General features: G+C 65.6%; 50 protein-coding genes, 2 tRNA genes and 1 CRISPR repeat array (2 of these 53 running past the window's edge). Of the genes, 27 read left to right on the top strand and 25 right to left on the bottom strand.

The window, feature by feature from the left end; genetic code table 11:
- Positions 1-42, bottom strand: a tRNA-Ile gene (locus ACFSCT_RS05280) (it extends 34 nt beyond the left edge of the window).
- A 123-nt stretch (positions 43-165) separates the two neighbouring features.
- Between ACFSCT_RS05280 and purM the strand changes: the two genes are divergently transcribed.
- Both purM and purN read left to right on the top strand, forming a co-directional pair.
- Entirely contained in the window at positions 166-1245 is a 1080-nt protein-coding gene (gene purM / locus ACFSCT_RS05275; RefSeq protein ID WP_379140708.1) for a phosphoribosylformylglycinamidine cyclo-ligase, read from the top strand.
- The gene (gene purN / locus ACFSCT_RS05270; protein ID WP_379140707.1) at positions 1242-1829 is read left to right on the top strand and encodes a phosphoribosylglycinamide formyltransferase; all 588 of its coding nucleotides are present in this window, start codon (positions 1242-1244) and stop codon (positions 1827-1829) included. Before purM ends, purN begins: the two co-directional genes overlap by 4 nt.
- A 24-nt stretch (positions 1830-1853) precedes the next feature.
- Here purN and ACFSCT_RS05265 read toward each other — a convergent pair whose 3' ends face one another.
- Both ACFSCT_RS05265 and ACFSCT_RS05260 read right to left on the bottom strand, forming a co-directional pair.
- The gene (locus ACFSCT_RS05265) at positions 1854-2648 is read right to left on the bottom strand and encodes a hydroxypyruvate isomerase family protein (RefSeq protein ID WP_379140706.1); all 795 of its coding nucleotides are present in this window, start codon (positions 2646-2648) and stop codon (positions 1854-1856) included.
- Entirely contained in the window at positions 2648-3217 is a 570-nt protein-coding gene (locus ACFSCT_RS05260) for a DUF1285 domain-containing protein (protein ID WP_379140705.1), read from the bottom strand. The genes ACFSCT_RS05265 and ACFSCT_RS05260 overlap by 1 nt, the downstream gene beginning before the upstream one ends.
- A 59-nt stretch (positions 3218-3276) precedes the next feature.
- Here ACFSCT_RS05260 and ACFSCT_RS05255 point away from each other — a divergent pair, with 59 nt between their 5' ends.
- The 9 genes from ACFSCT_RS05255 to lpxB all read left to right on the top strand — a co-directional run bounded on the left by ACFSCT_RS05255 (position 3277) and on the right by lpxB (position 15060).
- Entirely contained in the window at positions 3277-4284 is a 1008-nt protein-coding gene (locus ACFSCT_RS05255; RefSeq protein ID WP_379140704.1) for an AAA family ATPase, read from the top strand.
- Complete coding sequence (locus tag ACFSCT_RS05250; protein ID WP_379140703.1) at positions 4281-5153, top strand: DUF58 domain-containing protein; 873 nt, start codon at positions 4281-4283, stop codon at positions 5151-5153. Before ACFSCT_RS05255 ends, ACFSCT_RS05250 begins: the two co-directional genes overlap by 4 nt.
- A 1-nt stretch (position 5154) precedes the next feature.
- Complete coding sequence (locus ACFSCT_RS05245) at positions 5155-8079, top strand: DUF4159 domain-containing protein (RefSeq protein ID WP_379140702.1); 2925 nt, start codon at positions 5155-5157, stop codon at positions 8077-8079.
- A complete protein-coding gene (locus ACFSCT_RS05240; protein WP_379140700.1) occupies positions 8076-10211 on the top strand; it encodes a hypothetical protein in 2136 nt (711 codons plus the stop codon). The genes ACFSCT_RS05245 and ACFSCT_RS05240 overlap by 4 nt, the downstream gene beginning before the upstream one ends.
- A 100-nt stretch (positions 10212-10311) precedes the next feature.
- Positions 10312-11688 (top strand): signal recognition particle-docking protein FtsY, encoded by a 1377-nt coding sequence (ftsY, locus tag ACFSCT_RS05235; protein WP_379140699.1) that lies wholly within the window; start codon positions 10312-10314, stop codon positions 11686-11688.
- Positions 11689-11824: 136 nt separating this feature from the next.
- On the top strand, positions 11825-12304 hold the full coding sequence (gene fabZ, locus ACFSCT_RS05230) for a 3-hydroxyacyl-ACP dehydratase FabZ (protein WP_379140697.1): 480 nt from the start codon (positions 11825-11827) through the stop codon (positions 12302-12304).
- Positions 12297-13100: an acyl-ACP--UDP-N-acetylglucosamine O-acyltransferase gene (gene lpxA, locus ACFSCT_RS05225; RefSeq protein WP_379140695.1), complete on the top strand. Its 804-nt coding sequence runs from the start codon at positions 12297-12299 to the stop codon at positions 13098-13100. The genes fabZ and lpxA overlap by 8 nt, the downstream gene beginning before the upstream one ends.
- Positions 13097-13918, top strand: a complete 822-nt coding sequence (locus ACFSCT_RS05220; protein ID WP_379140693.1) for an LpxI family protein — start codon at positions 13097-13099, stop codon at positions 13916-13918. Before lpxA ends, ACFSCT_RS05220 begins: the two co-directional genes overlap by 4 nt.
- The gene (lpxB, locus tag ACFSCT_RS05215; RefSeq protein WP_379140691.1) at positions 13915-15060 is read left to right on the top strand and encodes a lipid-A-disaccharide synthase; all 1146 of its coding nucleotides are present in this window, start codon (positions 13915-13917) and stop codon (positions 15058-15060) included. Before ACFSCT_RS05220 ends, lpxB begins: the two co-directional genes overlap by 4 nt.
- A gap of 28 nt (positions 15061-15088) precedes the next feature.
- On the opposite strand, the gene mnmA is transcribed toward lpxB, so the two are convergent.
- Positions 15089-16264, bottom strand: coding sequence for a tRNA 2-thiouridine(34) synthase MnmA (mnmA, locus tag ACFSCT_RS05210; RefSeq protein ID WP_379140690.1), 1176 nt, complete (start codon positions 16262-16264; stop codon positions 15089-15091).
- 219 nt (positions 16265-16483) lie between these two features.
- Here mnmA and sciP point away from each other — a divergent pair, with 219 nt between their 5' ends.
- The 4 genes from sciP (at position 16484) to recG (ending at position 22142) form a co-directional block, all read left to right on the top strand.
- Positions 16484-16783, top strand: coding sequence for a CtrA inhibitor SciP (gene sciP / locus ACFSCT_RS05205; RefSeq protein WP_379140689.1), 300 nt, complete (start codon positions 16484-16486; stop codon positions 16781-16783).
- Positions 16784-16871: 88 nt separating this feature from the next.
- Positions 16872-17582 (top strand): response regulator transcription factor CtrA, encoded by a 711-nt coding sequence (gene ctrA / locus ACFSCT_RS05200; RefSeq protein ID WP_379140687.1) that lies wholly within the window; start codon positions 16872-16874, stop codon positions 17580-17582.
- 221 nt (positions 17583-17803) lie between these two features.
- Positions 17804-19969 (top strand): NAD-dependent DNA ligase LigA, encoded by a 2166-nt coding sequence (gene ligA / locus ACFSCT_RS05195; protein WP_379140685.1) that lies wholly within the window; start codon positions 17804-17806, stop codon positions 19967-19969.
- A gap of 49 nt (positions 19970-20018) precedes the next feature.
- Entirely contained in the window at positions 20019-22142 is a 2124-nt protein-coding gene (recG, locus tag ACFSCT_RS05190; RefSeq protein ID WP_379140683.1) for an ATP-dependent DNA helicase RecG, read from the top strand.
- Positions 22143-22484: 342 nt separating this feature from the next.
- Here recG and ACFSCT_RS05185 read toward each other — a convergent pair whose 3' ends face one another.
- Positions 22485-22940, bottom strand: coding sequence for an iron-sulfur cluster assembly scaffold protein (locus ACFSCT_RS05185; RefSeq protein ID WP_379140681.1), 456 nt, complete (start codon positions 22938-22940; stop codon positions 22485-22487).
- 54 nt (positions 22941-22994) lie between these two features.
- Between ACFSCT_RS05185 and hisI the strand changes: the two genes are divergently transcribed.
- The gene (hisI, locus tag ACFSCT_RS05180; protein ID WP_379140679.1) at positions 22995-23369 is read left to right on the top strand and encodes a phosphoribosyl-AMP cyclohydrolase; all 375 of its coding nucleotides are present in this window, start codon (positions 22995-22997) and stop codon (positions 23367-23369) included.
- Here the strand turns inward: hisI and gluQRS are convergent.
- The 7 genes from gluQRS to ACFSCT_RS05145 all read right to left on the bottom strand — a co-directional run bounded on the left by gluQRS (position 23348) and on the right by ACFSCT_RS05145 (position 30282).
- On the bottom strand, positions 23348-24214 hold the full coding sequence (gene gluQRS, locus ACFSCT_RS05175) for a tRNA glutamyl-Q(34) synthetase GluQRS (RefSeq protein WP_379140677.1): 867 nt from the start codon (positions 24212-24214) through the stop codon (positions 23348-23350). The genes hisI and gluQRS overlap by 22 nt on opposite strands.
- The gene (gene trmFO, locus ACFSCT_RS05170) at positions 24199-25551 is read right to left on the bottom strand and encodes a methylenetetrahydrofolate--tRNA-(uracil(54)-C(5))-methyltransferase (FADH(2)-oxidizing) TrmFO (RefSeq protein ID WP_379140675.1); all 1353 of its coding nucleotides are present in this window, start codon (positions 25549-25551) and stop codon (positions 24199-24201) included. Before trmFO ends, gluQRS begins: the two co-directional genes overlap by 16 nt.
- Positions 25552-25642: 91 nt before the next feature.
- Entirely contained in the window at positions 25643-26290 is a 648-nt protein-coding gene (locus ACFSCT_RS05165) for a 50S ribosomal protein L25/general stress protein Ctc (RefSeq protein WP_379140672.1), read from the bottom strand.
- Between the two features lie 165 nt (positions 26291-26455).
- A complete protein-coding gene (locus ACFSCT_RS05160) occupies positions 26456-27274 on the bottom strand; it encodes an SDR family oxidoreductase (protein ID WP_379140671.1) in 819 nt (272 codons plus the stop codon).
- Positions 27271-28821: a tripartite tricarboxylate transporter permease gene (locus ACFSCT_RS05155; RefSeq protein WP_379140669.1), complete on the bottom strand. Its 1551-nt coding sequence runs from the start codon at positions 28819-28821 to the stop codon at positions 27271-27273. Before ACFSCT_RS05155 ends, ACFSCT_RS05160 begins: the two co-directional genes overlap by 4 nt.
- Entirely contained in the window at positions 28821-29285 is a 465-nt protein-coding gene (locus tag ACFSCT_RS05150) for a tripartite tricarboxylate transporter TctB family protein (RefSeq protein ID WP_379140668.1), read from the bottom strand. Before ACFSCT_RS05150 ends, ACFSCT_RS05155 begins: the two co-directional genes overlap by 1 nt.
- 13 nt (positions 29286-29298) lie before the next feature.
- On the bottom strand, positions 29299-30282 hold the full coding sequence (locus tag ACFSCT_RS05145) for a tripartite tricarboxylate transporter substrate binding protein (protein ID WP_379140665.1): 984 nt from the start codon (positions 30280-30282) through the stop codon (positions 29299-29301).
- A 190-nt stretch (positions 30283-30472) separates the two neighbouring features.
- Between ACFSCT_RS05145 and ACFSCT_RS05140 the strand changes: the two genes are divergently transcribed.
- The gene (locus tag ACFSCT_RS05140) at positions 30473-31225 is read left to right on the top strand and encodes a FadR/GntR family transcriptional regulator (RefSeq protein ID WP_379140663.1); all 753 of its coding nucleotides are present in this window, start codon (positions 30473-30475) and stop codon (positions 31223-31225) included.
- Entirely contained in the window at positions 31218-31877 is a 660-nt protein-coding gene (locus ACFSCT_RS05135; RefSeq protein ID WP_379140662.1) for an RraA family protein, read from the top strand. Before ACFSCT_RS05140 ends, ACFSCT_RS05135 begins: the two co-directional genes overlap by 8 nt.
- Before the next feature lie 103 nt (positions 31878-31980).
- On the opposite strand, the gene ACFSCT_RS05130 is transcribed toward ACFSCT_RS05135, so the two are convergent.
- Positions 31981-32673, bottom strand: coding sequence for a GntR family transcriptional regulator (locus ACFSCT_RS05130; protein WP_379140661.1), 693 nt, complete (start codon positions 32671-32673; stop codon positions 31981-31983).
- Between the two features lie 309 nt (positions 32674-32982).
- Between ACFSCT_RS05130 and ACFSCT_RS05125 the strand changes: the two genes are divergently transcribed.
- The 5 genes from ACFSCT_RS05125 to ACFSCT_RS05105 all read left to right on the top strand — a co-directional run bounded on the left by ACFSCT_RS05125 (position 32983) and on the right by ACFSCT_RS05105 (position 38607).
- Complete coding sequence (locus tag ACFSCT_RS05125; protein WP_379140660.1) at positions 32983-34035, top strand: 4-hydroxythreonine-4-phosphate dehydrogenase PdxA; 1053 nt, start codon at positions 32983-32985, stop codon at positions 34033-34035.
- 56 nt (positions 34036-34091) lie between these two features.
- The gene (locus ACFSCT_RS05120) at positions 34092-35084 is read left to right on the top strand and encodes a Bug family tripartite tricarboxylate transporter substrate binding protein (protein WP_379140658.1); all 993 of its coding nucleotides are present in this window, start codon (positions 34092-34094) and stop codon (positions 35082-35084) included.
- Between the two features lie 75 nt (positions 35085-35159).
- Complete coding sequence (locus ACFSCT_RS05115; protein WP_379140656.1) at positions 35160-35672, top strand: tripartite tricarboxylate transporter TctB family protein; 513 nt, start codon at positions 35160-35162, stop codon at positions 35670-35672.
- Between the two features lie 18 nt (positions 35673-35690).
- Positions 35691-37196 carry a tripartite tricarboxylate transporter permease gene (locus ACFSCT_RS05110; RefSeq protein WP_379140655.1) on the top strand — a complete coding sequence of 502 codons (1506 nt, stop codon included), beginning with the start codon at positions 35691-35693 and terminating at the stop codon, positions 37194-37196.
- Positions 37197-37206: 10 nt separating this feature from the next.
- Complete coding sequence (locus tag ACFSCT_RS05105) at positions 37207-38607, top strand: SAF domain-containing protein (protein ID WP_379140654.1); 1401 nt, start codon at positions 37207-37209, stop codon at positions 38605-38607.
- Here the strand turns inward: ACFSCT_RS05105 and ACFSCT_RS05100 are convergent.
- The 10 genes from ACFSCT_RS05100 to ACFSCT_RS05055 form a co-directional block, all read right to left on the bottom strand.
- Positions 38604-39491 (bottom strand): DUF2189 domain-containing protein, encoded by an 888-nt coding sequence (locus ACFSCT_RS05100; protein ID WP_379140653.1) that lies wholly within the window; start codon positions 39489-39491, stop codon positions 38604-38606. The genes ACFSCT_RS05105 and ACFSCT_RS05100 overlap by 4 nt on opposite strands.
- 357 nt (positions 39492-39848) lie before the next feature.
- Positions 39849-40472: direct repeats of the CRISPR family, unit length 32 nt; unit sequence GTTTCGATCCACGCCCCCGTGGAGGGGGCGAC.
- 186 nt (positions 40473-40658) lie between these two features.
- Positions 40659-40949: a CRISPR-associated endonuclease Cas2 gene (gene cas2 / locus ACFSCT_RS05095; RefSeq protein WP_379140651.1), complete on the bottom strand. Its 291-nt coding sequence runs from the start codon at positions 40947-40949 to the stop codon at positions 40659-40661.
- Position 40950: 1 nt separating this feature from the next.
- On the bottom strand, positions 40951-41943 hold the full coding sequence (gene cas1c, locus ACFSCT_RS05090; RefSeq protein ID WP_379140649.1) for a type I-C CRISPR-associated endonuclease Cas1c: 993 nt from the start codon (positions 41941-41943) through the stop codon (positions 40951-40953).
- A gap of 100 nt (positions 41944-42043) precedes the next feature.
- Positions 42044-42211, bottom strand: a complete 168-nt coding sequence (locus ACFSCT_RS05085) for a YegP family protein (RefSeq protein WP_379140647.1) — start codon at positions 42209-42211, stop codon at positions 42044-42046.
- 232 nt (positions 42212-42443) lie between these two features.
- Positions 42444-42602 carry a hypothetical protein gene (locus ACFSCT_RS05080; protein WP_379140645.1) on the bottom strand — a complete coding sequence of 53 codons (159 nt, stop codon included), beginning with the start codon at positions 42600-42602 and terminating at the stop codon, positions 42444-42446.
- A gap of 2 nt (positions 42603-42604) precedes the next feature.
- Positions 42605-43555 (bottom strand): type I-C CRISPR-associated protein Cas7/Csd2, encoded by a 951-nt coding sequence (cas7c, locus tag ACFSCT_RS05075; protein ID WP_379140643.1) that lies wholly within the window; start codon positions 43553-43555, stop codon positions 42605-42607.
- Positions 43552-45306, bottom strand: coding sequence for a type I-C CRISPR-associated protein Cas8c/Csd1 (gene cas8c, locus ACFSCT_RS05070; RefSeq protein ID WP_379140640.1), 1755 nt, complete (start codon positions 45304-45306; stop codon positions 43552-43554). Before cas8c ends, cas7c begins: the two co-directional genes overlap by 4 nt.
- A complete protein-coding gene (gene cas5c, locus ACFSCT_RS05065) occupies positions 45303-46001 on the bottom strand; it encodes a type I-C CRISPR-associated protein Cas5c (RefSeq protein WP_379140638.1) in 699 nt (232 codons plus the stop codon). The genes cas8c and cas5c overlap by 4 nt, the downstream gene beginning before the upstream one ends.
- A gap of 114 nt (positions 46002-46115) precedes the next feature.
- Positions 46116-48344, bottom strand: coding sequence for a CRISPR-associated endonuclease Cas3'' (locus ACFSCT_RS05060; protein ID WP_379140636.1), 2229 nt, complete (start codon positions 48342-48344; stop codon positions 46116-46118).
- Between the two features lie 240 nt (positions 48345-48584).
- On the bottom strand, positions 48585-51218 hold the full coding sequence (locus tag ACFSCT_RS05055) for an excinuclease ABC subunit UvrA (RefSeq protein ID WP_379140634.1): 2634 nt from the start codon (positions 51216-51218) through the stop codon (positions 48585-48587).
- A gap of 590 nt (positions 51219-51808) precedes the next feature.
- Here ACFSCT_RS05055 and ACFSCT_RS05050 point away from each other — a divergent pair.
- From ACFSCT_RS05050 to ACFSCT_RS05035, 4 genes are all read left to right on the top strand, one after another.
- Positions 51809-52300, top strand: a complete 492-nt coding sequence (locus ACFSCT_RS05050; RefSeq protein ID WP_379140632.1) for a hypothetical protein — start codon at positions 51809-51811, stop codon at positions 52298-52300.
- Positions 52301-52677: 377 nt separating this feature from the next.
- Entirely contained in the window at positions 52678-53013 is a 336-nt protein-coding gene (locus ACFSCT_RS05045) for an aldolase/citrate lyase family protein (RefSeq protein ID WP_379140629.1), read from the top strand.
- 74 nt (positions 53014-53087) lie between these two features.
- A complete protein-coding gene (locus ACFSCT_RS05040; protein WP_379140628.1) occupies positions 53088-53792 on the top strand; it encodes a class II aldolase/adducin family protein in 705 nt (234 codons plus the stop codon).
- Positions 53793-54635: 843 nt separating this feature from the next.
- Positions 54636-55850, top strand: coding sequence for a Hint domain-containing protein (locus ACFSCT_RS05035; protein ID WP_379140626.1), 1215 nt, complete (start codon positions 54636-54638; stop codon positions 55848-55850).
- A gap of 269 nt (positions 55851-56119) precedes the next feature.
- Here the strand turns inward: ACFSCT_RS05035 and ACFSCT_RS05030 are convergent.
- A tRNA-Glu gene (locus ACFSCT_RS05030) sits at positions 56120-56194 on the bottom strand.
- A 97-nt stretch (positions 56195-56291) separates the two neighbouring features.
- A protein-coding gene (locus ACFSCT_RS05025) for a cytochrome P450 (RefSeq protein ID WP_379140624.1) crosses the window boundary here: on the bottom strand, positions 56292-57024 show its 3' portion. It continues 650 nt past the right edge of the window; only the last 733 of its 1383 coding nucleotides appear in the window; its start codon lies off the right edge, out of view; the stop codon is at positions 56292-56294.

Here is a 57024-nt window from a genome sequence, read left to right as displayed (position 1 = left end):
GGCGTTATGAGCGCCCTGCTCTGACCATTGAGCTACAGGCCCGCCGCGGTCCCGCCCTGCCTAAGGCAGATCGGGTTCGGCGGTCAACAGCTTTGCGGAACAAAGCCGGCGGGGTGTGGCCGGCGCATTGCCTGCGTCGGCGGCTTCTTGTATCGACGGGCGCGAATGGACACAGGCGCGGAAGGGCTGGGACGAATGGCCGAGGATCGGAAGAACGGGTTGACCTATGCCGGCGCCGGGGTCGACATTGATGCCGGCAATGCGCTGGTGGAACGCATCAAGCCGGCCGCCGCCGCGACCCGCCGCGCCGGCGTGATGGAGGGGCTTGGCGGCTTCGGCGCGCTGTTCGATCTGCGCGCGGCCGGTTACGACGATCCGATCCTTGTGGCCGCGACCGACGGGGTAGGAACCAAGCTGCGCATCGCCATCGACACCGGCCATCTGGAAAGCGTCGGCATCGATCTTGTCGCCATGTGTGTCAACGATCTGGTCTGTCAGGGTGCCGAGCCGCTGTTGTTTCTGGATTATTTCGCCTCCGGCAAGCTGAACGTGGACGAGGCCGCGCGGGTCATCAACGGCATCGCCGAGGGGTGCCGGCTGTCCGGTTGCGCCCTGATCGGGGGCGAAACCGCCGAGATGCCGGGCATGTATCATGGCGGCGATTTCGATCTGGCCGGCTTTGCCGTGGGCGCGATGGAGCGTGGGCGCCAGTTGCCGCAGGGGGTGTCCAGCGGCGATGTGCTGCTGGGTCTCGGCTCGGACGGGGTGCATTCCAACGGGTTTTCGCTGGTGCGCCGGGTGGCCGCGCATGCCGGCCTGACCTGGGATTCGCCCGCATCCTTCGCCGAAGGCACGCTGGGGCAGGCGCTGCTGGTGCCGACGCGGCTTTACGTGCGCCCGGTGCTGGACGCGATCCGGGCCGGCGGGGTGCATGCGGCGGCGCATATCACCGGCGGCGGCCTGACCGAGAATCTGCCGCGTGTGCTGCCCGAGGGTTTGGGCGCGCGGGTCGATCTGGGGGCGTGGTCGATGCCGCCGGTATTCCGCTGGCTGGCCACGGCGGGCGGCACCGAACAGGCCGAGATGCTGAAAACCTTCAACGCCGGTATCGGTATGGTCCTTGTCGTCGCCGCCGATCGGGCCGAGGCGCTGGACGCGCTGCTGACACAGGCGGGCGAGCGGGTGTTCCGGCTTGGAACGGTCCAGCCGGGGCAGGGGGTAAGCTATTCGGGCGCCCTGGTGTGATCCGGGTCGCCATCCTGATCTCGGGCGGTGGCTCGAACATGGTCAAGCTGGTCGAATCCATGGTCGGCGATCACCCGGCCCGCGCCGTCGTGGTGGGTTCGAACGATCCGGCGGCGGCGGGGTTGCGCCGGGCCGAGGCTTTGGGCGTGGCGAGCTTCGCCGTCGATCATCGCAGCTTCGGGCGTGATCGCGCCGCGTTCGACGCCGCGCTTCTGCAGCGGTTGCAGGCGGCGCGCCCCGATCTGGTCTGTCTGGCCGGTTTCATGCGTATTCTGACGCCGCAGTTCGTCAGCCATTTCGCCGGGCGGATGCTGAACATCCACCCCTCGCTTTTGCCGAAATATCCGGGGCTGCATACCCATGCCCGCGCCATCGCGGCCGGCGATACCGAGGCCGGGGCTACGGTTCATGAAGTCACCGGCGAACTCGACGCCGGCCCGGTGCTTGGTCAGGCGCGGGTTCCGGTGCTGCCGGGTGACGACGAACACAGCCTTGCCACCCGCGTGCTTGAGGTCGAGCATCGCCTGTACCCCGCCGTCCTGCGCCGCCGGGCCGAGGGGATTACCACGCCGCTTTATATCTAGCGCTGTTCCCTATCCGTAACGGCCTCAGACGGCTGATGCGCGCGCCCATTCATGCAGCCAGCCCAGGCCCGCCTCGGTCGTGGTGGCGGGCGTATATTGCGCGCTGACCCAGCCCGCATAGGCCGATTCGTCGATGGCGCGGAACAGCGCGTGATAATCAATCGCGCAATCGACCGGCTCGTTACGGACCGGGCAACCCGATATCTGCACATGGCGGATCTGGTCGCGGTGCCGATGCCATGCCCGCAGGACGTCCTCGGTCAGAACCTGTGCGTGATAGGCGTCGAACAACAGCCCGACGTTGGGCGAATTCAGCCGGCCCAGCAACTCGGTCGCGCGATCGAACGTGTCCAGATATTGCCGGGTCGGGCCGCAGGAGCTCATCCGCCGTTCGATCGGAGAGATCGGCTCGATCGTCAGGCTGGCATGCGGGGCACGTTTGACGGCCCAACGCAGGTTGGCGAGCATCGTGTCAAGCGCATCGGGGCCGTGGGCCTGACCGGACAGGACGTTGATATGCCGGGCGCCCAGCCGGCGGGTGATCTTCAGCGCCCGCTCAAAATCCTTGCGGAACAGTTCCTCGCCGCCGGGAACGGCGGCAAAACCCCGCGGACCGCCGGACCAGTTCGGGCCGGGCGTGATCATCATCGCGAATTCGACCTTGGCGGCGGCGCAGGCTTTCTGAAGCGCGATCGGTTCGATGTCATAGGGATATTCGAATTCGACCGCCTGAAACCCGGCACGGCGGGCGGCGGCGGGGCGGTCGAGAATCGGCAGTTCGGTGAAAAGCCAGGTGATATTCGCGGCGAATCTGGGCATCAGGCGGCCCCGTCAAGCGCGAAGAAGGCGCCTTTCGACATGACGCCAAGCGCGCCGCCCGGACCCGGGCGGGCGGCATCGGCCAGCCGATAGAACGTCTTGCGGTCGATCAGCGCCCAAAGATCGCGGCGGATGTGGACGTAAGGCCGCGGGGTGCCGTCCGCATCGACGCGCACCCGGATTGGGTCATCGGGGCCTGCGGTCACCGTATCGCCGACATTGGTCGTGAAGGTGATCCGGTCGGGGGCGATTTCGGCATCGACCGCGATGAACGGCGCGTCCTCGACCCGGATTCCGACCTTTTCGACCGGGGTGACCAGAAAATGCCGCCCGTCCTCGAATTTCAGGATCGAGGCGAACAGCTGCACCATCGCCGGGCGGCCGATCGGTGTGCCCTGATAGAACCACGTGCCGTCGCGCCGGATCTCCATGTCCAGATCGCCGCAGAAGGGCGGGTTCCACAGATGCACCGGCGGCGGTCCCTTCCGGCCCGCGCTGGCGGCGGCGCTGGCGATGTTTTCGGCGCTGGGTTTTTCAGACTTCACGTCTGTGTCAGTCGCATCAGGCATTGGTAGTCCGCCGCAAATGGTGTCTTTATGCTGATCTAAGGCAGTATAGGGCGAAAGTCATGACCACGGACAGTGAAATGCTGGAACAGATCGGCGCATTGGCGACCCGGCTCGGCGCGGCGCGCGAATCGGTGGATCGGCGATTTATCGGACAGGAAAGCGTGGTCGAGCAGGTTCTGGCCGCGATCCTTTCGGGCGGCCATGCCTTGCTGGTCGGGCAGCCGGGTCTGGGCAAGACGATGCTGGTCGATACGCTGGGCACGGTTCTGGGGCTTGATACCTCGCGCATTCAGTTCACCCCCGACCTGATGCCGGCCGATATCCTGGGGTCCGAGGTTCTGGACGCCAAGCCCGACGGCACCCGCGCCTTCCGGTTCATCGAGGGGCCGGTTTTCACCCAGCTTCTGATGGCCGATGAGATCAACCGCGCCAGCCCGCGCACCCAGTCGGCGCTGCTTCAGGCCATGCAGGAGGGTGAGGTGACCGTCAGCGGTCAGCATCGGCCGCTGGGGCGCCCGTTCCACGTGCTCGCCACCCAGAACCCGATCGAGCAAGAGGGCACCTATCCGCTGCCCGAGGCGCAGCTTGACCGTTTTCTGCTGCAGGTCGATGTCGATTATCCCGACCGCGATACCGAACGCGCGATCCTTCTGGCGACGACGGGCATCGAAAAGGGTGCCGCGCATCAGGTATTCGACGCCGAAACCCTGATGGCCGCGCAGGCGCTGGTCCGGCGCATGCCGGTCGGCGAATCGCTGGTCGCGGCGATCCTTGATCTGGTCCGCGGCTTCCGCCCCGGCGAGGCCGAGGCGCCGGCATGGCTTGGCGATACGCTGGTCTGGGGGCCGGGCCCCCGCGCCGCGCAGGCGCTTATGCTGACGATCCGGGCCCGCGCGCTTCTGCATGGCCGCTATGCCCCGGTGGTCGAGGATGTGGCCGCAATGGCCGCGCCGGTCCTGCGCCACCGCATGGCGCTTGGCTTTGCGGCGCGGGCGCGGGGCGACAGCGTCGATGCGCTGATCGACCGAATGGTGAACGAACGGCTGATGCAGGGGGCGGCTGCTTGATTTCCGCGCCCGAGGCCCTGCGCCGCGATGCGCAATCGGCCCTTGACGGGTTGCCGGCGCTGGTCCTTGCGGCCGAGCGGCTGGCGGCGACGGTTCTGCCGGGCGCCCATGGCCTGCGCCGCGCCGGCGCGGGCGAGGATTTCTGGCAATACCGCGCCGCCTCGGCCGGGGACAGCCTGCGGATGATCGACTGGCGGCGCTCGGCCCGGTCGGATGCCGAATTCGTCCGCGACCGCGAACGACAGACCGCGCAGGCGGCGATGCTGTGGGTCTCGGACGGGTTGTCGATGGATTACGCGGGCGCCCCGGACCGCCCGAGCAAGGGCTCGCGGGCGCGCACCATCGCGCTGGCGCTGGGGATCGCGCTGATCCGGGGGCATGAGCGGGTCGCCGTGCTGGGGCAGGGCGCCGCGCGCCCGGGACGCAGCCAGATCACCCGGCTGGCCCACGGGCTCAGCCTGCCCGGCCCGGGAACCGAGGATGCCGCGCCACCCGTCACCGCGCTGCGCCCGCATCAGCGCGTGGTGCTGATCAGCGATTTTCTGGGCGATCCGGCGCCGGTTCAGGCGTTTCTGGCGCAGGCCGCCGGCATGGGCGTGGGCGGCGCCATTGTGCAGGTGCTGGACCCGGATGAAGAGGTTTTTCCGTTTTCGGGCGCGATCCTGTTTCAGGACATCAGCGGCGCGCGCCGCCATGACACCCGCGACGCGGCGGGTTTGCGCCGGGAATATCTGGACCGCCTAGCCCAACGCCGCGCGCTTCTGGCCGAGACTGCGCGCAAGGCCGGTTGGCATTTCACCCATCACGACACCGCCGCCGCGCCGGCCACGGCGCTGATGTGGCTGTATTCGGTTCTGGGTCAGGTCTGATATGTTTACGCTGGGCGCATTGGGTTTTGCCTCACCCTGGATCCTGACCGCGCTGGTGGCTTTGCCGGCGTTGTGGGTGATCCTGCGCGCCATGCCGCCCGGGCCACGACTGGTCAGCTTTCCGGCGGTCGGTCTGCTGCTTGGCCTGCGCGACAAGCGCCCCGAGGCGCGGCGCACGCCGTGGTGGCTGTTGCTGCTGCGGATGCTGGCGGTCGCGGCGCTGATCCTTGCATTTGCCGGGCCGGTCTGGCGTCCTGCGGCGCAACCGGGCGGGACGGGCCCAATGCTGCTGGTGGTCGATGCGGGCTGGTCCGCCGCACCCAACTGGCAGCAGACCCAGCGCCGCATGGTGCAAGAGCTTGAGCAGGCGGCGGGACGGCCGGTCGCGGTCTTGCTGGCCGATGGCCGGGCGGATGACGCGGCACTCGCCTTCGCCGCCGGTCCCGATCTGGTGCGCATGGCCCGCGCCGCCCGCCCCGTCGCATGGCCCGGCGCCTTTCCCGAGGATCCGCAGAAAAGCCTGTCCGCCGCGCCCAAGGGTGAGTTGCAGACCCTTTGGCTTTCGGACGGTGCCGACCATCCGAACCGCGGGCGCTGGATGGATGCGCTGGTCGCGCGCGGGTCGGTCACGGTGGTGCCTCCGACCTTGCCGGTCCTGTCGTTGCAGCTTGCCGGCCCCGAGGGCAATGCGCTGACCCTGCATGGCGTCGACCCCAATGCCACGGCCGAGGCGGTGCCGAAAGTCGTGGCGCTTGGCCCCGATCCGCAGGGGATCGAGCGTGATCTGGCCGTGCTGACCCCGGGCGAGGCCGCGGCCGATGGCGACCGGCCGGTCGCGATCACGCTTCAGCCCGAATTGCGCAACCGCGTCACCCGGTTTCAGGTGCAGGCACAGGACAGCGCCGGTGCGGTGGTTCTGGCCGATGACCGCGTCCGCCGGCGCAAGGTCGCGCTGGTCGGCAGCACTGTCGCCAATACCGAGGGGCAGGCGCTGCTGTCGCCGCTGCATTATCTGCGCCGGGCGCTTGCCCCCACGACCGAACTGTCCGAGGGCGGGCTTTCGGAAATCCTGCCCGCCGCGCCGGATGTCATCATTCTGGCCGATGAGCCACCGGGCGGGGAAACCGCGCAGCTTGCCGAATGGGTTCAGGCCGGGGGCACGCTGATCCGCTTTGCCGGCCCGCGCATGGCCGCCGCCGAGCGGGTCGAGGACGATCCCCTGTTGCCCGTGCGCCTGCGCGCCGGCGGCCGCGACATCGGCGGGGCGCTAAGCTGGGGCGATCCCCGCGCGCTGGCGCCGTTTTCCCCGGATGGCCCCTTCGCCGGGCTGGTCCCGCCGGATGAGGTCACCGTGCGCGCCCAGATCATGGCCGAGCCGTCGCCCGAACTGGCGCAGGCCACGATTGCGGCCTTATCGGATAATACGCCTTTGGTCACGCGGGCGGCGCGGGGGGATGGGCAGGTCATCCTGTTCCATGTGACCGCGAATGCCGAATGGTCCTCGCTGCCCTTGTCGGGACTGTTCGTGCAGATGCTGAACCGGCTGGTGCAATCGGCGCGCGGCATGGGGGAGGTGACCGATCAGGCGGCGCCCGAGGCCCACCTTAACGCCACCGAGCCGCAAGCCGATTTCTGGACCGCCGAGAGCTTGCTTGACGGTTTCGGCCGCCCGGTCCCGCCCGAGGGTCTTGCCCCGGTCCCGAATGCGCAGTTCAGCAAGGGCCTGCCGGGTCCCGAGATGCCTGCGGGGCTCTACCGCGCGGGTGAGCGTGTGCATGCGTTGAACGCGGGTACGAAGCTGGCGCCGGCGGTCTGGCCTGCGACGGTTCGGATGGAACAGGCGGCGCGCGCGCCGGGGCTGGCGCTGCGGGGCTGGCTGCTGGCGCTGGCGGCGGCGCTGATGGCGCTGGATGCGCTGGCCTCGGTGCTGGTCAATCGCGCCCGCCGTGGGGGCGGTGGGGTCGGCGGCGGCGTAGGGGGCGGCACAGGCGGGAACATGGGCGGGAACATGGGCGGTGGCGCCCCGGCCGGCGCGGTCGCCGCGATCGTGCTGCTGGTGCTTGCGGGGGTATTCGCCCCCATGCCCGCCCATGCCCAAGAACCCCCGGCCGCCACGGCCGAAGAGGTGACGCCCGATCCCGATCCCCGGCTGCTCAAGGCGGCGGATGAGGTCGCGTTGGCCTATGTGGTGACCGGTGATCCGGCGGTGGACCGCGCCGCCGAGGCCGGTCTGAAGGGGCTGTCGCAGGGGCTTGCGGCCCGCACCACGGTCGAACCCGGTGCCCCGATCGGGGTGGATCTGGACGTGGACGACCTGTCGGTGCTGACCTTTCTTTACTGGCCGATCACCGACACCCAACCCGCGCCGTCGCCGGCCGCCTATGTCCGCCTGAACCGGTTCCTGCGCACCGGCGGTTTGATCCTGTTCGATACCCGCGACGCCGATATCGCCGGCACCGGCGCCCCCGATCAGTCGGCGGCGCTTCAGCGTCTGGCCGCGCCGCTGGAAATTCCGGCGCTGGCGCCCGTCCCGCAGGATCACGTCCTGACCCGGACCTTCTATCTGCTGGACTATTTCCCCGGCCGTTTCGACAATGGCGAGGTCTGGGCCGAAGCACCGCCCCCCGATGCGGTCCAGACCGAGGGCGTCCCCTTCCGGCATCTGAACGACGGCGTGTCGCCGGTGATCATCGGCGGCAATGATTGGGCCGGGGCATGGGCCATCGACGACCGCGGCCTACCGATGTTCACGGTCGGGCGCGGCTATGACGGCGAGCGTCAGCGCGAAATGGCGCTGCGGTTCGGCATCAACCTGATCATGTATGTGCTGACCGGCAATTATAAATCCGATCAGGTCCACGTGCCCGCACTTCTGGAACGTCTGCGTCAGGACGAGATCGCGCCGCAGCCGAGGGTGGGACAATGACAGTGAATCTCGGTCCTGACCTGCAACTGGTCTTTGACCCGGCCTTGCCCTGGCCGGTGGTGGCGGTGCTGGCCGGGCTGGCGCTCATCGCTTCGGTGTTCGCGCTGTGGCGCGGGCTTGGCGGCTGGGCGCTGCGCGGGCTCGCGGGGCTGGCGGCGGTGGCGGCGCTGGCCGGTCCGGGCCTGCAGCGTGGCGACCGCATCCCGTTGAACGACATCGTGATCCTTTTGGACGACCGCACCGCGAGCGCGCGTTTGCCGGGACGCGAGGCCCAGACCGACGCGGCGGTGGACAGCATGGCCGCCCAGATCGCCGCCATGCCGGGGACGGAACTGCGCCGCGTAACGGTCGAGGATGACGAGACCGACGGCAGCCTGATCGGTGCGGCGCTGACCAAGGCGCTGGCCGCCGAGCCCGCCGATCGCGTCGCCGGCGTCATCGCGGTCACCGACGGTCAGGCCCATGATCCGGCCGCCATTCCCGCCACCGCGCCCGCGCCCGTTCAGGTGCTTCTGACCGGCGCTAATGACGATTGGGACCGGCGTCTGGTGATCGAGGACGCGCCGGCCTTCGGGCTGATCGACAAACCCCTGACCATCCGCCTGCGGGTCGAGGATCAGGGCGCGGTGCCCGCCGGGCTTGGCGGTCAGCCGGTCATGTTGCGCTGGTCGCTGGATGGCGGGGCCGAGCAGGTCCTGCCGCTGACGCCCGGCACCCCGGCCGAGTTGCAGGTGACGCCGAAACACGCCGGGCAGAACGTGGTCGCGATGGCCATCGACCCGCCCACCGGCGTCACGCCGCCCGAACTGACCGACCGCAACAACGCCGCCGCCGTCCAGATCAACGGCGTGCGCGACCGGCTGCGGGTTCTGCTGGTCTCGGGCGAGCCGCATGCCGGCGAACGCACCTGGCGCAATCTGTTGAAATCCGACGCGAATGTCGACCTGATCCATTTCACCATCCTGCGTCCGCCGGACAAGATGGACGGGGTGCCGGTCGATGAACTCTCGCTGATCGCCTTTCCGACGGGCGAGCTGTTCATGAACCGGATCGACGATTTCGATCTGATCATCTTTGACCGCTACCGGGTGCGCGGCATCCTGCCGCCGGCCTATTTCGAGAATATCAACCGCTATGTCCGCGAGGGCGGCGCCATACTCGTGGCCGCCGGTCCCGAAATGGCGACGGTGGAAAGCCTGAACCTCTCGCCTCTGGGGGCGATCCTGCCGGCGATGCCGAACGGCCGGGTTCTGGAACAGCCGTTCCGTCCCGAACTGACCGAGCAGGGGAAGCGCCACCCGGTGACCGCCGGGTTGCCGGGCGCGCCGCCGCCGGGCGCCGAGGGGGATGCGGCGGAACCGGACTGGGGCCGCTGGCTGCGAATGGCGCAGGTCAACCCCGACCCGCAGGCCACCGTCGCAATGTCGGGGGCCGAGGGGCTGCCGCTTCTGATCCTGAACCGGGTCGGCGAGGGGCGGGTCGCGATGCTGACCTCGGATCAGGTCTGGCTGTGGGGGCGCGGGTTCGAGGGCGGCGGCCCGCAGCTCGAACTTCTGCGCCGCATCGCGCATTGGTCGATGAAGGAGCCGGACCTTGAGGAAGAGGCGCTGACCGCCACCGTGGCGGATGGCCAGACCCTGACGATCACCCGGCGCACGATGAAGGACACCGCCGGCCCGGTTCAGGTCACAGGCCCCGACGATTTCAGCACCGAGATCCCCCTGGAACGCACCGCGCCCGGCCGCTTTACCGCCCGCTGGACCGCACCGGCGCAGGGGCTTTACCGGCTGAAGGACGGCGATATCGAACGGGTCGTGGCGCTTGGCCCCGCCGCGCCCCGCGAATTCGAGGAGACCGTGGCCACCGAGGCGCGCCTTGGCCCCTTGGCCGAGGCCACGGGCGGCACGGTCCTGCGCATCGCCGACGGCCTGCCGGACCTGCGTCAGGTACGCGCCGATCGCAGCGCCTTCGGCCAAAGCGTCGGCGGGCCGTGGATCGGCATCACCCCGCGCGAAGCGGCAAGCGTCACCGGCCTGCGCCTGTCGCCGCTGTTGCCTGACTGGGCGTGGCTGGCGCTGATCGCCCTGTCGCTGATCGGCGGCTGGCTGGTCGAGGGCCGGCGGCGCGGGTGAACCGGCGCAGCAGAACCGACGTGGCAGAACCGTCATGGCGGTGGGGCTTTCCCTTTGGGTCCGCAACGCTTAGGTATCTAGGCGCATAACAGGGGGCGGCATGTCGTTTTTCTCGAAGCTCAAGGAACGGCTGACGAAATCGTCATCGAAGATTTCGTCGGGACTCGACCAGTTGGTCGCCGACGCTCCGCCCGATCAGGCCGTTCCGCCCGAACCGGCGCCGGTCGCACCGCAACCGGTGCCCGCCGAGCCACGCCCGCCCGTCCAGCCCGAGACCGCGCCCGCCGCGGGCTCCGCGCCGCCATCGCCCCAACCGACGTTAACGCCCCCGCCGGCGCCACCAACGCCGGTCGCTTCCCCAACCCCGTCGCCGCGATCCGAGGCGCGATCCGAACCGGAGCTGCGCGCGCAACCCGACCTGCAACCCGCACCCGAAACGCAGGCGCCAGCCGCGCAACCGCGCCAGCTGGTTACCCCTCCCGCCCAGCCCGCGCCCGCAGCGCCCGCAATTCCGGCCACACCCCCCGCCCAGCCCGCGCCCGCCCCGGCATCACAGCCGACCCCGCCTGCATCGCAACCGGGGCTTCTCGGGCGGCTGTTCGGTCGCGGCGATACCCCGGCGCGCCCCGCAACGACCCCGGCCGAGCCCCGGCGCGAGCTTGACGACGAGATGCTGGAGCAGCTTGAAGAGATGCTGATTCAGGCCGATATGGGGGTCGAAACCGCGCTGCGCGTGACCGCCAATATCGCCGAGGGGCGGCTTGGCCGCCGCATCTCGGCCAGCGAACTCAAACAGCTTCTCGCCGATGAGGTGACGCGGATCATGACCCCGGTCGCCCGGCCGCTGCCGCTTTATCCGAAAAAGCCGCAGGTGGTTCTGGTCGTGGGTGTCAACGGGTCCGGCAAGACCACCACCATCGGCAAGCTGGCCAGCCAGTTCCGGCAGGCCGGCAAGCATGTGGTGATCGCGGCCGGCGATACCTTCCGCGCCGCAGCGGTCGAGCAATTGCAGGTCTGGGGCCAGCGCGCCGGGGTGCCGGTGATGACCGCGCCCGAGGGTTCGGACCCCGCCAGCCTCGCCTTTGACGCGATGACCCGGGCCGAGGCCGAAGGCGCGGATCTTCTGATGATCGACACCGCCGGCCGGCTTCAGAACCGGCAGGACCTGATGGAGGAACTGGCCAAGATCGTCCGGGTGATCCGCAAAAAGGACCCCTCGGCGCCGCATAACACGCTTCTGGTGCTGGACGCGACCACCGGCCAGAACGCGCTGAGCCAGGTCGAAACCTTCCGCAAGCTCGCCGATGTCTCGGGGCTGGTGATGACCAAGCTGGACGGGACCGCGCGCGGTGGCGTGCTGGTGGCGCTGGCCGACCGCTTTGGCCTGCCGATCCATGCCATCGGCGTGGGCGAGCAGATCGACGATCTTGACGCCTTTGACCCGGGAGAGTTCGCCCGCGCCCTGGTCGGACTTTAGGGCCGCGCCATTGCGCCAAGCTGATCAGCGCCGACCCGCCGCTTGCCGGGCCGCTTGCGCCGCCCGGCTTGCCGGCACGCTTGCCAAGCCATCGCCCGGTTGTTAACCCAATCACACAACTTGCAAAGGACGCCCCATGGCCGACGCCCCCCGCAATCCTGCCCCCTATACCGAGGCCGATATTCATCTGATCCAGCGGATCATTCCGCATCGGTATCCGTTCCTGCTGATCGACAAGGTGCGCGACATCGTGCCGTTTGAATCGGCCGTGGGCATTAAGAACGTCACCTTCAACGAGCCGCATTTTCAGGGCCATTTCCCGGGTATGCCGATCATGCCGGGGGTGACCATCGTCGAGGCGATGGCCCAGACCTCGGCCATCGTCGTCGGAATCTCGCTGAATGTGATCGACAGGCCGCTGAACACGTTCTTCATGTCCATCGACAACTGCAAATTCCGCCGCAAGGTCGTGCCGGGCGACGTGCTCGAACTGCATTGCAAGGTCAAGCGCGGCGGCGGCAAGGTCTGGAAATTCGAGGGCAGGGGCGTCGTCGACGGGCAGGTCGCCGCCACCGCCGAGTTCACCGCCATGATGGACCTGCACAGCGATGCGTGAGACCGTGATCCACCCCTCGGCCGTCATCGAGCCGGGGGCGCAGATCGGTCAGGGGGTCGGCATCGGCCCGTTCTGCCATGTCGGCGCCGAGGTGCGCCTTGACGACGGCGTGGTGCTCAAGTCCCATGTCGTTGTCACTGGCGACACCGAACTGGGTGCGGAGACGGTCGTGTTTCCCTTCGCTTCGGTCGGCGAAGTGCCGCAGGACCTGAAGTTCAAGGGCGAGAAATCGCGTCTGGTGATCGGCGCGCGGAACCGCATCCGCGAATATGTGACGATGAACCCCGGCACCGAAGGCGGCGGCGGGCTGACGCAGGTCGGCGATGACGGGCTGTTCATGGCGGGCGCGCATGTCGCCCATGATTGCCGCATCGGCAACCGGGTGATCCTTGTGAACAACGCCAGCGTGGCCGGCCATTGCGTGCTTGAAGATGACGTGATCGTGGGCGGCCTGTCGGGCGTGCATCAATTCGTGCGCATCGGCCGCGGGGCAATGATCGGCGCGGTGACCATGGTGACGGCCGATGTCATCCCCTTCGGTCTGGTACAGGGGCCGCGTGGCCATCTGGACGGGCTGAATCTGGTCGGGCTGAAGCGGCGCGGCGCTTCGCGGGCCGATATCGCGGCGCTGCGGGATCTGGTGGCGGCGCTGGGGCAGGGCTCGTTCCGCGAATCCGCCCGCCAGCTTGCCGAGGGTGATCCCGGCGCGATGGAGCGTGAGGTGCTGGATTTCATCCTTGGCCCCAGCGACCGCTCATTCCTCGCCCCGCACGGTCCGGTGGGTAACCCGGGATGAGCGGCGGGAACCTGACAGCGGTCATCGCCGGGCAGGGCGCGCTGGCGCCGGCGGTACTGGCGGCGCTGGCCGATCAGGGGGAAAGCCCTGTGGTCGCCGCCCTGCAGGGGTTCGCGCCCGGCCCCGGAATAACCGAATTCCGGCTGGAACGGCTGGTGCCGTTCATGGACAGCCTGCTGGATCAGGGCGTCGACAAGGTCACCTTCGCGGGGGCCGTGCGGCGCCCGCATCTTGACCCGGAACTGTTCGATTCACGCACCGCATCGCTGGTGCCCCGCATCCTCTCGGCGATCCAGTCGGGTGATGACGCCGCATTGCGGGTGCTGATCGCGATTTTCGAGGAATGGGGGCTGAAGGTCATCGGCACCGCCGATGTCGCCCCCGATCTGGTTCCCGCCGAGGGGCATCTGGTCGGCGGCCCCAACGGTCATGACCGCGAGGATGCGCGCCGCGCGGTCGAGATCGTCAGAGGGCTGGGTGCGCTTGATCTGGGGCAGGGGGCGGTGGTTGCCCAAGGGCTTTGCCTTGCGGTCGAGACCTTGCCCGGCACCAACGCGATGCTGGATTTCGTCGCCGCGCACAAGGCGCTTCGCCCGAACCCGCGTGGCGCGCGCGGGGTTCTGTACAAGGCACCGAAGCCCGGCCAGGACCGGCGCATCGACCTGCCCGCGATCGGGGTGGAAACGGTGAATGCCGCCGTCCGCGCCGGGCTCGCCGGCATCGCGTGGGAGGCCGGCGGCTGCGTTCTTCTGGACCGCACCGAAACCGAGGCCGCGGCGCGCGAAGGCGGTCTGTTCCTGTGGTCGCGGGGCGCATGAGGTTCTTTGCGATAGCGGGTGAGCCCTCGGGCGACCTGCTCGGCGGGGCGCTTATGGCCGGACTGCGGCAGTTGGAACCGACCAGCGAATTTCTGGGCGTCGGCGGGCCTGCGATGGCGGAACAGGGGCTGGAAAGCCGCTTTCCGATGCAGGAACTGTCGCTGATGGGACTGATCGAGGTTCTGCCGAAATATCGCGCGCTGAAACGCCGCGTATCGGAAACCGCCCGCGCCGTGGCCGAGGCAGAACCCGACGCGCTGATCACCATCGACAGCCCCGATTTCTGCCTGCGCGTCGCGGCCGAGGCGCGGGCGCTGAACCCCAAGCTGCGCACCATCCATTATGTGGCGCCCTCGGTCTGGGCATGGCGCCCCGGGCGGGCCCGCAAGATGGCGCGGGTGATCGACCATGTTCTGGCGCTGTTGCCGTTCGAGCCGCCCTATATGCGCGCCGCCGGGATGAGCTGCGATTTCGTCGGCCATCCGGTCGTGGCCGAGCCTCTGGCCACCGCCGCCGATGCCGCCGCGTTCCGCGCCACTCATGACATCGCCCCCGAGACCGCGCTGATCCTGTGCCTGCCCGGATCGCGCAAATCCGAAGTCAGCCGCCTTGGTCCCCGGTTCGACGAGGCGTTGCTTCAGGTCCGCGACCGCATTCCCGATACCCGCGTGGTTCTGCCCACCGTGCCCGGCGTGGCGCCGCTGATCCACGAGATGACCCGTCGCTGGCCGACCGCGCCGGTGGTGGTCGAAACGCCCGAGGATAAACGCGCCGCCTTTGCCGCCGCCGATGTGGCGCTTGCGGCATCCGGTACGGTCTCGCTTGAACTGGCGGCGAACGGTGTGCCGATGGTGATCGGCTATGACATGGCGCCGCTGTCGCGTCTGGTGGTCGGGATGCTTTTGCGCACCGATACGGTCACGCTGGTCAATCTGGTCAGCGAAACCCGCGCGGTCCCAGAATTTCTGGGCGGCGCCTGCACGCCGGCGGCGCTGTCCGGGGCGATCGTGGATCTGCTCGATTCACCGGCCAGACAGGCCGAGCAGCGCAAGGCGATGGATCTGACGATGGACCGGCTTGGCAGGGGCGGCGAGCCGCCCGGACTGCGCGCGGCGCGATCGGTGCTCGGGGTCGTCGGATAGGCCCGTCGGTTAGGCCAGGGGGCCGCGATCAGGCCTTGATGCGGCGATGGCGGATCCAGCCGCCGCCCAGCACTCGGCTGCCTTCGGTCTCATAAAAGACGCAAGCCTGCCCGGCGCTGACGCCATCTTCGGGGTCCAGCAACTCGACCTCGGCCGAGCGTGGGCCGGTCGCGCGCAGAAGCGCGGGACGCGGCGGCCGGGTCGAACGGATCCGCACCGACACCTGCCGTTCCGCCGTGCCGTCGAAAGCGCCGTCGCCCAGCCAGTTCACCTCATCCACCAGCACCGTGCGGGTGGCGAGCGCGGTGCGCGGGCCGACGACGACGCGGCGGTCATCGGCGTCCAGCCGCACCACATAAACCGGATCGGCCATGCCGCCGATGCCAAGGCCGCGCCGCTGGCCGATCGTGTAATGGATCACGCCCGGATGGCTGCCCAGCACATTGCCGTCCAGATCCACGATCTCGCCCGGTTCCGCCGCCCCGGGACGCAGTTTTTCGATGACGCTGGCATAGTTGCCGTTCGGCACGAAACAGATGTCCTGGCTGTCGGGCTTGTCCGCCACCGACAGCCCGTATTGCGCGGCAAGCGCGCGGGTGTCGTTCTTGCTGGCCAGATGGCCCAGCGGAAAACGCAAAAAGGCGAGTTGCGCCGGCGTGGTCGGGAACAGGAAATAGCTTTGGTCGCGCGCCGGGTCGGCCGCCATATGCAGTTCGGGGCCGTTCGCGCCGTCCTTGCGCTGGATGTAATGCCCCGTGGCCATGCAATCGGCATCCAGATCGCGGGCCGTCGCCAGAAGATCCCGGAACTTCACCCGTTCATTGCATCGGATGCAGGGTACCGGCGTCGCGCCGGCCAGATAGGCATCGGCAAACTCCTCGATCACCGATTCGCGGAACATGTTCTCGTAATCCAGAACATAATGCGGAAAACCGATGCGCTCGGCCACGCGGCGGGCGTCATGAATATCCTGCCCGGCGCAACAGGCGCCCTTTTTCGCCAGCGCCGCGCCGTGATCGTAAAGTTGCAGGGTCACGCCGATCACGTCATAGCCCTGATCGGCCAGCAGGGCCGCCACGACCGAGCTGTCGACGCCGCCCGACATTGCCACGACCACGCGCGTATCCGCCGGCGCCTTGGCAAAACCCAGCGAGTTCAACGTTGGTTCGGTCGCCGTCACGGGTGCGGCAAGATCGGAAGACAACACAAAGAAATTCCTTCAGCGGGCGATTGACGGCGCGGACCGTGCCACGAAAACCATCCCCGTATGTCGGGGCGAATGGCCATGGCCGGGCCGGATCGCTAAAAATATAGGAAAATACCGGGCATCCTCAAGGCATGAAAACGGCTTTTCCTGTGCGATGCTTTACCCGAAATTAACCCCGGACTGCAATAAGATGCAGGACAAACAAGCGGGTGACAGATGTATATAAGAAAAACCGACCGGCCCCGGATCATCACCTTGCCCGACGGCACGATACTCTCGGTGGCGGATCTGCCGCCGGTGGGGCTGGGCCGCTGGGTGGCCAGCCGCAAGGCGGTGGTCGTCCGCGCGGTATTGCATGGCCTGCTGACGCGCTCGGAAGCGATCGAACGCTATGATCTGTCCGAGGAAGAATTCGGAAACTGGATGGAAAATATCTCGCGCCACGGCACCGCGGGGCTGAAGGTCGCGGCCATTCCGCAGCTTCGTCAATCGAAAGACCACAATCAAGGGTTGTAATGATAATAAAATCTGTGGTTGAGTAACCGGATGTTAACCTTTTGATGGCAGCTTGAATTCAAAGAACCGCTCAAGGACAGGTTACTCCATGCGCATACTTCTGGTTGAAGACGATCCCACCACGGCCCGCAGCATCGAACTCATGCTGGGTCATGCCAGCTATAACGTCTATTCGACGGATATGGGCGAAGAGGGCATCGACCTGGCCAAACTGTATGATTACGACCTGATCCTGCTGGATCTGGACCTGCCCGACATGTCGGGGATGGAGGTTCTGCGCCAGATCCGGATGTCGCGGATCAACACGCCGATCCTGATCCTGACCGGATCGGATGACACCGAAAGCAAGCTCAAGGGCTTTGGCTTCGGCGCCGATGATTACATGACCAAGCCTTTCCACCGCGAGGAACTGGTCGCCCGCATTCAGGCCATCATCCGCCGGTCCAAGGGGCATGCCCAGGCGGTGATCCGCACCGGCAAGCTGGTCGTCAATCTGGATGCCCGCTCGGTCGAGGCGGACGGGCGCACGGTGCATCTGACCGGCAAGGAATATCAGATTCTGGAACTGCTCAGCTTGCGCAAGGGCACGACCCTGACCAAAGAGATGTTCCTGAACCATCTTTACGGCGGCATGGATGAACCGGAACTGAAGATCATCGACGTTTTCGTCTGCAAGCTGCGCAAGAAGCTGTCCGAGATGCTGACCGGCGAAAACTATATCGAAACCGTCTGGGGGCGCGGCTATGTGCTACGCGACCCCGAACCGAATGCGAACCTGCGCAGCCTCGCGGCGGTCTGAACCGCCGAAACGCAGCGTTTTCGGCGCGGCGGGAACAGGTATTCGCGGCGCGGCATGGAACGATGGAAAGACCGGGGTCCGGCTTGTCCCCGGTCTTTTTTCGGTGTCACATCACTTGCCTGATGGCGCCCCGGACGGCGGCGCGGCCTCCTGCCCTTGACCGGCGGTCCGCGGCGGGTGCATGTCAGGGCGCGGGATGGGCAAGCGGGGATGGTGCTGCGATGGCGCGGACGGCGGGCAATGGCGATGATCGGGATCGGGATCGGGATCGGCAGGACGCGGATCATCCCGTCCCGGAACGTGAGGCGGCGGACCGGATCGCCATCCTGACCCGGCAGATCGAGGCCGCCAATACCGCGTATCACACCGAGGACGCCCCCGAAATCCCGGATGCCGAATATGATGCGCAAAAGCGCGAGCTCGCGGCGCTGGAAAAGGCGTTCCCGCACCTCGCCCAACCCGACAGCCCGACCGGCAAGGTCGGCGGCGCGGTGGCCGAGGGGTTCGGCAAGATCACCCACGCCCGTCGGATGATGAGCCTTGAAAACGCCTTCTCCGCCGCGGAGGTTGCCGATTTTGTCGACCGGATCCGGTCTTTCCTGAACCTGCCCGCCGACCGGCCGCTGGATTTCACGGCCGAGCCGAAGATCGATGGGCTGTCGCTGTCGCTGCGATACGAGGGTGGCCGGCTGGTGCAGGCCGCGACCCGGGGCGACGGCGCGGTGGGTGAAAACGTCACCGCCAACGCCCGCACCATCGGCGACATTCCCCAGACCCTGCCGGCAGGCGCGCCCGAGGTGCTGGAGGTGCGGGGGGAGGTCTATATGACCCATGCCGATTTCGCCCGCCTGAATCAGGGCGACACCGGCGCCGCGCCGGTCCGCACCTTCGCCAACCCCCGCAACGCGGCAGCGGGTTCGTTGCGCCAGCTTGATCCCGCGATCACCGCCGCCCGGCCGCTGCGGTTCTTCGCCTATGCCTGGGGTGAAATCTCGGCGCCGCTGGCGAAAACCCAGATGGGCGCGATCCGGCGCCTTGCGGAACTCGGGTTTCAGACCAACCCGCTGACCCGGCTGTGCAGCAGCATCGAACAGATGCTGGCCGCCTGGGCCGAGATCGAGCAGCGGCGCGCGACATTGGGCTATGACATCGACGGCGTGGTCTACAAGGTCGACGATCTGGCGTTGCAGGCGCGCCTGGGCTTTCGCTCGACCACGCCGCGATGGGCGCTTGCGCATAAATTCCCGGCGCAGACCGCCTGGACCCGGCTGGAAAAGATCGAGATTCAGGTCGGGCGCACCGGCGCGCTGTCGCCGGTCGCCCGGCTTCAGCCGGTGACGGTCGGCGGCGTCGTGGTCTCGAACGCCACCCTGCATAACGAGGATTATATCGCCGGTCTCGATTCGCGCGGCCAGCCCATTCGCGACGGCCGCGACATCCGCGAGGGCGACTGGGTCGAGGTCTATCGCGCCGGCGATGTGATTCCGAAGATCGCCGATGTCGATCTTGCCCGTCGTCCCGCCGATGCCCGCCCCTATCTGTTCCCGGATCGCTGCCCCGAATGCGGCTCGGCCGCGGTCCGCGAGCCGGGCGATTCCGTGCGGCGCTGCTCCGGCGGGCTGGCGTGCCCCGCGCAAGGCATTGAGAAACTGCGTCATTTCGTCTCTCGCCCGGCCTTTGACATTGCCGGCCTTGGCGCCAAGCAGATCGAATCCTTCTGGCGCGACGGCTGGATCGCAACCCCGGCCGAGATTTTCACCCTGTCCGAGCGCCATGGCGATGGCAGCGAAGAACCGCTTTCGGCGCGGGAAGGCTGGGGGCCGAAATCGGCCGCGAACCTGTTCCGGGCCATCGCGGAACGCCGCAACATTCCCCTTGACCGCCTGATCCTTGCGCTTGGCATCCGCCATGTCGGCGAACATGCGGCGCGGATCCTGGCCCAGCATTACCGCGACTGGCCCGCGTTCGAGACCGCGATGAGCGCCGCGACCCCCGGTGCCGGCCCCGAATGGCAGGAACTGACTTCGATCGACGGGGTTGGCGATGTCCTGGCGGAATCGGTGGTTCTGGCCTTTCATCAGCCGGCTGAACGGAAGGTCATCGACGATCTGGTCGGGCTTTTGAACGTGATTCCGGTCGCCGCGCTGCAGACGACCTCCAGCCCCATCGCCGGGCTGACCGTGGTCTTTACCGGCACGCTGGAGCGGATGACCCGGGCCGAGGCGAAGGCGCGGGCCGAGGCGATGGGCGCGCGGGTCGCGGGTTCGGTTTCGGCCAAGACCGATCTGGTCGTCGCGGGCCCCGGGGCGGGATCGAAGGCGAAGAAGGCGGCGGAACTGGGAATCCGCGTGGTGGATGAGGACGAATGGCTGACCATCGTGGGTTAGGGGGCGGCGGGGGATCAGGGAGCCTCGGGGGATCACGGGATGGTGGCGGATGAGCATCGCGCCGCCGCAACCCGCACCGCCAAAAGGCCGCCCGCCGGTCCTGTTCCCGCTGTTCGCCGATATCGAGACGCTGCCCGGCGTCGGCCCCCGCGCGGCCAAGGCCTTCGCGCAGCTTAACATCACCCGCCCACGCGATCTGGCCCTGACGCTGCCGGTCGGCGGCGTCTTACGCCGGCCGATCGCCCGGCTTGCCGATGCCCGCCCGCCCGAAATCGTGACGCTGCGGCTGACCATCGACCGGCATATGCCGCCCGCCCGCAAGGGCCGGCCATGGCGGGTCATCGCGTCGGATGGCGCGCAGGATGTGCAGCTTGTGTTCTTTCATGCCCGGCAGGACTGGCTGGCGAAGGAATTGCCGGTCGGGGCGGCGCGCATCATCTCGGGCAAGATCGAGCTGTTCGACGGCATGGCGCAGATCGTGCATCCCGATCTGATCCTTGACCCCGCCGATCCGCCGCCCGCGCCTTATGAGCCGGTCTATCCGCTTTCGGCCGGCCTTACGCAGCGCATCGTCGGCCGCGGCGTCGCCGCCACGCTGGAACGTGTGCCGCCGCTGCCCGAATGGATCGACCGCGGGCTCAAGGCGCAACGGGGTTGGCCGGATTGGGACGAGGCCTTGCGCGTCGCGCATCATCCGCACGGTCCGGGCGATCTGTCGCCCGACACGCCCGCGCGGCAAAGGCTGGCCTATGACGAACTCTTGGCCCACCAGTTGACGCTGGCGCTGGCGCGGCGCTCGGTCCGCAGGGGGATGGGGCACGCCACGGCGGGCGATGGTCGCCTGCGGCGGCGGGTGATCGCGGCCTTGCCATGGCCGCTGACCGGGGCGCAGACCCGCAGCATCGACGAAATCGCCGCCGACATGGCCGAGCCGCGCCGGATGAACCGGCTGCTTCAGGGCGATGTCGGGTCCGGCAAGACGGTGGTGGCGCTGATGGCGGCGCTGATCGCGGCCGAGGCCGGCGGGCAGGCGGTTCTGATGGCGCCGACCGAGATCCTCGCCCGCCAGCATCTCGCCGCACTTGCCGCGCTGGCCGAGGCGGCCGGCATCCGTGTCGCGGTTCTGACCGGCCGCGACAAGGGTGCCGCGCGGCAGCAGGTGCTGAACGACCTTGCCGCCGGGCTGATCGACCTGTTGATCGGGACCCACGCAGTCTTTCAGAAAGAGGTCCGTTTCGCCGATTTGCGGCTGGCGGTGATTGACGAACAGCATCGCTTCGGCGTGGCGCAGCGGCTGGAGCTTGCCGGGAAAGGCGGCGCGGCCCCCCCCGACATGCTGGTGATGACGGCAACGCCGATCCCGCGCTCGCTGGCGCTGGCGCAATATGGCGACATGGATCTGTCGGTTCTGGACGAAAAGCCGCCGGGACGAAAGCCGGTGGCGACGGTCGCGCTGCCGCTGGATGAGATTGACCGGATCGTCGACCGGCTGGATCGGGCGATGCGCGATGGCGCGCGCGCCTATTGGGTCTGTCCGCTGGTCGAGGAAAGCGAACTGGTCGACCTGACCGCGGCCGAGGAACGCTTTCGGATGTTGCGGGCCCGGTTCGGCGAGGATGCCGTCAGGCTGGTCCACGGCCAGATGCCGCCCGAGGACCGCGACCGCGCCATGGCGGATTTCGCCGAGGGGCCGGCGCAACTGCTGGTCGCGACGACGGTGATCGAGGTTGGCGTGAACGTGCCCGAGGCCACGATCATGGTCATCGAGCGGGCCGAATCCTTCGGTCTGGCGCAACTGCATCAGCTTCGCGGCCGGGTCGGGCGCGGACGCGAGGCATCATCCTGCGTGCTGCTGTATCAGGCGCCGCTGTCCGAAACCGCGACGCGGCGGCTGGCGATCCTGCGCGAGACCGAGGACGGTTTCCGGATCGCCGAGGAAGATCTGGCCATGCGCGGCGCGGGCGATGTGATCGGCACGGCCCAGTCCGGTCTGCCGCGGTTCCGCATCGCCGATCTGGAGCGGCAGGCCGGGTTGATGGAGGTCGCGCGGCAGGACGCCCGCAGCCTTCTGGAAACCGACCCCGATCTTGACGGCGAACGGGGCAGGGCGGCGCGGCATCTGCTGTGGCTCTTGGAACAGGACCGGGCGATCCGGCTGATCGCGGCCGGTTAGGACTGCCACGTTATTCATGCTTAGTTCTTAAAAAGTTCTTTACTTGTTCCAAGAATCATGAGAACAAAAGGATAACAACTCAGGAGGAACAGGCGATGAAGGATATGCTGAATGCGCTGCGGGATGCCGATCTGATCGGCGATGCTTGCGGATTTCTGGCGATTTGCATCATGACCGCCGTTCTGTTGTGGCTGCCGGGTCTGCTGGCTGTCTGAAGGTTTTTCGGTTCACTGCCCCGCATGTGTCCATGGGCGCCGTTCCCCACGAAGCCCGATGCTCTCCGCGAGTTCCTGTCCGGATCATGCGCAACTGGCCGGCCCGCTGCAAAGCGGCCGGCCTTTTTCATTGCGCGGCGGAAACGGGTGCGCCGGCCGCATCCTCGGCCGCGGCCACCACGGCCTCCCACGCCAGCATGATCGAGGCGTGGCGGTTCGGAAAATCGCGCGCCGCGGCAAGGAAACGTAGATCGTCGAAAGGTGCGCCGGGCTCGGGACCGCCGGCCAGCATGGCGCGCAACCGGTCGCGTGCGGCGGCGAGTTCCTGCGGGGTCTTGCCCAGCACCACGTGCCCCAGCGCCCCGGCCGAAGCCTGACCCAGCGCGCAGGCCCGCACCTCTTGGGCGAATTCCGCGATCCGGCCGTCTTTCAGCACCACATCGGCCGTCACCGACGATCCGCATTGCGGCGACCGGCGATAGGCCGAACCCTGCGGCGCGGGCAGGCGTCCCAGATGCTGAATATCGGCGGCCAGCGCAAGGATCTGCCGGGAATAAAGCTGAACCAGATCGGTGTCGGACATTTCAATCCTTTCGATATGCCCTTAGATAGGCACCGGATGCCCGGAAGGAAAGACATGCAATTCGATCCCGCCAATCTCCGCTATGACGACCGGGGGCTGATCCCGGCGATCGCCCAGGATCATGTGACGGGCGAAGTCCTGATGATGGCCTGGATGAACCGCGAATCCATTCAGAAAACGCTTGAGGATAATCTTGTAACCTATTGGTCTAGATCAAGACAATCGTTCTGGACCAAGGGCGGATCCTCGGGCCACCTTCAGCGGCTGGTCGAATTGCGGGTGGATTGTGACCGCGATACGCTGCTGCTGCTGGTCGAACAGACCGGCCCGGCCTGTCACACCAACCGGCGAAGCTGCTTCTTTACCGCCGTGCGGGATGATGCCGAGGTCGAAATCATGCGCCCGGTTCAGGAAATCCCCAGCGAATGACGGATCCCGTCAGCGCTCGCGCCCGCGTCGCGTAGCTGGCGCAAGGACCGCGCGTCGTCACGTTTGGCAAGGCGCTTACCGCTGTCGTCGCGGATCAGATCATGGTGGTGATAAAGCGGGGCAGGAAGTTTCAGTAGTTTCTGAAGAAGAACGTGTATCCATGTGGAATCAAATAAATCTTTTCCACGAACGACCTTGGTGATGTCTTGTGCGGCGTCGTCCACCGCGACGGCCAGATGATAGGATGTGCCCATGCCGCGACGCGCCAGCGCCACGTCGCCAACCGAATTCATAAACTGCTTCTGTGTCAATGTATTGGGAGTGTTACCTGAACCAGAAGTTTCGGTAAAGGAAACTTCATCAATGCCCAGATTGTCGAACGCGGCGGCGCTGTTCAGACGGATAACGTCGTCCGGTCCGGCCGCGGACATCGGGCGGTTGCGGCAGGTGCCGGGGTAAATCAGGCCGTCCGGCCCCTCGACGCCTTCCTGCGGGGCCGAAAGTGCCGCGCGGATGTCGCCGCGACGACAGCGGCAGGGATACAGCACCCCCAGCTTTTCAAGCTGTTCCAGCGCATCGCGATAGGCCCCCATCCGGTCGGATTGCCGCATGACCGGCACCGGCCAGTCCAGACCCAGCCAGTGCAGATCATCATAGATGGCGGTCTCATATTCGGGCCGGCAGCGCGTGCGGTCGATGTCCTCGATGCGCAGCAGGAACTGCCCGGGCGTGGCCAGATGCTGCGCGGTCAGCGCGGAAAACGCATGTCCCAGATGCAAAAGACCCGTGGGCGAGGGCGCGAAGCGCGTCCGGACCGGCGCCTGATCGGTTATGCCGCCAGCCACGCCTGAAAATCCGCCTTGGCGCGGTCGGTATAGGCCGGATAGCGGTCCTTGCGCCCGCGCCGGCCGCCCTTGGCCTCGACCGGCGGGAACAGCCCGAAATTCACGTTCATCGGCTGGAAGGTGCGGGCGTCGGCGCCGCCGGTGATGTGGTGGACCAGCGCGCCCATGGCGGTGGTGCCGGGCGGCGGGGGCAGGTCGCGGCCCAGAATCCCGGCCGCCGCCATCCGCCCCGCCAAAAGCCCCATCGCCGCGCTTTCGACATACCCCTCGACCCCGGTTACCTGTCCGGCAAAGCGCAGGTTCGGCCGCGCGCGCAGCCGCATACGGTCATCAAGCAGGCTGGGAGAGTTCAGGAACGTGTTCCGGTGAATGCCGCCCAACCGCGCGAAGCTGGCATTCTGCAAACCGGGAATCATTTTGAAAACATCGGTTTGCGCGCCATATTTCATCTTGGTCTGGAAGCCGACGATATTATACAGCGTGCCAAGCGCATTGTCGCGGCGCAGTTGCACCACGGCATAGGGCTTGTCGGCGGGGCGATGGATATTGGTCAGCCCGACCGGCTTCATCGGCCCGAAGCGCAGGGTATCGCGGCCCCGCTCGGCCATGACTTCGATCGGCAGACAGCCATCGAAATAGGGCGTGGGATCGGGGGCCGAAGATTCCTCGCCGGCGTGGAACTCGGTCTTTTCGGCGGCCAGAAGCGCGTCGATGAACGCCTCGTATTCGTCGCGGGTCATCGGGCAGTTGATATAAGCGGTGCGCTCGGCCTCGGTCTCGCCCTTGTCATAGCGGCTTTGGCGCCAGGCGATGTCCATGTCGATGGTGTCGGCATGGACGATGGGGGCGATGGCGTCGAAGAAGGCCAGCGCCTCGGCCCCGGTCAGGCCAAGGATCGACCGGCCAAGCGCGGCCGAGGTCAAGGGGCCGGTGGCGATGATCCAATGCCCGTCGGCGGGCAGATCGGTTATTTCGCCAGGCGCGATCGTGATCAGCGGGTGGTCCGACAGCACTTCGGTCACATCGGTGGCAAAGGCGTCGCGGTCCACCGCCAAGGCGCCGCCGGCCGGCAGCTTGTGGCGGTCGGCCATGCGCATCAGAAGCCCGTTGGCGGCGCGCATTTCCCAATGCAGTTGCCCGACGGCGTTATTGCGGTCATCGTCCGAACGGAACGAGTTCGAGCAGACCATTTCCGCACAAAGCCCGGTGCGATGGGCGAAGGTGCCGACCTGCGGGCGCATTTCGTGCAGAATTACCGGCACCCCGGCCTCGGCCGCCTGCCATGCGGCTTCGGACCCCGCCATGCCCGCACCAACGATATGAAGAACCTCGCCCATGCACCTGTCCTAGTCATCAGCGGTACAAATTAAAAGGGCGGGACCCGTAAGGTCCCGCCACAGTTGGGCACGCCGGATGGCGTTGGCCCGATCAGGCTTCTTCGGCCTCTGATTCCGCGGCGTCCGCATCGGCGCCTTCATCGCCCTCGGCATTGTCCGACGCGCGCAGGCCCGAAGGCGCGGCCACGTTGGCGATGACGAAGTTGCGGTCGATGACGGGTTTCGCGCCCGAGGGCAGTTGCACGTCGTTGATATGGATGCCGTCGCCGATCTCCAGACCGGTCAGGTCGACGGTGATGTGATCGGGAATGTCACCCGCGGTCACCATCAGCTCGACCTCGGGGCGGACCACGACCAGCGTGCCGCCGCGCTTCAGGCCCGGTGATGCCTCGTGGTTGATGAAATCGACGTGGATGAACAGGTTCACCCGGCTGGTGCGGCGCAGACGCATGAAGTCGATATGCGTCGGCAGGTCCTTCACCACATCGCGCTGAACGCCGCGGCAGATGACGCGCACGTCGTCCTGACCTTCGACTTTCAGGTTGAACAGCGTCGACATGAAGCGGCCGGCGCGCAGGCGGGTCAGCAGCTTGTTGAAGTCGAGCTGGATGGGAAGGGCGTCCTTGTGGTCACCATAAACGATGCCGGGCACCTTGCCCTCGCGCCGAGCCTGACGGGCGGCCCCCTTGCCTGTCCCCGTCCGAACCTCGGCCTCGAGATCTGGGATCTTCTTGGCCATGATATATTCCTTTGACTGTGTTACGGACCGCTTCCTCCAAGGGTGAATGGCGGGTCCAAGGCCGTGCCTATAGTGCCGGTTCGCGTAAATGAAAAGCGAAAATTGCCCGGATCAGCCTTTTTGCCGGGGGGCGCCAGCGGTCGCGGTCCCCACCGCCCGGCCGGATCACCACGCGGTAAATCCGCCGTCCAGCACAAGGTTGGCCCCGGTCATATAGCTTGAGGCATCCGAGCCGAGAAACTGCACGATGGGCCCGAATTCGTCAATCTCGGCCTGCCGGCCCATCGGCACCCGTTCTAAAAAGGCGTCGATGAATTCCTTGTCGAAGCTGCCGGTTTTCACCCCGCCGAAGGTGACAAGGTTCACCCGCACACCTTTTTGCGCCCAATAGGTTGCCAGATAACGGGTCATATTCAGCAGGCCCGATTTCGACGCCGCATAGGCGATGGCTTTGACGAAGGGCTTGCCGTCCCGCTTCTCGCGATAGGCGTAAAGCGCCTGATTGGGCGAGACCATGCCGTACATCGACCCCACCATGATGATCGAACCACGACCGGCCTCGGCCATCTTCGCGCCGATCACCTGCGAAGTCAGCATGACACCGGTCAGGTTGGTGTCGATCACCTCGTCCCAGTATTTCTGGGGATAGACCTCGAACGGGGCGTTCTGGTCGGCGTCCCCGTCGGGCTTGCTGTCGATACCGGCGTTGTTGATAAGAATGTGCGGCACGCCCCAATCCCTGACCAGCAGATCGGTCGCGGCTTCAAGCTGCGCCTTGTCGCGCACGCTGGCCACATAGACCCGGATACGGTCGGACAGGCCGGGAAATTTCTCAGCGATCCGGGCATCGTCGAACGGGCGGCGGCTGAAGATCGCGACCTTGGCGCCAGCCCCGGCCAAGGTCTTGGTGAACTGCGTGCCAAGCTGGCCCAGACCGCCGGTGACCACGGCCACGCGGTCTTTCACCGAAAATGCATCGGTCATTCGTTGGGTCCTTTCTGTGCTGAGGTGCGGTCGCCTTCGGCAAGGATGCCGGGCAGACTGTCGGGCTTGTGACGCAGCGCCCGGTAAAGGGTCAGGAGGATGATGCCGCAAACCACGATGCCAAGACCGGCCGCCACCGGACGCTGGAAGAAACCCAGCAGATTGCCATGGGTAATCTGCATGGACATGATGAAATTCCGTTCCAGCACCGGGCCAAGGACGAGGCCAAGGATGACCGGCGCGATGGGATAGTTGTTCCGCTCCATCACATAGCCGACCAGCCCGGCGACCAGCATCGTCCAGACCCCGAACAACGTGTTGTTGACCGCGTATGAACCGACGAAACAGCAGATCAGGATCATCGGCACGATGACCGAACGCGGCACCGACAGCACATGTCGCGAGGCCTTGATCGCCAGGTAGCCAAGCGGGAACAACAGCAGGTTCGCGACGAAAAAGCTCATGATGATCGAGGTCGGCATAACCGGATTTTCCACAAACAGGCGCGGTCCGGGCGAAACCCCCTTGATATAAAGCACCCCGACCGCGATGGCTGTGACGGCATCGCCGGGAATGCCGAAGACAAGCGCCGGGATCCACGCGCTGGACAGGCCGGCGTTGTTCGACGAGGTCGCCTCGATCAGGCCCTCGGGGTGGCCGGTGCCGAATTTCTCCGGGGTTTTCGAAAAGCGTCGGCTCATGCCATAGGCGATCCACGCCGCCAGATCGCCGCCGACGCCCGGAAGCGCCCCCACCGCCGAGCCGAGCGCTGTGCCGCGAAGGATGCTGAGAGGATAGCGCCGGACCAACGCCCACATGCCCCGGAACGGATGGTAGATCTCGCCCTCGGGCGGCTTGGGCATGATCACCGCGCTGGCCGAGAAACCGCGCAGGATCTCGGACATGGCGAACATGCCGATCATGACCGGGATAAAGCTGATCCCGCCGGTCAGTTCGGTGCTACCGAAGGTAAAGCGCGGCTGGCCAGTGGTGACGTCAAGGCCAACTGTCGCCGCCAGCAGCCCCAGCACCAGCGAGACCCCGCCCTTGGCCGGCTCGGTCGTGCTGACAAGTGCGCAGGTCAGCAGCCCCAGGCAGGCGAGCCAGAAGAATTCAAAGCTGGAGAAGTTCAGCGACACCCGCGCCAGAAGCGGCCCGGTCAGCAACAGGACCGCGGCGCCGATCAGCCCGCCGGTCGCGGAAAAGAAGAAGCCGAGCGAAAGCACCTCGCTTGCCCGGCCGCGCCGGGTCATTGCATAGGCCTCTTCGGTGTAGGCGGCCGAGGCCGGCGTGCCCGGAATACGCAAGAGCGCGCCCGGAATGTCGCCTGCGGTGATTGCCATCGCGGTAGAAGATACAATCAGCGCGACCGCCGGCAGCGGGTCCATGTAAAAGGTGATCGGCACCAAAAGCGCCGTTGCCATGGTTGCGGTCAAGCCGGGCAGGGCGCCGACGAACAGCCCATAGCCCGCGCCTAACACGATGGCGACCAGTACCTTGACCTGAAGCACCGCGAGGATGGCTTGTCCCAGAACCTCGAAGCTCATCACAGGATTCCCTGAAGCGGGCCGGCGGGAAGGTCGACATACATCAGCCGGGTGAAGGCGAGATGCAGGCCGATCACAAAGACCGGCGCGACCACAAGGATCGTCAGGGGCCGCGCATTCATCAGATACATCAGCCCGGCCATGAAGATCATTCCGAACAACGGGAATCCTAGCGGCTGAAACAGATAAATACCGGCCACCAGCCCCAGCACGGACCAAAGCGCGGCTACGCGCTGGCGCATCGGCACGTCCCACTCGTCGACCGAGATCAGAGGGCCGTGTTCACGCAGACCCGACTTGGTGATGGCGGCGCCGAACAGTATCAACGCGCCGCCGCAGATGATCGGCATCAGGTCCGCACCGAAGCGGACGCCGGGAACCGAGGGCAGGCGGGCGGCCGCGTAAATGACCACCACGCCGAAGATCACCAGCCCTGGCCCCAGCAAACGGTCGCTGAGTTGCATGACCCGGCCGCCCTTACTGCGCCAGCCCGGCGGCTTTCATCGATTCGGTAAGGCTGACCGCTGCGTCATGGACCGTCTTGTCGAAGGTCGGGCCGTCCTGGTACGCGACCGAGAACCCGCGCGAGGCCATGAAATCCTTGAACTCCGGGTCCTCGGTGATGTCCTTCAGGGTTGCGCTGACCTTTTCGACGACCTCGGGCGGCAGGCCCTTGGGACCGGTCAGGCCGCGATAGGGCAGGGGCGACCACTGGATGCCGAAAATCTCGTCGGTTGTCGGCAGGTCGGGATAAAGGCTGTTCCGCTCTCCCGAAATCAGGGCCAGTGTTTTCGCCTCGCCCGCGTCGACCAGCGGCCGCGCCTCGGCCGGGGAGGTCGTCACGACATTGATCGCATTCGCGGCGAGTTGCTGAAGCGCCGGCGCAGCGCCGTCCGAGGCCACCCAGTTGATCTGGTCGGCCGGAATGTCAAGCTTGGTCAGAAGTCCGACCCAGGCCAGATGCGACAGGCCGCCACGGTTCGCGCCCGAGGCCGAGATCGACCCCGGATCGGCCTTGACCGCCGCCACCAGTTCCTTGACGTCCTTGTAGGGTGCGTCGGCGCGCACGTTCACGGCTACCGCGTCGGCGTTGAAACGACCCAAATAGGTAAAATCGTCGGGTGTCACGCCGGGCAGGTTCTGGGCCTGATACATCGCCGATTCCACGGTGATCACGCCCAGCGTATAGCCGTCGGGCTGGGCCTGTACGATGGCGCTGTGGCCGACCAGCCCGCCGCCGCCGGTGCGGTTCACCACGTTGAATGGCTGGCCCAACCGCTTTTCCAGCCCCTGAGCCACGGCGCGCGCGGTGGCGTCGGTGCCCCCTCCCGCGGCCCATGGCACGATGATCGTCACCGCTTTTTCCGGCCATTCAGCCAGGGCCGTGCCGGCGCTGAGCATGACCGCGATTCCGGCCATGCTTACGACGCGACGTGCAAATTCAGATGCCTTGAAAGCCATGAATCCCCTCCCTTGGCGTTTCAACGCGCATCGGTTCCCATCCCGATGTGCACTTGACATATGACTTATGTCATAAGTAACCTAATCGAACCGACGTCTGGCCGTCAACAGGGTGTGTGGGGCTTGTCGGGACAGTTAAGGAAAAGCGTCCAAAAGAACGGCGCCGGATCAGACAGGGAACGTCGAAAAGATGAGGCCATCCGCCGCGCAAATCGGACAGCGTGACCGGCTGCACGAAACCGTCTCGGCTCGGCTCGAGGAACGGATTCTGGGTGGCGATCTGCAGGTCGGCGACAAGCTAGATTCCGAAAGCGCCATCGCCAGGGAATTCGGCGTCTCCACCCGTGCGGTACGCGAGGCGATCCAGACGCTGGTGACCAAGGGGCTGGTTGCGCGCCGGCATGGGGCGCCGACCACGGTCGTGCGGCAGGATGTCGGCGAATTTCTGGATACGCTGGCCGTCTCGGTGCGTCAGCGCCTGTCGTCCGATCAGTCTTATCTTGAAGAACTCATGGCGGCCCGGCGGATGATCGAGACCGAGGTCTTGGGCATGCTTTGCGGTCGCCCGGATCCGATCGCCGCACCGGTGACCGAGGCGCTGGTTGCCATGCGTAAGGCCCGGGACGCTGCCGATTTTCCGGGGTTCGTCAATGCCGACGCGGCATTCCATCTGGCGCTGGTCCATTCCGCCGGCAACCGCATTCTGTCGATCATGTACGACAATTTCGCCGCCCTGATCAACGAGGTCATCCAGCTTAGCAGCCGCGTGCTGAGCAAGTCGCTTGAGGATGCATATGACGAGCACGCCGAAATCTATGACCGCGTCCGCAATCGCGATGGCGCCGGCGCCGTGACACTGGTCCGCGCCCAGATCGACCACAGCGCGACGCGGCTGCGCATCGCCATCGAAAAAACCCGGACAGAGGAGAAACGGGATGGCTGACTTCGACTATTCGGACACCGACTGGGATGCCATCGGGCGCTTGTCGAAATGGTATTCCGGCGATATTCACGACAGCATGGAGGCGCTTGGTCTCTGGGGGTATCTGGACGGGATCCGTTTGTTCGGCGCGCTGGATGCGGGTCGTGTCGTCTGCGGACCGGCGGTCACGGTGCAATTCGGCCCCTCGGATCGCAAGGGCGAGCCGCAGGATATCTATCACAACGCCATCGACAACACGCCCAAGGGTGGCATTCTGGTATGCGAGGCGTCCTGCGCGGCGGGATCATGTTCGGGCGAGTTGATGAGCACCGGCGCAAAGACCCGCGGCGCTGCCGCCACTGTCGTCAACGGCACGGTGCGCGATCTGGCGCAGGTCCGCGCGCTTGGCTATCCGCTGTTCGGCACCGAACCAAGTCCGGTCGGCGTGACCGGGAAGAAGGAGCCGGTGGCGGCGCAGGTGCCGGTGACCATCGGCCGTGTCACGATTCATCCCGGCGACATCATCTTCGGCGATATCGACGGCGTGGTCTGTATTCCGAAACAGCATCTGCGCGCCGTCGCCGATCAGGCCGATGCCCTTGGCGCGAGTGAGGGCGTTGCCCGCGACCGCATCCTTGCCGGCGAGAAATTGCAGGCGGTTTGGCCGGTCTGAGCCGGCTTTCGCGGATCCTGCTGAAACCGCCGGCCGTTGATCGGGTCGGCGGTTTTTTCACCGCCAGGTGGATCGGAGGCCCGCGTGTGTCGCCCCGGGGACGTCAGTCGGGCAGCGAGTCCTTGACCCGCTCCCACGCCTGATCGAGATGCCGGCCGATTACTTCCGCAAGCTTTTCGGCGTCCCGCGCCTCGAACGCCGCCATCATCTGTTCGTGCTCGGCCACTGCATTGGCCCATTTCTCGGGTCCCTCATGGCCGACGAAGCGGATCCGTTTCAGCCGGGTCTGCAGCAGCGCATGGACATCGGACAGCGCCGCGTTGTCGGCAAGCGCGACCGTGGCCGTATGGATATCCTGATTGAGCTTGTAATAGGCCAGCCGGTCGCCGTGCCGATAGCGGTCGATCATCCGGTCATGAAGCGTGCGGATCCGGGCGATGCCTTCGTCGCTGGCGATGGCGCAGGCCTGCACCGCCGCCATCTGCTCCAACCGGCGCAGTACATACATGGTGTCGCGCACTTCCTTGGCGGTGAATTTCTTCACGATGGCGCCACGGCTTGGCACAAGCTCGATCAGGCCTTCACTGGCGACGAACTTGATCGCCTCGCGCAGCGGCGTGCGCGACACGCCGAGCTGGGCGCCGATCTGGCCTTCGTTGATTCGCGTGCCCGGGGGCAGGTCGCCCTTGATGATCATATCGCGCAATGCGATCACGATGGCGTCATGCAGCGAATGCCGCGCGATCCGGGGCTGGGGGTCCAGCGGGGCGGGTTCCCCGAGTGTGGCTGTGCTCACTTCGGCCTCCTTCGCGGTGACGGGCGACAGGTGGCTTCCCGTGCCTCGAATACCGCCTGTATTCTGAATACTGTATAATCAAACCAATAGCCAGCAAAGCGTACATGCCGGTCATGTGCAAGCGGCATTTCCCCTGTCCGTGCCGACCTCCAGCACGGGGCCGGGGCGCCCGACGTTCGTCCCGCCATTGTTACGAAAGCGGGCTACGATCGGCTGATTTCAAGATGCGATCAACAGAAACTTCTAGACGTAGAAAAAATACTGTGTACAGAATGCAGCCGAAGATTCAGGGTCTGGGGGGACAGGATCATGCGCATTGCACTGGCGATCGGGGATGCTGCCGGTATCGGGCCGGAACTGGCTGCCAAACTGCTTGCCGATGATCTGATGCGCGACCATCAACCGATCGTCGTCGGCGATGCGCGGGTGTTGCGTATGGGCATGGAGCACGCGGGGATCACGCTGGATATTCCGGTGATCGCGCCGGATGATCTGGCTGTTGGGCAACTACCGGACGGCCCGGTCATGCTGGATCTGCAGAACTGCGCGCCGGACGACTTGCGGCTTGGCGAATCCAGCGTGGTGGCCGGGGCGGCCTCGTTGCAGAACCTCGCGACCGTTCTGCGGCTGGCGCAGGCCGGACTGGCCGACGCCGCCATGTTCACCCCCTTCAACAAACACGCCATGCGTCTGGCCCGGCCGGATTACGTCGATGAGATCGGTTTCATCGACGCGACACTGGGTGCGGCGCGCAGCGGGCGGGAATTCAACGTTCTGGATGAGGTCTGGAACGCGCGCGTGACCTCGCATATTCCGCTGCGCGAGGTCTCCGACCGGCTGAGCGTGGAGCGTATTCTGGGCAGCATCCGGCTGACCGTCGAGGTGATGGAGGGCGCGGGCAAACCGGCCCCCCGGATCGGCGTCGCGGCGCTGAACCCGCATGCCGGAGACGGCCGGAATTTCGGCGATGAGGACGATGACATCATCGCCCCCGCTATCCAGAAGGCCCTGGCCGAGGGGTTCAACGTGACCGGCCCGGTGCCCTCGGACACGGTGTTCGTGCGCGCGACGCGGGGCGAATTCGACGCGGTTCTGACCATGTATCACGATCAGGGCCAGATCGCGATGAAGCTGATCGGCTTTGACCGGGGCGTGACGCTGATCGCCGGCTATGGATTTCCGATCGTCACCCCGGCCCATGGTTCGGCCTTTGACATCGCCGGGCAGGGAAAGGCCGATCTGGGCGCGACGCGGATGGCGGCGAAACTGGGTGCCGATCTGGCGAAACTCAATCCTCCGGGCGGCGGCGCGCGGGCGCTGAAGCCGGGATGGGCAACCGAACCCGTCGGCGGAAAGGCGTAAGCGCGGCGGAGGACGACAGCGGCCGCTTGCGGCCAAACATGTGGAGGAGGAAGACCATGAAATACCTGACGACCGGTGTGATCGCTGCGGCGGCACTGTTGACGGCGCTGCCGGCGGCGGCGCAATGGGTGCCCGACCGCCCGGTGGAATTCGTCGTGGCATCCGGTCCCGGCGGTGGCACCGACAATTTCACCCGCACGATTCAGGCCATCCTGACCAAGGACGGCGCCATGCCGGTGCCGATGGTTGTGCTGAACAAGGGTGCGGGTTCGGGCGCCGAGGCGTTTCTTTACGCCAAACAGAACAAGGGTGACCCGAACAAGGTAATTTTCGGCACCAACAACGTCTACCTGCTGCCGTATGTGGCCAAGCTCGCCTATAGCAAAGAGGATCTTCAGCCGGTCGCAGCACTTGCGATGGACGAATTCCTGATCTGGGTGAAAAGCGACTCGCCCTATCAGACCGCCGGCGATCTGATCGAGGCCGCCAAGGCCGCGCCGGGCACGATCGCCTTTGGCGGCAGCCAGTCCAAGGACACCGACGAGACGCTGGTCGCGCTGATCGAGCAGGTCTCGGGCGCCGATTTCAAATATGTGCCGTTCAACGGCGGCGGCGAGGTCGGCGTGCAGCTTGCCGGCGGGCACGTCGCCGCCAATGTCAACAACCCGAACGAAAACCTTGGCCAGTGGCAGGCCGGCGCGGTCCGTCCGCTGTGCGTTTTTTCGACCGAACGTATGGCGGCGAGCGACCCCGTCTATGACGGCAAGGGCTGGCAGGACATCCCGACCTGCAAGGAACAGGGTCTGGACATCGACAGCTACAAGATGCCGCGCACGGTCTGGGTTCCGGCCGATGTTCCGGCCGATGCCGTCACCTTCTATCAGGACATGCTGAAAAAGGTCAGCGACTCGGCCGAGTGGAAGGATTATCTGGCCAAGACCTCGCAAAGCGCCGCTTTCCTGACCGGCGATGAGCTGAAGAAGTTCATCGACGACGGCGAGACGAAAACCGTCGAAGTCTTCAAGGCGCAGGGCTGGAGCGCCGAGTAAGCAAGGATCCGGGCCCGCGGCGTCATGTTCCCCGGGCCCGATCTGCATCGACGAGACAAGGAGGAGAGGGGGGCAATGGCCGTCACACGATTTCACGCCGAGCTGGCGACTTCGGTCGGCACCGCGGCCTTGGGTCTTCTGGCCGTGTTCGGCGCGATGGAGCTTGGCTATGGCTGGACGCCAAGCGGCCCGCAATCGGGCTATTTCCCGTTCTATGTCGGCCTGATCCTGATCGCCGCCAGCCTGTGGAATATCGGCGCGGCCTTTCTGAAACATCGTGCATCCCGCGCGGCATCCGATACCGCCGATGACTTCGAGGAACCGTTTCTGGACCGCGAGCGTCTGGGGCGTCTCAGCCGCTTTCTGGTGACGATGCTGATCTTTGTCATCGCCACGCTTTTTCTGGGCATCTATGTCGGCTCGGCCGGCTATATCGCCTGGAGTGCGTGGCGGCAGGGCGGCTATCGCCCCTATCTCGCGCTGGCGCTGGGTGTCGGCTTTTCCGTGGCGCTTTACGTGATCTTCGAGGTCATCTTCCTGATGCCGCTGCTGAAAGGTCCGATCGAGCCGCTGCTGGGCATCTACTGATTAGGAAGGGGCCGCGTTTTGGGCAATTTCGATCTTTTGATGCAGGGTTTCGGCATCGCCATCACGCCGATGCATCTGATGCTGATGGTGGCGGGGGTGCTGCTTGGGCTGATCGTCGGCGTATTGCCGGGCCTTGGCGCGCCGAACGGCGTCTCGCTGCTGATCCCGCTGACCTTCACGCTTGACCCGACATCGGCCATCATCCTGCTGTCCTCGATGTATTGGGGCGCGCTGTTCGGCGGATCGACCACCTCGATCCTGTTCAATATCCCGGGCGAACCAAGCTCGGTCGCGACGACATTCGACGGCTATCCGATGGCGAAATCGGGGCAGTCGACGCGGGCGCTGACGCTTGCCTTCATGTCGGCGGGGACCGGGGCGCTTTTGGGCGTCATCGTGATTACGCTGCTGGCCGGCTGGGCCTCGAACTTTGCCCTGCGCTTCGGCGCGCCCGAATATTTCGCGGTCTATTTCCTCGCCTTCGCCGCCTTCATCGGCATGGGCAGCGCCGCGCCGGTCAAGACCATCGTCTCGCTGACCGTCGGGCTGCTGCTCGCCTCGGTCGGCATGGACAACGTCACCGGCGAGATCCGCCTGACCTATGGCTTTTCCGAGCTTCTGGGCGGGATCAGCTTTCTGGTCGTGGTGATCGGCCTTTTCGGCATCGGCGAATTGCTGGCCACGGTGCAGGAGGGCTTGCGTTTCCGTGGCGTATCCTCGCGCATCGACCTGCGCGACGTGCTGAAAACCATGGCCGAGCTGCCGCGCTATTGGGCGACGACGCTGCGCTCGGGGGCGATCGGGGTCTGGATGGGGATCACGCCCGGCGGCCCCACGGCGGCCTCGTTCATGAGCTATGGGATCGCGCGGCAGGCGTCGCGCAAGGGCGCCCCCTTCGGCACCGGGCGCCCCGAAGGAATCATCGCGCCCGAAACCGCCGACCACAGTGCGGGCACCTGCGCGATGCTGCCGATGCTGGCGCTTGGCGTGCCGTCGTCGGCCACCGCGACGGTGATGATGGGCGGGCTGATGATCTGGGGCCTGACCCCGGGGCCGATGCTGTTCGCGACAAAGCCCGATTTCGTCTGGGGTCTGATCGCCAGCATGTATATCTCGAACGTGGTCGGGGTCATCCTTGTGCTGATGACGGTGCCGATGTTCGCGGCGCTGTTGCGGATACCGTTTTCCATCATCGGCCCAATGATCGTCGCGATCTGCTTTGTCGGCGGCTATACCGTGTCGAACGCCAGCTTTGATCTTTGGCTGGTGCTGATCTTCGGACTTGTCGGTTACCTGTTCGCGCGGCTCGACTATCCGTTGGCGCCACTGGTTCTGTCGATGGTGCTTGGCCACAAGGCCGAGAACGCCTTTTTCCAGTCGATGATCCTGTCGGATGGCTCGCTGTCGGTGTTCTTCTCGAACGCGCTGGTCAGCACGATCATGGGGTTGGGTCTGGCGCTGCTGATCCTGCCGCGTTTGCTGCAATTCGGCAGCCGGTTGCGCCGCCGTCCGCCGGTGGAATAAGGGGGCAATCATGAACCATCTGCGCTATTTCGCGGGGCGCGAGACCCGCACCGTCGATTGCGCCGTCATCGGCTCGGGCGGGTTTGGCCGCAGCTTTCTATCGCAGGCGCGTCACATCCGCGGGCTGCGTTGCCGGGTGGCGTTTGACCGCGAACTGTCCGTGGCCGCCGACGCGTTGGCCGCGACCGGCCACGATCGCGCCGGTATCGCCGAATGCCGCGATGCGGCCTCGGTCCGCGCGGCATGGGCGGCCGGCCACGCCATCGCCGCCACGGAACCCGCGCTTCTGGCCGAAATGCCGGTCGAAGTGGTGCTTGAGGCCACCGGCAACCCCGAGGCCGGCGCCCGCCATGCCCGCATCGCGATCGAGGCCGGCATGCATGTGGTCATGGTCACCAAGGAAACCGACAGCGTGGTCGGCCCGATCCTGTCGCGGCTGGCGGCGGCAAAGGGCAGGGTGGTCACCCCCATCGACGGCGATCAGCCAAGCCTGCTGATCGGGCTTGCCACATGGGCCGATGTGGTCGGGCTTGAAATCATTGCCGCCGGAAAATCCAGCGAGTACGATTTCGTCTTTGATCCCGCCACCGACAGCATCACCAGCAACGGCCGCACGGTCGCCGTGCCGGGCTTTGCCGATTGGCTGGACGCGGGCGGCCGGCCGTGGCCGGTGGTCGCGGATGCCCGGGGGCGGCTGGCCGGCGTCCTGCCGCAACGCGCCGTCCCCGACCTGTGCGAGATGACCGTCGTCGCCAACGCCCTTGGCATGCGGCCCGACCGCGCCGATCTGCACGCCCCCATCGCCCGGATCCCCGAGGTCGCCGATTTCATGGCGCTCAAGACCGATGGCGGGCTTTTGTCGTCCAAGGGCTGTCTGGACGTGTTTCACTGTCTGCGCCTGCCGGGCGAGCCGAGTTTTGCCGGCGGGGTTTTCGTGACCGTCGCCTGCAAGGATGACGAAAGCTGGCAGATGCTGCGGGAAAAGGGCCATGTGGTGGCTGCGAACGGCCGCACCGCGATGATCGGTCTGCCGCGCCACCTGCTTGGGCTCGAGGCCGCGACGACGGTGTTCGAGGCAGCGCTTCTTGGCCTGTCATCGGGTGGCACCAACCCGCGCCCGGTCATCGACCTGACCGCCCATGCCGACGCCGATCTGGCCGCCGGGACGATCCTGACGGCGGCGGGGCATCACCACACCATCGCCGATGTTTCGGCCCGGATGACCCCGGCCGCGGCTTTGGCCGATGACGCACCGATCCCCTACTATCTCGCCGCGAACCGCCGGTTGATCCGCGACCTGCGCGCCGGGCAGCCGATCCGCTGCGCCGATGTCGAACTGGACGAAACCTCCGAGCTTTTGCGCCTGCGGCGGGCGCAGGATGCCGTCCCGCCGGGCGATTGGGGGCGCTAGGACGTTGGCCGCGCCGCGCGGTCGGGATAGCTGACGGCGCGGCGATACAGGTGCCATGTCGCATGGCCGAGTATCGGCAGGACCACGATCAACCCGACAAAGAACGGGATCGTGCCCAGCACCAGCGCGGCGGCAACGACCAGCCCCCAAAGCGCCGTCGTGCCCGGGTTGCGGCGCGCCACGGCGATCGAGGTCGCCAGCGCCACCGGCACGCCGACCGGCCGGTCGATCAGCATCGGAAACGACACGAGGCTGATGCACAGCACCACCGCCGCAAGGACAAAGCCCACGCCGGTCCCGATGATGATCATCGCCCAGCCCGGGCCGGTGGTGAAGGTCGCGCGCAGAAACGCGCCAAGGCCGGTATAGGGCTCGGGGCCAAGGGTTGCGGCCCAGATCGCATGCGCGGCGAAGATCCAGACGGCGAAAATCGCCATCAGCAGCAGGCCCAGCATGATCACCGGTCCCAGCACCCGGCCCCGCAGCGTGCCGAGCGCCGCGCGCCAGTCGGCCGGCTCGCCCAGCTCGCGCCGCCGGCTCATTTCGTAAAGGCCGATCGCCGCGACCGGACCGACCAGCGGAAAACCGGCCGCGAGGGGGAACAGCAGGTGGATCTGCCCGGCGTTGAACGCCCAGACCGCAAGAATGAACCCGATGATCGGGTAAAGCACCACCGCCGTGATCACGTCCGATCGCAGCGCGGCGAAATCCTCGGCGCCCGCACGCAGCGCTGCGCGGATGTCGGCGATGCCGATCCGGTTGATCTGGGGCCGGGCCATCTCATGACTGCCGATCCCGTCGACCGCCGCGCCGACGCCGCGCCCAATTCCGGCAAGGCTCTGCGCGCTCCAGCTTAGCGGATTTCCGATTGGCTTCTGGGGCATGGCTTAATCCTCCCTTTCAGAAGGGCCCAAAGCCGCGCGAGGCGTCAACCGGAGCACCCGGCCTTCGCCCGCAAACGCACCGGGCCAAACCGTCCTCGCCGTGAAGTTTAGCAGAAACGGCCGGAGGTTGCACGCCCGGATTCGTGGGGGTCGGGGGGATTGCGGTTTGGTTTGCGGCGGGTGGGGGCGAAGGGCGGGGCGGCCGACGACGTCATGATGGCACGGTTTTGATCCACGCGCCCGTGGAGGGAGCGACGCCGCAGTTGGTGGCGTTTCAGAATCTGCTGTCGGGGTTTCGATCCACGCCCCGTGGAGGGGGCGACTTGCTGCGATTGCAATCCGCGTTGGTCTCGACCTGTTTCGATCCACGCCCCCGTGGAGGGGGCGACTCTGCGCCGAAAACGACGCATTCAGGGACCACTGGTTTCGATCCACGCCCCCGTGGAGGGGGCGACCGCATGTGCGATGACTGGATTTCGGCCAATGTGCCGTTTCGATCCACGCCCCCGTGGAGGGGGCGACCTCACGCCGAGGGCCGGCGCGCGGTCCTGATCGAGTTTCGATCCACGCCCCCGTGGAGGGGGCGACCGGACTCCGAAAAACCCCATACAGCGGGAAGCGGTTTCGATCCACGCCCCCGTGGAGGGGGCGACGACCCCGAAACCGGCAAGGAAGTCATCGTTCGCGTTTCGATCCACGCCCCCGTGGAGGGGGCGACTGGGGTGAGCACCGTTTTCGCGGTTGTCGATCCAGTTTCGATCCACGCCCCCGTGGAGGGGGCGACGCTGGAAAGCGACCGAAGGCGTCGCGGACCTGCTGTTTCGATCCACGCCCCCGTGGAGGGGGCGACGGATATCGAGGCGTGGTGGGCGGATGAAATTGCAGTTTCGATCCACGCCCCCGTGGAGGGGGCGACTCGGTCCCGCCGCGATGAAGCTATAACAGATCAGTTTCGATCCACGCCCCCGTGGAGGGGGCGACGGCCTGTTTTATATCGCGTTGTTGTCGCCCGGCAATCCTGCTGCGAAATGCGGAGGAGGTGGGAAAGGCGTGGCGCGCAGACCTTGGGGGAGCGCGTCTAGAAAAAATATAAACGATATCAAATAGCTGACGAAATGCGAACCTTGCGGTGGATGGCGGCACGCTTGGGGTTCGCGGATGGGCCGTTCAAAGGATCAGCGGGCCGTTCAGATCGGTTGCCGGTTTCGCCCCGACATGCTCGACCCGGCGCGACCAGTTTGCGCCCAGATAACAATAACGCAAGCTGTCGACATCGCTTTGGATGATGCCCTCCAGCCGCGCCTTCAGACGGGTCCATTGCGCCGGCTCCACCTCGATCTCGAAGACGGAAAACTGAACGCGTTGACCGTAATCGGTGCAGGCGCGGGCGATCTGGCGCAGCCGTTTCTTGCCGCCATCCTCCAGCGTGTTCACATCGTAAGTCACCAGAACCAGCATCTCAACTCCAGAACCAGGGCGGATAGGCGTCCAGATCGCCGCGCAGGTGCCGGGCCAGCAGCAGCGCCTGCAGATAGGGCACCAGGCCGAAGGGCGCCTTTTCGCGCAGGAAGGGGTGCTGACGCTCTTCCTTCTTGCGCTCTTGCCACGCGGTCAGCACGGTGCGGCGGGCATCGTCTGTCAAAAGGACGGCGCCGCCGTCCATGCGGCGAAAGTCGCCGGCGCGCAATTGCCGGCGGTTCACCAGTGACAGCGCCAGCCGATCGGCCAGCGGCGCGCGGAGTTCTTCCATCAGGTCAAGCGCCAGACTGGGCCGGCCGGGGCGGTCGCGGTGCAGGAAACCGACCGCCGGGTCCAGCCCCACCGCCTCGCTGGCCGAGCGGCAGTCAGAGGTCAGCAGCGTATAAAGAAACGACAAAAGCGCGTTCATCGGGTCCAGAGGCGGACGGCGCGACCGGCCGGTCCAGCGCAGTTCCGCATCGGGTGAGCGGATCAGATGGTCGAACACGCCGAAGTAAAGCGTCGCGGCCTCACCCTCGGACCCGCGCAGCAGATCCACGCCGTCATCGGAAAGCTGGACGCGGCGCAGGATCATCGCCATGCGGTCCGTCGCCCGCTTTAGCGCCTCGCGCGCGGGCGGCGCCATCTCATGGCCATAATCGCGCAATGCCCGCCGGATCACCGCGCGCTGGTTCGCGATCTTGCCCAGAACGATGCCGCGCACCACCTCGGTCGCGTTGTCGGAGACCCGGTATTGCGCGCGCCGCAGCAGCACATTGCCGGTGACCGGGCCCTCGATCCTTGCCTGAAAACGGCCGACGCGATCCAGCAGGACAAGCGTGATGCCCCGTTCGGCAGAAGCCCCAATCAGCGCCGGCAAGATCAGGATCGGTCCGAAGGTCACGACCGAGGCCAGCATGTGCAGCGGTATGAATAAGAATTTGTGGCGGGGCCGGTTTCCGGCCCCGCCTGTTTGCCTAAAGGCACGAGCCAATAGGCTTCAACGACTAAGTTTCGATCCACGCCTCTGCCGAAGCGACAGCGCGCAGCTTTCACCGCGCGCGTTATTTTTAATGACACGCAGTCCCGACTTGTCAGGTCAGGTCTTTTGTCGGTGCATTCGGGGCGATGCGCTTGACGGTACTGATTGCGTTATAGGCGTTCTGCTTTGTTGTCAGAATTTCGGAATGACAAAGCACTTCGCCATTATCTGCTTTTAGCCGCCACCAGTAGCCGGTCGTGTTTTTCAGAACTTCGAACATCACGGTCTCCATGAAGTACGAGCTTGCGCTCGAGTTGATGTTGGAGACGGTTCGCGCTATCCTCATCATGTCGCGAAGCAAGGCGAAACCGTCTTGGTTTGTGGAAGCCCGGGTGCAGTGCAATGCGCCCGGGCTTTTTACTCCACACCGAAATGTTAGCTGAGCTGGCTGGTAACGTCAAGAAATATAGTCCATAGCTGAAGCCTAATGGCACAGCCATATGCTTCAGCCACTAAAAAGTAAAACCTATTGCGGCATGCAGCACATCGCCTTCCGCGGTAAACCGGTTCTCGGCCCAAAGCCGTTCAAGATGGATCAGGGCGGCCTGTCTGAGACAATAGACCGCGTGTTGCAGCGCCGAGAGCGGGATGGGCTCTTCGGCGCTGTCCATGATCAGGTCAGTTCAAGGATTTCGACGCCCTCGGGCAGTCCCTCGCGGTCGATCTGAATGGTGTAATCGGTGAATTTTCGCGCCGGCGGCTGATTGCCCAGACCCCGGTCGTCCAATGCCCGGAACTCTCCGTCGACGTTGCGGCCGATGCGGACCAGATCGAACAGCCGGTGCGCCGGGGCGTTGCCAAGCGCGTTCTCGTGGCGGAACACGATCAGCTTGCGCGTAGTCATTTCGCCGCGCGCGGCCGCCCGGTCATGCTCGAACATGTTCGCCAGCGCCTCGAACAGCAGATCCAGATCCGCGTCGGAAAAACCGGTGCGTTCGGCGAATTTGGCCGAGATGAAGCCATGCGCGACATAAAGCCCGTAAGGGACGATATGCTTACGCCCCATGGTGCGGTTGTCGGTGCGCAAATCGCTGTCGTCACCCTCGGCGCGCTTTTTCTGCTCGGCCTCGTTGGTCGCGGCCATGCGGGTGATCGAGATCTCGACCGGCAGCACCGGCTCGACCGAATTGGCGAAGGTCATCTGCACCGGGCCCTTGACCTGACCGCAGTTGATCCCGGTCGACATGACCGCCCCGAAACTCCGCACGTCGAAGAAATTGCGGCACATGAAATCGCGCAGCGCCTTTGCCTCGGCGTCGTCCTTGGGGTTCAGCTTGGCGTCCTTGCGGGATTTCTCGTCATCGCGCAGCGCGATATAGGCCTGCCGATGCTTTTCGTTCAGGATGGCGCCTTCCTGCACATAGATATGATGCCCCTCGACGCCGTCACGGGCCAGTTCGATGTAATTGCGGATCTTGCGTTTCAGGCTGACGTCGCTGACCAGACCGTGATTGGTTTCCGGGTCGAGGCGCGGCAGGTTGCCGGCATCGGGATCGCCGTTCGGATTGCCGTTCGTGACGTCGAAGATCAGCACGAAATCATGGCGTTGGGAAATGGGTGTCATTCGGTTACCTCGGCTGTCTTGTCATCGCGCTTGCGGAAGAAATCGGAACGCTGGTGGTAATAGCCGATCCCGAAAAGCGCCTGTTCGCCGGCATTCAGCGAGGCCGGGATCGGGTCCTGGGCGGGGTCCATCAGGTCGGTGATCGAGCCCAGCAGTTTTTCAAGGTTGACCGCGCGGCCCGGGCTGGTCTTGCGCAGCTTGCCGAAGTGATTGGCCGAGCCCGAGTCGAGCGTGCGGAACACCTTCTGCGGGCTGGCCGAGGCCGCACCATAGAACTTGTCCTTGATGGTGGCGTTGATGCCGCTCAGCGCGGCGCGCTGGACCTCTTCATAGACCGCGAACAACCGGCCGAGGACATAGCCCTTGTTCGTATTGGCGGGATCGAGCGCCACCGGAACCTCCATGTCAAAATTACGGATCAGAACGGATTTCAGCATGGCACAGCGCAGGGCGTTGATCTGGCCATCGGCGCGGATGCGCATCAGCGTGGTAGAAAGCAGGGTCAGGGGATAGGCGGTGCCGGTCAGGATCGCGCGCAACCATTCTCCGGCAATCAGGGGCGGCACATTCTCGCGCTTGCCCTGCGCCGCCAGTTCCAGAAGATAGCGCCACAAGGCCGGCCAGCCGTCTCGCGGCGCCGGCGCGATCGCCGTGTCGCGCAGATAGGTCTGAAAGTTGCGGGTCAGATGGCCGAAATCGTCCTGCCAATAGAAGCGGACCGAAAGCCGTGCGGCGTTCGGCGCCAGCCCGAGGACGTGAAAGCGCACGCCTTCGGCCAGTTCCGGGGCGATCTGCGACAGGTTCTGGCCGCTGCGGATAGCATCAAGGCGGGCGCGGATCTTGCCGGTCTCAAGATTGTCATCCCCGGCCAGAAGTTTATCCTCGCCGGTCGGATCCAGCATGGCCGCGAAACAAAGCTCGCTTTCGGCCGCCAGTTTCAGGTCGCTGCTATCGGCCCAGAACACCGTCGAGGCGTCGCCGATCTGGATGCGATGGCCGCTGTCTTTTTCAAGATAGTGGTTCAGGACGGTGCCATAGGCAAATGCCGCCGCCTCGGACACAGGCGCGTTGTCACCCTGATCGTGGCCGTAAGAGGTAAACGCGTCGAGGTTGAAGGAAATCAGGCTGGCGCCCGAGGATTGTGCGTTCCAGACCCCCTTGATCGAGGGATGAAGCCGCGCGACCGGCCCGGTTTCGCCGGTGACCAGACATAGTTGCGGATCCGACGCCCCCGCTGCGCCGATCCGCCGCCATAATTCGCGCGCGGCGGGACGGTCGTGCAGGAACCGCTCGCGGTATTCCTCGGCCAGCGCGAAGATGATGTTCTGGTCCAGAATGTCATCGCTCCAGACGGGCGGACCGAACGCATCGGGGCGCCAGTCGTCCAGAAAGCGTTGCAGGGCCGCAAGACCGGGATCGGTGGTCCCGGCCAGCCATTCGGCGTGACGGGCGCGAAATTCCGCATGTTCCTCGGTCGTGCGCTTTCCGGCCCCTGCGGTCACGCCCAGCACATAGGCCGATTTGTCCCACAGAAAGTTCGGCGAGATACCGGCGGTCCGCTTCACGGCCTGCGGCACCAGCAGCATCCGCGGGCTGCGCTTTTTGTCGGTGCCGCGCAGATCCTCGACCCGGGCGACGGACCCGTCCGCGTTCAGGATCACGCAGAACCCGATTTTCTCGGACGAAAAGCCAAAGGGCGGCGCGCCGGGCAAGCGGTCATAGGCCCGCACCAGTGAGGCAAGCATGCTCATCCCCGCACCTCCGGGCTGCCCGGCCTGGGCACCTCCATCACCCCGTCGCGCAGCGCGGCGCGGAAAAACAGCGATGGCCGCCCCGGTTTGGCGTGATCAATGTCCCATAGCATGAAGCCAAGATCGCGCGGCGTGCCAAAGCCGTGCTGGGCCGTCGCGGTTTCGGGGTTGCGGGCGGGCAGGGGCGCGTCGGGGGGAACCAGTTCGAAATGGGCCGAAAACTCGCGGGTGCCGAGGCAGGGTTGATTGAAGCACTGTCCGCGCCCGGCGCGCCGGTTGAAAATATCCAGATGCTTGCCTTCGCTGTCCTCAGCGCCGGCCTTTTCGGTCATCTCGAAATGCGCCTCGATCACATATCGCGGCGAGACCAGCACAGTCGAGGCGCGTTGCTGGCGATCCTCATCGACCAGAAGCTGCAAGCCGCCCAGATCGCCCCGCTTCATCGCCTGCTTGATCTTTCCGGCCGGGGCCTTGTGGCCGACCTCATTGCGCCGGATCGACTGGAAACGGATCGGTTCCAGCACATGGATACGGTCGACAACCCAGCGGATCGCCGGTTTCCAGTGAACGGCCTCAAGTATGCCGCGCGCCGCCGAAGGGGTCATGACGTCATAGGTCATCCGCTCGACCTTCAGTTCCGGGCGCGTGAACAGCCCGTACTGACCCCAGACGTGCAGGCGGATACCGTAAGCCATTATTCCTCGTGACCAATATCGCCAGATTATCGCGGATGACGCATCTGGCAAGCAAAAATCCGCCGCCCACCTGGCCGCCGCCCACCTGGCCGCCGCCGCATTGAATATGTCACGCTACAGGATTGATTGCTCGGCCCCCAGATAATCGGCATGTTCCCACCACAGGCCGGTGTCCGGGTGATAAAGCGCGCGGTTGTCCAGCACGCAGAACTGATTGCCGCGCAATTCGGGCTGGTGATACGAGGCATGTTGGGCACCGATCAGCGCGTCGCGTGCCCGCGCCGGGATCTGCACCGTATAGGCCTGCAGGTTTCGGGCCAGTTTGCCCGACGGCACATTTTCGAATGCGAGTTGCCGGATCGCTTCCTCGGCCACCGCATCGCCAGGAATGATGACGGGAACCATGGTCGTCTCGATCATGCGGAAGGCTTCCGCCATCGTGCGGAACGGAAAATCGGTGCCGGTCTGCCCAAGGATCATCTGATCGACCAAAGGTTGCCCAAGCCGTTTCGGGCCGGCGTTCCAATACATGTCTTCAAACCAATCCCGGATCGCGGCCGGCGCCAGAAGGTCCGGATGCCGGTCGGCGACGTTGCGCATGGTTCTGACGCCGTTTTCCATCTCTCTCGGGGTGGGCCGGCCGGGCGTGGAAAAGATCGTCAGCGTGCTGTCCTCGGGCGGCCATTCGCCGTTGCGCGAAATCCGCCCGGCCGCCTGCACGCAACTGTCAAGCCCGGCCTCGGCGCGCCAGCCCTTGGGAAAGCTCAGATCCACGCCGGCCTCGATCAGGCTGGTCGCGATCAGGCGGCAGGGGCGGGGGTTCCTGATATCCAGCCGGCGCCGGATGTCGGCGATGATCGCGCGGCGATGCACGGCATATTGCCGCGTCGTCAGATGGATCAGCCCGTCAAGCCCGGCCGCCTTGGCCATGTTGAACAGTTCAAGCGCGTGGGCGCGGCTGTTCACGATGACCATGCCCTGTTCCGTCTCACCCAAGGCTTTGATCAGGGCCGCGTCATCCATGTCGCCGCCCCTGACGATCCGGGCGCGGCGCAGTTTCTGGGCAAGGCGCGTAGGATCGGGGGCCAGTTCCCGGCCCTCCAGCGGCAGGCCCTGTCGCAACTGACGGCTGTCGAATGCGGGTTGGGTCGCTGTGCACAACACCACCGAGCAGCCGTAATGCGCGCATAGCGCGTCAAGCATGCGCAGCGTGGGCATCAACAGCTTGCGCGGTAGACATTGCGCCTCGTCCAGCACGATCACCGCACCGGCGATGTTATGCAGTTTGCGGCACCGCGATGGCCATGCGGCGAAAAGGCTTTCGAAAAGCTGCACATTGGTGGTCACCACCAGCGGCGCGGCCCAATCCTCCATGGCGAGGCGCAGCTTGTCCTTTTGTTCCGCGCCCGGCTTTGCGTCGTCGATCGAGGAATGATGCTCCAACACGCCATCGCCCAGCATATCGCGAAAGATGGCGGCGGTCTGATCAATGATCGAGGTGTAGGGGATGGCATAGATGACCCGGCGGTGGCCGTGATGCGCGGCGTGATCCAGCGCGAACCCCAGTGAGGCCAGGGTTTTGCCGCCACCGGTGGGCACGGTCAGGGTGAAGAACCCCGGCGCCATCGCCGCGCGTTGCCGGACATGGGTCAGGATCTCGGCCCGCAGGTGATTGAGGCTGCCATTCGGGTCAAACCGCGCCATATGCGCGTCAAAGGCGCGCCGCCATTCCGGCAGTTTTTCGGCCAGGGTCGGCCAGTTCCGGTCCGGCTGCCTGCCGTCCAGCACGGCATAATAGCCCTCGGTATCAAGGAAATCCGCATCGACCAGACAGGAAAACACCATGCGCGCGGCGATCGACAGATCAAAGCCGCGATGCGGAGGAGGCCGGGTAACAGCCGCCAGTTCATGGGCGACGGGAACAAAGTCCGGTGCGGCGGCGGCCGATATCTCCGGCGCGATCGGGTCGCGGAACGCCTCCAGCCGGCGCTCCATGCTGCTGTCGGCGTTGCGGCGGTCGGGCAGGCCGGCATGGTGGCCAAGGATGCAATAGCCGATGATCTCGGCGACCGGTCGCAGCCCCGGCGGAACCCGGGCCGCAAGCAGCGCCGCGCCCGCCGTCGAATGATTGACGCGCAGGTTTCTGCCGCAAAGGATGTCCAAGAAAGCCGGGTCGTATTTGCCGAAATCATGATAACGCCCCGCCATTTGCGCCGAGGCGCGCAATCCCATGGGCGCGCCCCGTTCCCCGGCCAATTGCCCGGTGTTTTCAAGGTGATCCGGCAGGGGTTGCCAATCACTTCGATCCGGGCGGTGGCCGGAATGCGCGTAATAATCCGTCATCGCCGCTCTCCCTTACCCGCCGAAACCCACATATGATTATTTACATATCAGCAAGTTGGGTGGCGTCCGAAAAAATTTTTGATCGTTGATCATTCAAGGCCGAAGCAAACGGCGCCCCGCTAGTCCGTCCGGCCCGTGGCAGGGGTGGCGTTTCCTGATGTCGCTATCGCCGATCCCCCGCCTTTTCCGATCGGTTCACGATGGCGCCTGAATTGGCGTCGCAATAGGCCGGGCTGACGATTACAGCGCCGCAGCCAGATAGGGCGCGGTCTTGCTGTCTTTCGCCTTCGCCACCTCGCGCGGGGTGCCTTCGGCGACGATCCGGCCGCCTTCCTCGCCCGCGCCGGGGCCAAGGTCGATCACCCAATCGGTTTGCGCCACCGCGCGCATGTCATGTTCGACGATCACCACCGTATTGCCGGCATCGACCAGCCCCTGCAACTGGCGCATCAGCCGGTCGACATCCGCCGGATGCAGGCCCGAGGTCGGTTCGTCCAGCACATACAGCGTCTGGCCGCGCTGCACGCGCTGCAATTCTGTGGCCAGCTTGATGCGCTGCGCCTCGCCGCCCGAGAGTTCGGTCGCGGGCTGACCGAGTTTCAGATAGCCAAGGCCGATTTCCTGCAGGACGGTCAGGGCGCGGGCGATCTGCGGCTCGCTGTCGAAGAAATCGCGGGCCTGATCGACGCGCATGGCCAGTACCTCGGCGATGTTCTTGCCCCGCCATTCGATTTCCAGCGTCTCGGCATTGTAGCGGCTGCCGTGGCAGGTCGAGCAGGGGGCATAGACCGAGGGCAGGAACAGGAGTTCCACCATCATGAAGCCCTCGCCCTCGCAGGTCGGGCAGCGGCCCCCGGCAACGTTGAAGGAAAACCGCCCGGCGCCATAGCGGCGCTTCTTCGCCTCGGGCGTGGCGGCGAACAGTTTGCGGACGTGATCGAACAGGCCGGTATAGGTCGCGAGGTTCGACCGCGGCGTGCGCCCGATGGGCTTCTGGTCGACCTCGATGATGCGGCGGATGTCGTCCATGCCGGTGGCGGTGCGGCCGCGCGTGGCTTCCGGTGCCGCATCCAGCAGCGGATCGGTGTCGCTTTCCTCGGCCACGGGCGGGGCGGTGCCAAGGCCGGCGCTGACCAGATCGGGCAGGGCCTGGGCCACGAGGCTCGACTTGCCCGATCCCGACACCCCGGTCACGGCGGTAAAACAGCCAAGCGGGAAACCAACGTCCAGATCGCGCAGATTGTTGCGCGTCACCCCCGCCAGCCGCAGCCAGCCCCGCGGCTTGCGGGGGGACCGCGCGGGCGGCTTTGGCGGCTCGAACAGATAGCGCCGCGTGACCGAATCCGCCACGTCGGCAAGGCCCGGCAACGGGCCGCTATAGACGATGCGGCCCCCGCCTTCGCCCGCGCCGGGGCCGACATCGACCAGCCATTCGGCCTGTGCGATCAGGTCCAGATCATGCTCGACCACAAAGACCGAATTTCCCGCCGCCTTCAGCCCGTGCAGGACCTGTAGCAGCGACTCGCCATCCGCCGGATGCAGGCCCGCCGATGGCTCATCCAGCACATAAACCACCCCGAAAAGCTGCGAGGAAAGCTGCGTCGCCAGCCGCAGCCGCTGCAACTCGCCCGAGGACAGCGTCGGCGTCGCCCGATCCAGCGACAGATAACCAAGGCCAAGGTCGATCAGCGGGTTGATCCGTTCGATCAGATCGGCGGCAAGGCGCTGCGCCGCGACCACCTTTTCCTCGGACATGTTGGGGGTGCGGCGCACATCCGGCGCGGCCTTATGGGCCGAGCCACCCGCCGCGACCCGCTCGGCCACGGCCGCTTCGCGGGCGTCTTTGTCGAGGATGGCGGTCGCCGCACCGTCGCGCCCGTAATCGCCCTGCGCCGCCGGGCGCATCACCTCGCGCAGTTTCAGCAGCGACAGATCGCCAAGCGCCGCGATATCCAGCCCCTCGAACGTGACCGACAGCGCCGCGCGTTTCAGCCGCTTGCCGTCGCAGGTCGGGCAGTCGCGGCCGATGATATATTGCGACACCCGCTTCTTCATCAGCGCGCTTTTGGTATTGGCGAAAGTGTCCAGCACATAGCGCCGCGCGCCGGTGAATGTGCCCTGATAGCCCGGCTCCATCCCGCGCCGGATCGCAACACGGGTCTGTTCGGGCGTCAGGCCGGGATAGACCGGCACGGTCGGGGTTTCCTCGGTATACAGGATCCAGTCGCGATCCTTCTGCGGCAGGTCGCGCCAAGGCCGGTCCACGTCATAGCCCATCGAGACGAGGATATCGCGCAGGTTCTGCCCATGCCATGCCGGCGGCCACGAGGCGATGGCGCGGTCGCGGATCGACAGGCTGTCATCAGGCACCATTGTCTGTTCGGTCACATCATAGACGCGGCCGATCCCGTGACAGGTGGGGCAGGCGCCCTCGACCGTATTCGGCGAGAAATCCTCGGCATAAAGCATCGGCTGGCCGGGCGGATAGGCGCCGGTGCGGGAATAAAGCATCCGCACCAGACTGGACAGCGTGGTCACGCTGCCGACGGAGGAGCGCACATTCACCGCCCCCCGCTGCTGTTGCAGCGCAACGGCCGGGGGCAAGCACTCGATTGCCTCGACCTCCGGCGTGCCGGCCTGCTGGATCAGCCGCCGGGCATAGGGGGCGACCGATTCCAGATAGCGCCGCTGCGATTCCGCATAAATCGTCCCGAAAGCCAGCGAGGATTTCCCCGATCCCGAAATCCCGGTAAAAACGACGAAAGCATTGCGCGGAATATCCACATCGACATTCTTGAGGTTGTTTTCACGCGCGCCCCGGACGCGGACGGAACCGGCGGTGTCGGTGCTGCGGGAAGAACTGTTCCGGGTCATGTCACATCCCTGTCGGGCAGAGGCCGCCTTGCCGGGCATGGCGCCGGTTGGTCGCGCGACGGCGGGATGGCCCAAAGCCGCCATGTCAGGCGAACCGAAACCTGTGCGTCTTGTCAAGAACCCCGCCAGCGGCGGGCGTTTGAGCGAAGGCGGGGGCGCGGCGGTGATAGCCGTCGAATGCACATAATCGACCCGCGTTGCCGATCGGTTCCACGCAGCAGGAACGGACCGTTTGAGGAGAAGGAACGGGGCATAAGTGAATTTACACTTCACCTCAACGGCAAACTGAGACGGCCGGACGATTCGTACACGTCCTGACAAAACTGCTTTGACAGTGACATCGAAATCGCCAACCAAGGATCATCCGCATACCTTTGGCATATTGAGCAATGGCACAGAACGGCGATATTTCGCATGGGGCGGGGGAAGGAACGGTGCCTTCACGACTGGTTGATCCGGTTGTGGCGACCGGGAGCTACGACGCTGCAGCCGGTCGAGGTAAGAATCTTTTCCGCCCCTGTCCTTGCGGCAGGCAACGATCAAAGGCCATCTGTCTTGGTGTTTTTTTCGGTACCGCAAAGGATAAACTCATGAGATCCGGGGTAGTTAGTCCTCAACGTTTATTCCGCTCGTTTGAAAATTTTTTATCTCATCCTCTTTTAGTGCGACGGGCGCGTGGAATGGCTGTTTGCCTAACGGCCATTGGCCTTGCGAGCTGCACATCTCCCGGTATCGAGGCAACTAGAGCAGGCCGCGAGATGCGGAGATCACAATCCGAAACATCAGCGGGAATTCTTAAAGACGCTGTTTTCTTTGTCGTGAAGGACATGACCGCTTCAGAAGCAGCTTCGACCCTTTCTTCAGATGGGGCGATCTGTGACAATCGGGTTTGCTATTGGACATTTACCGAACGTGAAACTTTGTGGAATCCGATGCGCCCCCCAGACCTTCCACTGCGAACCTGGGTCTTGAGATATCAAGTCGAGTTTACGTCGAATGTCATTGATAGCAAAGACAATATTGTTTCAACTGTTGCGTCAATCGAAACGAATTCTGGCATTACATTGAGTGAGACAAGATAATGGCGTGGACGATAGAGATGGCGCAATTTCTACTCACAATTCCGTTGGCGAGCGGAATTGCGTCGCATGCGTTCTGGGTGCTCAAAAATAACCCGATAAGGCAGGCAGGGCCGTGGCGCGGGTGACCGGCATATATCGTGTGGCAGCGTGACGACGCGCCAATGAACACGCTGATACATCCCGCCCGTTTCAGCGTGTCACAGCGCCCGCCCGACTTTTCCGAAAGCATCGGGTTATGACACCCGGTCACCCGATGCGGTCGAGGACCGGAAGCCTTCGCCAGCAGGTCAAGCCGCCGCTGGTCACCACCGACCCGCAGGCGCTGCCTCGCTGACGACGGCGCGGTTTGGCCAACCCCCGCAGCTACCGAACCGGTTTTGAGAGGCACCAAATCTCCATCAGAACCTCGCCCACGATCACCTCGCCCGAGAAGGTCTTGCGCACCCCGGAGGTCCAGCTTTCGATGGTCTCGCCCGGATCTGGCGGCCTCGCTGGGCCATCTGGGCGATCCCGGCCATGACAAGGTGCAGGCCGCGCTGCGCGGTGCGCTTGAACCGCTCCAGCGGATCGGCAAGCCGGCGGGCATTCTGGCGCGGAACGCCGAGGAGGCCCGGCGCTATCGCGACTGGGGCTATCGCTTCGTGGCCTGCGGCGTCGATCTGGCGCTGCTGATCAAGGCGGCCGACACCCTTGCGGCAAGCATGGCCGAGTGATCGCCGCCGGGCCGCCCCGGGCGCGGAAACCTTGCAGAGACGCGGGGGACAGACTCGCCCGAAGGAGAAACGATATGTCACCGAAACCGGATCTTGAACGGACCGTCAGGCTTGCCGCGCGCGCCTTGTCGCGGCACGGGCTGGTTCACGCCTATGGCCATTGCTCGGCCCGTCTGGACGAGGCGCATTTCCTTGTCTGTGCGCCGCGTCCGATGGGTCTTATCGAACCGGGCGAGGCCGGAACCGTCGTGGCCATCGACGCGCCGCTGCCCGAAGGGGTCCTGGGCGAGGTGCGCATTCACCAGCAGATCTATCGCGCCCGGCCCGAGGTGGGCGGCGTCGCCCGCTTCATGTCGCCCAAGGCCATGAGCCTTGCCGCGACCGGCCGGGTGCCGCAGCCCCGCCACGCCTTCGGCGCCTATGTCGCCGGAACCGCGCTGTGGGAGGATGCGCAGCTTGTCCGCGACGATGACCGGGCGCGCGGCGTCGCCGCCACCATGGGCGCGGCGCCGGCTATCCTGTTGCGCGGCAACGGCGTCGTCACCGCCGGCGCGACGCTGGAGGAGGCCGTGGTTCTGGCCTGGTATCTGGAGGAAGCCTGCCGGGTCGAGCTGGACGTTCTGGCGGCGGGACTGGTCGATGAGCCGCCGACCTACACGCTGGAAACGGCGGCGACCCGGGCGACCAAGGCGGGGTTGATCTTCGAACGGATGTGGGAATTCCTAACCGCAGGCGACCCGGAATCCGGCGTGACCCGGGCCGGCAAGAATGCGGCATAGAGGCGCCGTCATCGAAGATCGGGCGGTCGTGGCGGGGGGGCGCGGCGATGATCGCCGCGATGAAAGCGCGAACCGCGCGGATGCAAGCGGCTTCGGGCGTGAATGGTTCAGCCATCCGGCGCCGGATGAACTTACGTGGATGCCCCCATTCCGCAATCCCGGTCAAGACGGTGAAGGCAGCGACGTTCTTGGCGTTGTTTCCCCGCACGCGGCACAGGTCGCCGAAAGCCGGGCGTTCCGGCCGCCGGGGGTGGCGCGCTGTGGCTCATGCCATGTCCGCAGGGGCGCGCGCTTGCCCCTACCTTCGGTTCGGTCAATCCGATCCGAAGCTGACCGCGGCGATCCGTCCGGACGACGTGAGAGCTAAGGGTGTTGCGAGGGCCTCGGGTGGAGGTGACGCGGCGCCAGATCAACTTGGCGCGGCGTTACCGCAGGGTGACAAAGCACCTCTTCGATCGGGCTGACCCTAATCGCCGGACGTACCTCGGCGTCCGACGCCCCACCGCTATCCCCCGCAGGCCTAACGCCAACTGACCTCATGGGATTTCGGCGTTCGGGCGCGCCGGTGTGGTTTTTGGATTGGCACAGGACGGCAAGCTGTCCGTCGCCGTCACCCGCAGGGCAGTGATTCGACCATCGTGCAACGACTTCAGCGTGTGGTTAATAAACAGGCAAGTTTACCTATCGGCACCTTCACCCTCGGTAAGAATTTACGCCATCACAGGCAAAATTCGCCACGCAAGTACATGTATATATTAAATAATCGTTAATAAATTATCATAAACACCCGGTATTCCGGCCTGCGTGACACGGCGTCACACGCATGATCAGGAATCAAGCAGCATGACTCAGGGACGGCTCTCCAACGCGATCTACATCGGGAAATTTTCTGACCTCGACAGGGTGGCCGAACCGGGCACGCCTAACGGTCGCATCGACAATCCAGCCACGTTGATCAACAAACCCTTCAATCTCGCCACCCAGCCGGGCATGGAGATCCGCAATCTTTACGCCGCCCATAACCCCGGCACGAACGACAACGTCATCGGCACGGATGATGTGTCCTTCGGTCTTCTCGGCGAAGGTCTCCGCGTCGGCAGCAAGACCGCCCCGGTCGTCCGGCTTGATTGGGAGGGGTTCTTCACCAGCCGCATCACCTATTACAAACTGGACGGCAGCGGACCGTTCACGCAAACGGTCTCGCTTCAGGTTTTCCAGCTTTCCAATGGTGATCTCTATGTCACCGAGGATGAGACGACGGGCACCGCCGCCTATGCCCCCGGCTATACGGGGCCCTACAACGGATCGCTGAGCAACAAGTCGATCAAGGAAATCGAGCTGCTCAGGTTTCACCCCAACGGGACGCTGATCGGAAGCTCGGCCAGCGTCGGCGACGACGGCATGCTGGTCGATTATCAGACCATCAACGGCGCGCAACTGGTGCCGTGTTTCGTGCGCGGAACGATGATCGCCACACCCCGGGGCGAAATCGCGGTCGAGGATCTGCGGGTCGGCGATCTTGTTGATACCGTCGACGGGGGTGCGCAACCGATCGTCTGGATTGGCGGACGTACGCTCGACAAAGCCGCGCTCGACCGCGCGCCCCACCTGCGCCCGGTCCGCATCGCGAAGGCCGCGCTTGGCAACGGCACCCCGACGGCGGATCTGTATGTCTCGCCCCAGCATCGGGTGCTGCTGCAATCGCGCATCGCCCGAAACCGGTTCGCGGCCGAAGAGGTGCTGGTTGCGGCGAAGCAGCTGTGCCAGATTGAGGGCGTCGATATCCAGAGCGATGCCGCGCAGGTCGAATATTTTCATCTGCTGTTCGACCGCCACCAGATCATCGTCTCGAACGGCGCGCGAACCGAATCCTTTTATCCGGGCAAAATGGCCATCCAATCCATCGACAGCGCGGCCCGAAGCGAACTGCAGGAGATATTCCCGGCGCTGATGGACGAGGATTTCCTGCCGGAACCCGCCCGTCCCATGCTGACCGGCCGTCAGGGCCGCGATCTCGCCCGTCTCCACCACAGCAAGAACCGACCGCTGGTTTCCTGACGTCGGGCCGCTTGGGCCGCGGATGGGCGGCGGGCGGCGTTGGTTGGGGGCGGAATGCGGCTTTGCGCAGCGGCGGCAAAACCGTGATCTTCGGCGGGCGGCGAGTTTAAGCAGCCTGCCGGGGAAGGGGCTGGGGTCGCCGCGCGTGCGTCGCACAGGGACCCGAAGATCTCTGCCGTTTACGCTAAAAGGGTCGAAGGGGGACCACGCCCCGAAGTAGCGGCAGCTGCCGAAATCTCAGCGGCTCAAGCAACGATTTATGCGAAAAATGGCAGCCCGTAGGGGAGTCGAACCCCTCTTTTCAGGTTGAAAACCTGACGTCCTAACCGATAGACGAACGGGCCATCACAGGCGTTCCGAGGCGTGGCCTCGCAGCGTGGAGCGGTGTTTAGGACAGGTGCCCAAAGGGCGCAAGCGGAAAAAGCGTGCTGTAGAAAAGTTTTATTGCCCGGGCGGGGAAGGCCGGGCGGGGGTGGGAATTCGGGGTGTGACGGTCAGCAGAATACCGTCCCGCGCCCGTACCGTCAGGCGTGCGACGGGCACGGGTTCGGGGTCGGCGGCGGTAAATCGCAGCCGCCCGCAAAGCGTGGCCAGCATCAGCACCCCCTCGGCCATCGCAAATCCCGCGCCCGGGCAGACCCGCGGGCCGGCCGAGAAGGGCAGATAGGCGGTTTGCAGGCAGGCCCGGCCGTTTTCGGTATCGAACCGCCCCGGGTCGAAGGCATCGGGGCGGTCCCACAGCCGTTCGTGGCGGTGCAGGTGCCAGGGCGAGATGACGATTTCGGACCCCTTGGGCACGGTTCGGCCGCGGAACTGCGCGGGGCAGGCGGCGCGGCGCATGAACATCGGCACGGGGGGGTAAAGACGCATCGCCTCGCGAAAGACGGCGCGGGTGTCACGCAGGGTCGAGAGGCTCGAGAACTGATCGCTTAGCCCCGCGGCCTCGGACGCGACGCGGTCCTGCCATTCCGGCGCGCGGGCCAGCAGATACAGCGCCCAGGCCAGCGCGCTGGCGCTTGTCTCATGCCCGGCAAGGAAAAAGATCGCCACCTGATCGACCATTTCCGCGCGCGAGAAACGCTGTCCGGTTTCCGGGTCCGGCGTAGTCATGATCCGTGTCGCCAGATCGTCCGGCGCGGTTCCGGCGGCGATGGCGTCGGCGCGTTCATCCACC

Origin of the sequence: Paracoccus pacificus, assembly GCF_042680785.1 — a bacterium.
Classification (GTDB): Bacteria; Pseudomonadota; Alphaproteobacteria; order Rhodobacterales; family Rhodobacteraceae; genus Paracoccus; species Paracoccus pacificus.
Note: the sequence above shows the minus strand (reverse complement) of the source record. Positions and strands in the feature narration are given on the sequence as shown.

Excerpts from the sequence above, each read along its gene's own strand:
- purM (WP_379140708.1), top strand. The coding sequence starts at position 166 with ATGGACACAGGCGCGGAAGGGCTGGGACGAATGGCCGAGGATCGGAAG.
- ftsY (WP_379140699.1), top strand. The coding sequence starts at position 10,312 with ATGTCGTTTTTCTCGAAGCTCAAGGAACGGCTGACGAAATCGTCATCG.
- ACFSCT_RS05265 (WP_379140706.1), bottom strand. The coding sequence starts at position 2,648 with ATGCCCAGATTCGCCGCGAATATCACCTGGCTTTTCACCGAACTGCCG.
- cas7c (WP_379140643.1), bottom strand. The coding sequence starts at position 43,555 with ATGACACCCATTTCCCAACGCCATGATTTCGTGCTGATCTTCGACGTC.
- sciP (WP_379140689.1), top strand. The coding sequence starts at position 16,484 with ATGTATATAAGAAAAACCGACCGGCCCCGGATCATCACCTTGCCCGAC.
- ACFSCT_RS05155 (WP_379140669.1), bottom strand. The coding sequence starts at position 28,821 with ATGAGCTTCGAGGTTCTGGGACAAGCCATCCTCGCGGTGCTTCAGGTC.
- ACFSCT_RS05260 (WP_379140705.1), bottom strand. The coding sequence starts at position 3,217 with ATGCCTGATGCGACTGACACAGACGTGAAGTCTGAAAAACCCAGCGCC.
- cas2 (WP_379140651.1), bottom strand. The coding sequence starts at position 40,949 with ATGCTGGTTCTGGTGACTTACGATGTGAACACGCTGGAGGATGGCGGC.
- ACFSCT_RS05050 (WP_379140632.1), top strand. The coding sequence starts at position 51,809 with ATGAGATCCGGGGTAGTTAGTCCTCAACGTTTATTCCGCTCGTTTGAA.
- ACFSCT_RS05220 (WP_379140693.1), top strand. The coding sequence starts at position 13,097 with ATGAGCGGCGGGAACCTGACAGCGGTCATCGCCGGGCAGGGCGCGCTG.
- ACFSCT_RS05120 (WP_379140658.1), top strand. The coding sequence starts at position 34,092 with ATGAAATACCTGACGACCGGTGTGATCGCTGCGGCGGCACTGTTGACG.
- ACFSCT_RS05115 (WP_379140656.1), top strand. The coding sequence starts at position 35,160 with ATGGCCGTCACACGATTTCACGCCGAGCTGGCGACTTCGGTCGGCACC.
- ACFSCT_RS05165 (WP_379140672.1), bottom strand. The coding sequence starts at position 26,290 with ATGGCCAAGAAGATCCCAGATCTCGAGGCCGAGGTTCGGACGGGGACA.
- ACFSCT_RS05140 (WP_379140663.1), top strand. The coding sequence starts at position 30,473 with ATGAGGCCATCCGCCGCGCAAATCGGACAGCGTGACCGGCTGCACGAA.
- ACFSCT_RS05100 (WP_379140653.1), bottom strand. The coding sequence starts at position 39,491 with ATGCCCCAGAAGCCAATCGGAAATCCGCTAAGCTGGAGCGCGCAGAGC.
- ACFSCT_RS05255 (WP_379140704.1), top strand. The coding sequence starts at position 3,277 with ATGACCACGGACAGTGAAATGCTGGAACAGATCGGCGCATTGGCGACC.
- fabZ (WP_379140697.1), top strand. The coding sequence starts at position 11,825 with ATGGCCGACGCCCCCCGCAATCCTGCCCCCTATACCGAGGCCGATATT.
- ACFSCT_RS05085 (WP_379140647.1), bottom strand. The coding sequence starts at position 42,211 with ATGTTCGAAGTTCTGAAAAACACGACCGGCTACTGGTGGCGGCTAAAA.
- lpxB (WP_379140691.1), top strand. The coding sequence starts at position 13,915 with ATGAGGTTCTTTGCGATAGCGGGTGAGCCCTCGGGCGACCTGCTCGGC.
- ACFSCT_RS05185 (WP_379140681.1), bottom strand. The coding sequence starts at position 22,940 with ATGTCCGACACCGATCTGGTTCAGCTTTATTCCCGGCAGATCCTTGCG.
- recG (WP_379140683.1), top strand. The coding sequence starts at position 20,019 with ATGAGCATCGCGCCGCCGCAACCCGCACCGCCAAAAGGCCGCCCGCCG.
- ACFSCT_RS05125 (WP_379140660.1), top strand. The coding sequence starts at position 32,983 with ATGCGCATTGCACTGGCGATCGGGGATGCTGCCGGTATCGGGCCGGAA.
- hisI (WP_379140679.1), top strand. The coding sequence starts at position 22,995 with ATGCAATTCGATCCCGCCAATCTCCGCTATGACGACCGGGGGCTGATC.
- ACFSCT_RS05055 (WP_379140634.1), bottom strand. The coding sequence starts at position 51,218 with ATGACCCGGAACAGTTCTTCCCGCAGCACCGACACCGCCGGTTCCGTC.
- cas8c (WP_379140640.1), bottom strand. The coding sequence starts at position 45,306 with ATGAGCATGCTTGCCTCACTGGTGCGGGCCTATGACCGCTTGCCCGGC.
- ACFSCT_RS05040 (WP_379140628.1), top strand. The coding sequence starts at position 53,088 with ATGTCACCGAAACCGGATCTTGAACGGACCGTCAGGCTTGCCGCGCGC.
- ACFSCT_RS05160 (WP_379140671.1), bottom strand. The coding sequence starts at position 27,274 with ATGACCGATGCATTTTCGGTGAAAGACCGCGTGGCCGTGGTCACCGGC.
- cas5c (WP_379140638.1), bottom strand. The coding sequence starts at position 46,001 with ATGGCTTACGGTATCCGCCTGCACGTCTGGGGTCAGTACGGGCTGTTC.
- ACFSCT_RS05105 (WP_379140654.1), top strand. The coding sequence starts at position 37,207 with ATGAACCATCTGCGCTATTTCGCGGGGCGCGAGACCCGCACCGTCGAT.
- ACFSCT_RS05240 (WP_379140700.1), top strand. The coding sequence starts at position 8,076 with ATGACAGTGAATCTCGGTCCTGACCTGCAACTGGTCTTTGACCCGGCC.
- ACFSCT_RS05145 (WP_379140665.1), bottom strand. The coding sequence starts at position 30,282 with ATGGCTTTCAAGGCATCTGAATTTGCACGTCGCGTCGTAAGCATGGCC.
- ACFSCT_RS05135 (WP_379140662.1), top strand. The coding sequence starts at position 31,218 with ATGGCTGACTTCGACTATTCGGACACCGACTGGGATGCCATCGGGCGC.
- ACFSCT_RS05035 (WP_379140626.1), top strand. The coding sequence starts at position 54,636 with ATGACTCAGGGACGGCTCTCCAACGCGATCTACATCGGGAAATTTTCT.
- trmFO (WP_379140675.1), bottom strand. The coding sequence starts at position 25,551 with ATGGGCGAGGTTCTTCATATCGTTGGTGCGGGCATGGCGGGGTCCGAA.
- ACFSCT_RS05080 (WP_379140645.1), bottom strand. The coding sequence starts at position 42,602 with ATGGACAGCGCCGAAGAGCCCATCCCGCTCTCGGCGCTGCAACACGCG.
- lpxA (WP_379140695.1), top strand. The coding sequence starts at position 12,297 with ATGCGTGAGACCGTGATCCACCCCTCGGCCGTCATCGAGCCGGGGGCG.
- ligA (WP_379140685.1), top strand. The coding sequence starts at position 17,804 with ATGGCGCGGACGGCGGGCAATGGCGATGATCGGGATCGGGATCGGGAT.
- ctrA (WP_379140687.1), top strand. The coding sequence starts at position 16,872 with ATGCGCATACTTCTGGTTGAAGACGATCCCACCACGGCCCGCAGCATC.
- ACFSCT_RS05150 (WP_379140668.1), bottom strand. The coding sequence starts at position 29,285 with ATGCAACTCAGCGACCGTTTGCTGGGGCCAGGGCTGGTGATCTTCGGC.
- ACFSCT_RS05060 (WP_379140636.1), bottom strand. The coding sequence starts at position 48,344 with ATGACGGATTATTACGCGCATTCCGGCCACCGCCCGGATCGAAGTGAT.
- ACFSCT_RS05245 (WP_379140702.1), top strand. The coding sequence starts at position 5,155 with ATGTTTACGCTGGGCGCATTGGGTTTTGCCTCACCCTGGATCCTGACC.